Origin of the sequence: Streptomyces sp. NPDC101225 (assembly GCF_044767585.1) — a bacterium.
GTDB lineage: Bacteria > Actinomycetota > Actinomycetes > Streptomycetales > Streptomycetaceae > Streptomyces.
In genome coordinates this window covers 56,540-113,983 of sequence record NZ_JBIWOE010000018.1, presented here as the reverse complement: position 1 = coordinate 113,983, position 57,444 = coordinate 56,540, and the positions used below count along the sequence as shown (strand labels likewise).

Annotated in this window: 46 protein-coding genes and 1 riboswitch (2 of these 47 only partly in view); of the genes, 16 read left to right on the top strand and 30 right to left on the bottom strand. The window is 73.1% G+C overall.

Features of this window, described 5'->3' with window-relative positions; all coding sequences use genetic code 11:
- The 6 genes from ACIRPX_RS24585 to ACIRPX_RS24560 all read right to left on the bottom strand — a co-directional run.
- Positions 1 to 981 carry the 5' portion of a hypothetical protein gene (locus ACIRPX_RS24585; protein WP_404198364.1) on the bottom strand. It extends 12 nt beyond the left edge of the window, so the window shows 981 of its 993 coding nt (coding positions 1-981); the start codon lies at positions 979 to 981; the stop codon falls past the left edge of the window.
- A 145-nt stretch (positions 982 to 1,126) separates the two neighbouring features.
- A complete protein-coding gene (locus ACIRPX_RS24580; protein WP_404198361.1) occupies positions 1,127 to 2,116 on the bottom strand; it encodes a malate dehydrogenase in 990 nt (329 codons plus the stop codon).
- Between the two features lie 344 nt (positions 2,117 to 2,460).
- Positions 2,461 to 3,711, bottom strand: a complete 1,251-nt coding sequence (locus ACIRPX_RS24575; protein WP_404198358.1) for a DUF2690 domain-containing protein — start codon at positions 3,709 to 3,711, stop codon at positions 2,461 to 2,463.
- A gap of 240 nt (positions 3,712 to 3,951) precedes the next feature.
- On the bottom strand, positions 3,952 to 4,410 hold the full coding sequence (locus ACIRPX_RS24570; RefSeq protein WP_404198355.1) for a helix-turn-helix domain-containing protein: 459 nt from the start codon (positions 4,408 to 4,410) through the stop codon (positions 3,952 to 3,954).
- Positions 4,411 to 4,613: 203 nt separating this feature from the next.
- Positions 4,614 to 5,099 (bottom strand): DUF3017 domain-containing protein, encoded by a 486-nt coding sequence (locus tag ACIRPX_RS24565; protein ID WP_404198353.1) that lies wholly within the window; start codon positions 5,097 to 5,099, stop codon positions 4,614 to 4,616.
- Positions 5,089 to 5,943, bottom strand: coding sequence for a bifunctional methylenetetrahydrofolate dehydrogenase/methenyltetrahydrofolate cyclohydrolase (locus tag ACIRPX_RS24560; RefSeq protein ID WP_404198350.1), 855 nt, complete (start codon positions 5,941 to 5,943; stop codon positions 5,089 to 5,091). The genes ACIRPX_RS24565 and ACIRPX_RS24560 overlap by 11 nt, the downstream gene beginning before the upstream one ends.
- A 272-nt stretch (positions 5,944 to 6,215) precedes the next feature.
- On the opposite strand from ACIRPX_RS24560, the gene ACIRPX_RS24555 reads away from it, so the two are divergent.
- The gene (locus ACIRPX_RS24555; protein WP_404198348.1) at positions 6,216 to 6,782 is read left to right on the top strand and encodes a proline-rich domain-containing protein; all 567 of its coding nucleotides are present in this window, start codon (positions 6,216 to 6,218) and stop codon (positions 6,780 to 6,782) included.
- Between the two features lie 135 nt (positions 6,783 to 6,917).
- On the opposite strand, the gene purH is transcribed toward ACIRPX_RS24555, so the two are convergent.
- Positions 6,918 to 8,480, bottom strand: coding sequence for a bifunctional phosphoribosylaminoimidazolecarboxamide formyltransferase/IMP cyclohydrolase (gene purH / locus ACIRPX_RS24550; RefSeq protein WP_404198345.1), 1,563 nt, complete (start codon positions 8,478 to 8,480; stop codon positions 6,918 to 6,920).
- Entirely contained in the window at positions 8,477 to 9,106 is a 630-nt protein-coding gene (gene purN, locus ACIRPX_RS24545; protein WP_404198342.1) for a phosphoribosylglycinamide formyltransferase, read from the bottom strand. The genes purH and purN overlap by 4 nt, the downstream gene beginning before the upstream one ends.
- Positions 9,107 to 9,381: 275 nt before the next feature.
- Here purN and ACIRPX_RS24540 point away from each other — a divergent pair, with 275 nt between their 5' ends.
- Positions 9,382 to 10,164: a hypothetical protein gene (locus ACIRPX_RS24540; protein ID WP_404198339.1), complete on the top strand. Its 783-nt coding sequence runs from the start codon at positions 9,382 to 9,384 to the stop codon at positions 10,162 to 10,164.
- A 9-nt stretch (positions 10,165 to 10,173) separates the two neighbouring features.
- On the opposite strand, the gene ACIRPX_RS24535 is transcribed toward ACIRPX_RS24540, so the two are convergent.
- A complete protein-coding gene (locus ACIRPX_RS24535; protein WP_404198336.1) occupies positions 10,174 to 12,135 on the bottom strand; it encodes a DUF6350 family protein in 1,962 nt (653 codons plus the stop codon).
- A 96-nt stretch (positions 12,136 to 12,231) separates the two neighbouring features.
- Between ACIRPX_RS24535 and ACIRPX_RS24530 the strand changes: the two genes are divergently transcribed.
- A complete protein-coding gene (locus ACIRPX_RS24530; protein WP_404198333.1) occupies positions 12,232 to 13,299 on the top strand; it encodes a helix-turn-helix domain-containing protein in 1,068 nt (355 codons plus the stop codon).
- A gap of 62 nt (positions 13,300 to 13,361) precedes the next feature.
- Here the strand turns inward: ACIRPX_RS24530 and sucD are convergent, their stop codons facing one another.
- From sucD to ACIRPX_RS24490, 8 genes are all read right to left on the bottom strand, one after another.
- Positions 13,362 to 14,246 carry a succinate--CoA ligase subunit alpha gene (gene sucD, locus ACIRPX_RS24525; protein ID WP_404198330.1) on the bottom strand — a complete coding sequence of 295 codons (885 nt, stop codon included), beginning with the start codon at positions 14,244 to 14,246 and terminating at the stop codon, positions 13,362 to 13,364.
- Between the two features lie 22 nt (positions 14,247 to 14,268).
- Positions 14,269 to 15,447, bottom strand: a complete 1,179-nt coding sequence (sucC, locus tag ACIRPX_RS24520; RefSeq protein WP_404198327.1) for an ADP-forming succinate--CoA ligase subunit beta — start codon at positions 15,445 to 15,447, stop codon at positions 14,269 to 14,271.
- A 524-nt stretch (positions 15,448 to 15,971) separates the two neighbouring features.
- Positions 15,972 to 17,972 carry a hypothetical protein gene (locus tag ACIRPX_RS24515; protein ID WP_404198324.1) on the bottom strand — a complete coding sequence of 667 codons (2,001 nt, stop codon included), beginning with the start codon at positions 17,970 to 17,972 and terminating at the stop codon, positions 15,972 to 15,974.
- A gap of 192 nt (positions 17,973 to 18,164) precedes the next feature.
- Entirely contained in the window at positions 18,165 to 19,391 is a 1,227-nt protein-coding gene (locus ACIRPX_RS24510; protein ID WP_404198321.1) for a hypothetical protein, read from the bottom strand.
- Between the two features lie 311 nt (positions 19,392 to 19,702).
- A complete protein-coding gene (locus tag ACIRPX_RS24505) occupies positions 19,703 to 20,869 on the bottom strand; it encodes a VWA domain-containing protein (RefSeq protein WP_404198539.1) in 1,167 nt (388 codons plus the stop codon).
- A 295-nt stretch (positions 20,870 to 21,164) separates the two neighbouring features.
- Entirely contained in the window at positions 21,165 to 23,642 is a 2,478-nt protein-coding gene (locus tag ACIRPX_RS24500) for a DUF5682 family protein (protein ID WP_404198318.1), read from the bottom strand.
- Positions 23,643 to 23,655: 13 nt separating this feature from the next.
- Positions 23,656 to 23,874, bottom strand: coding sequence for a hypothetical protein (locus ACIRPX_RS24495; protein WP_404198315.1), 219 nt, complete (start codon positions 23,872 to 23,874; stop codon positions 23,656 to 23,658).
- Positions 23,871 to 25,001 (bottom strand): AAA family ATPase, encoded by a 1,131-nt coding sequence (locus ACIRPX_RS24490; RefSeq protein WP_404198313.1) that lies wholly within the window; start codon positions 24,999 to 25,001, stop codon positions 23,871 to 23,873. The genes ACIRPX_RS24495 and ACIRPX_RS24490 overlap by 4 nt, the downstream gene beginning before the upstream one ends.
- Positions 25,002 to 25,134: 133 nt before the next feature.
- Here ACIRPX_RS24490 and ACIRPX_RS24485 point away from each other — a divergent pair, with 133 nt between their 5' ends.
- Positions 25,135 to 26,490, top strand: coding sequence for an SWIM zinc finger family protein (locus tag ACIRPX_RS24485; protein WP_404198311.1), 1,356 nt, complete (start codon positions 25,135 to 25,137; stop codon positions 26,488 to 26,490).
- Positions 26,491 to 26,551: 61 nt separating this feature from the next.
- Positions 26,552 to 28,171, top strand: coding sequence for a DUF5691 domain-containing protein (locus ACIRPX_RS24480; protein WP_404198309.1), 1,620 nt, complete (start codon positions 26,552 to 26,554; stop codon positions 28,169 to 28,171).
- 32 nt (positions 28,172 to 28,203) lie between these two features.
- Here ACIRPX_RS24480 and ACIRPX_RS24475 read toward each other — a convergent pair whose 3' ends face one another.
- The gene (locus ACIRPX_RS24475; RefSeq protein ID WP_404198307.1) at positions 28,204 to 28,614 is read right to left on the bottom strand and encodes a cobalamin B12-binding domain-containing protein; all 411 of its coding nucleotides are present in this window, start codon (positions 28,612 to 28,614) and stop codon (positions 28,204 to 28,206) included.
- Positions 28,615 to 28,968: 354 nt separating this feature from the next.
- On the opposite strand from ACIRPX_RS24475, the gene ACIRPX_RS24470 reads away from it, so the two are divergent.
- Together ACIRPX_RS24470 and ACIRPX_RS24465 are read left to right on the top strand one after the other, a co-directional pair.
- Complete coding sequence (locus ACIRPX_RS24470) at positions 28,969 to 29,835, top strand: esterase/lipase family protein (protein ID WP_404198304.1); 867 nt, start codon at positions 28,969 to 28,971, stop codon at positions 29,833 to 29,835.
- A 236-nt stretch (positions 29,836 to 30,071) separates the two neighbouring features.
- Positions 30,072 to 31,658 carry a M23 family metallopeptidase gene (locus tag ACIRPX_RS24465; RefSeq protein WP_404198536.1) on the top strand — a complete coding sequence of 529 codons (1,587 nt, stop codon included), beginning with the start codon at positions 30,072 to 30,074 and terminating at the stop codon, positions 31,656 to 31,658.
- A gap of 145 nt (positions 31,659 to 31,803) precedes the next feature.
- Here ACIRPX_RS24465 and pcrA read toward each other — a convergent pair whose 3' ends face one another.
- Positions 31,804 to 34,290 carry a DNA helicase PcrA gene (pcrA, locus tag ACIRPX_RS24460; RefSeq protein WP_404198302.1) on the bottom strand — a complete coding sequence of 829 codons (2,487 nt, stop codon included), beginning with the start codon at positions 34,288 to 34,290 and terminating at the stop codon, positions 31,804 to 31,806.
- A gap of 924 nt (positions 34,291 to 35,214) precedes the next feature.
- Positions 35,215 to 35,385, top strand: a riboswitch (cyclic di-AMP (ydaO/yuaA leader).
- Positions 35,386 to 35,392: 7 nt separating this feature from the next.
- On the opposite strand from pcrA, the gene ACIRPX_RS24455 reads away from it, so the two are divergent.
- Positions 35,393 to 36,565: an NlpC/P60 family protein gene (locus ACIRPX_RS24455; RefSeq protein WP_404198299.1), complete on the top strand. Its 1,173-nt coding sequence runs from the start codon at positions 35,393 to 35,395 to the stop codon at positions 36,563 to 36,565.
- 92 nt (positions 36,566 to 36,657) lie between these two features.
- Positions 36,658 to 37,632 carry a tellurite resistance/C4-dicarboxylate transporter family protein gene (locus ACIRPX_RS24450; RefSeq protein ID WP_404198297.1) on the top strand — a complete coding sequence of 325 codons (975 nt, stop codon included), beginning with the start codon at positions 36,658 to 36,660 and terminating at the stop codon, positions 37,630 to 37,632.
- Here the strand turns inward: ACIRPX_RS24450 and ACIRPX_RS24445 are convergent.
- On the bottom strand, positions 37,610 to 37,963 hold the full coding sequence (locus ACIRPX_RS24445) for a hypothetical protein (RefSeq protein ID WP_404198294.1): 354 nt from the start codon (positions 37,961 to 37,963) through the stop codon (positions 37,610 to 37,612). The genes ACIRPX_RS24450 and ACIRPX_RS24445 overlap by 23 nt on opposite strands.
- 411 nt (positions 37,964 to 38,374) lie before the next feature.
- On the opposite strand from ACIRPX_RS24445, the gene ACIRPX_RS24440 reads away from it, so the two are divergent.
- Entirely contained in the window at positions 38,375 to 39,451 is a 1,077-nt protein-coding gene (locus ACIRPX_RS24440; RefSeq protein ID WP_404198292.1) for an NlpC/P60 family protein, read from the top strand.
- A gap of 56 nt (positions 39,452 to 39,507) precedes the next feature.
- Here the strand turns inward: ACIRPX_RS24440 and ACIRPX_RS24435 are convergent, their stop codons facing one another.
- Positions 39,508 to 40,254, bottom strand: a complete 747-nt coding sequence (locus tag ACIRPX_RS24435) for a LuxR C-terminal-related transcriptional regulator (protein ID WP_404198289.1) — start codon at positions 40,252 to 40,254, stop codon at positions 39,508 to 39,510.
- Entirely contained in the window at positions 40,254 to 41,543 is a 1,290-nt protein-coding gene (locus tag ACIRPX_RS24430) for a PspC domain-containing protein (RefSeq protein ID WP_404198287.1), read from the bottom strand. Before ACIRPX_RS24430 ends, ACIRPX_RS24435 begins: the two co-directional genes overlap by 1 nt.
- Positions 41,544 to 41,722: 179 nt before the next feature.
- Between ACIRPX_RS24430 and ACIRPX_RS24425 the strand changes: the two genes are divergently transcribed.
- Both ACIRPX_RS24425 and ACIRPX_RS24420 read left to right on the top strand, forming a co-directional pair.
- Complete coding sequence (locus ACIRPX_RS24425; protein WP_404198284.1) at positions 41,723 to 43,159, top strand: PspC domain-containing protein; 1,437 nt, start codon at positions 41,723 to 41,725, stop codon at positions 43,157 to 43,159.
- The gene (locus ACIRPX_RS24420) at positions 43,146 to 43,388 is read left to right on the top strand and encodes a hypothetical protein (RefSeq protein ID WP_404198282.1); all 243 of its coding nucleotides are present in this window, start codon (positions 43,146 to 43,148) and stop codon (positions 43,386 to 43,388) included. The genes ACIRPX_RS24425 and ACIRPX_RS24420 overlap by 14 nt, the downstream gene beginning before the upstream one ends.
- A 90-nt stretch (positions 43,389 to 43,478) precedes the next feature.
- Here ACIRPX_RS24420 and ACIRPX_RS24415 read toward each other — a convergent pair whose 3' ends face one another.
- The gene (locus ACIRPX_RS24415; protein ID WP_404198279.1) at positions 43,479 to 44,009 is read right to left on the bottom strand and encodes a DoxX family protein; all 531 of its coding nucleotides are present in this window, start codon (positions 44,007 to 44,009) and stop codon (positions 43,479 to 43,481) included.
- A gap of 134 nt (positions 44,010 to 44,143) precedes the next feature.
- A complete protein-coding gene (locus ACIRPX_RS24410) occupies positions 44,144 to 45,427 on the bottom strand; it encodes a hypothetical protein (RefSeq protein ID WP_404198276.1) in 1,284 nt (427 codons plus the stop codon).
- Positions 45,428 to 45,608: 181 nt separating this feature from the next.
- On the opposite strand from ACIRPX_RS24410, the gene ACIRPX_RS24405 reads away from it, so the two are divergent.
- On the top strand, positions 45,609 to 46,487 hold the full coding sequence (locus tag ACIRPX_RS24405; RefSeq protein WP_404198273.1) for a DUF4429 domain-containing protein: 879 nt from the start codon (positions 45,609 to 45,611) through the stop codon (positions 46,485 to 46,487).
- A gap of 39 nt (positions 46,488 to 46,526) precedes the next feature.
- Here the strand turns inward: ACIRPX_RS24405 and ACIRPX_RS24400 are convergent, their stop codons facing one another.
- Positions 46,527 to 47,336 (bottom strand): class II aldolase/adducin family protein, encoded by an 810-nt coding sequence (locus ACIRPX_RS24400; protein WP_404198271.1) that lies wholly within the window; start codon positions 47,334 to 47,336, stop codon positions 46,527 to 46,529.
- 138 nt (positions 47,337 to 47,474) lie between these two features.
- On the opposite strand from ACIRPX_RS24400, the gene ACIRPX_RS24395 reads away from it, so the two are divergent.
- Entirely contained in the window at positions 47,475 to 47,948 is a 474-nt protein-coding gene (locus ACIRPX_RS24395; RefSeq protein ID WP_404198268.1) for a pyridoxamine 5'-phosphate oxidase family protein, read from the top strand.
- A gap of 4 nt (positions 47,949 to 47,952) precedes the next feature.
- Here the strand turns inward: ACIRPX_RS24395 and guaA are convergent, their stop codons facing one another.
- Positions 47,953 to 49,533, bottom strand: coding sequence for a glutamine-hydrolyzing GMP synthase (gene guaA, locus ACIRPX_RS24390; protein WP_404198266.1), 1,581 nt, complete (start codon positions 49,531 to 49,533; stop codon positions 47,953 to 47,955).
- Between the two features lie 318 nt (positions 49,534 to 49,851).
- Between guaA and ACIRPX_RS24385 the strand changes: the two genes are divergently transcribed.
- Positions 49,852 to 50,139, top strand: coding sequence for a chorismate mutase (locus ACIRPX_RS24385; protein ID WP_404198263.1), 288 nt, complete (start codon positions 49,852 to 49,854; stop codon positions 50,137 to 50,139).
- A 557-nt stretch (positions 50,140 to 50,696) separates the two neighbouring features.
- Here the strand turns inward: ACIRPX_RS24385 and ACIRPX_RS24380 are convergent.
- On the bottom strand, positions 50,697 to 51,977 hold the full coding sequence (locus ACIRPX_RS24380) for a hypothetical protein (protein WP_404198261.1): 1,281 nt from the start codon (positions 51,975 to 51,977) through the stop codon (positions 50,697 to 50,699).
- Positions 51,978 to 52,312: 335 nt separating this feature from the next.
- On the opposite strand from ACIRPX_RS24380, the gene ACIRPX_RS24375 reads away from it, so the two are divergent.
- Positions 52,313 to 53,542 (top strand): LAETG motif-containing sortase-dependent surface protein, encoded by a 1,230-nt coding sequence (locus tag ACIRPX_RS24375; protein WP_404198258.1) that lies wholly within the window; start codon positions 52,313 to 52,315, stop codon positions 53,540 to 53,542.
- Positions 53,543 to 53,700: 158 nt separating this feature from the next.
- On the opposite strand, the gene ACIRPX_RS24370 is transcribed toward ACIRPX_RS24375, so the two are convergent.
- The 3 genes from ACIRPX_RS24370 to ACIRPX_RS24360 form a co-directional block, all read right to left on the bottom strand.
- On the bottom strand, positions 53,701 to 55,491 hold the full coding sequence (locus tag ACIRPX_RS24370) for a GMC oxidoreductase (protein WP_404198255.1): 1,791 nt from the start codon (positions 55,489 to 55,491) through the stop codon (positions 53,701 to 53,703).
- Positions 55,492 to 55,505: 14 nt separating this feature from the next.
- Positions 55,506 to 57,119: a succinic semialdehyde dehydrogenase gene (locus ACIRPX_RS24365; protein WP_404198253.1), complete on the bottom strand. Its 1,614-nt coding sequence runs from the start codon at positions 57,117 to 57,119 to the stop codon at positions 55,506 to 55,508.
- A gap of 136 nt (positions 57,120 to 57,255) precedes the next feature.
- A protein-coding gene (locus ACIRPX_RS24360) for a protein kinase (protein WP_404198251.1) crosses the window boundary here: on the bottom strand, positions 57,256 to 57,444 show its 3' end. It continues 1,740 nt past the right edge of the window; 189 of the gene's 1,929 nt are visible here — the last part of the coding sequence; its start codon lies off the right edge, out of view; it ends in the stop codon at positions 57,256 to 57,258.

Here is a 57,444-nt window from a genome sequence, read left to right as displayed (position 1 = left end):
TGCGCCGGTCGGGCAGAAGGACCGCACCGCCGCCGCGAGCGGCTCCCGCACCAGTTCCGGGTCCAGGTCCGCGGGGCCGCTGGAGCGGATCGCGTACAGCGTGCCGCCGGCGGCCCGGAAGCGGTGGTCGATGACCTGGCGGGCGCCCTTGTGCGTGTCGTCGTAGCGGTAGGTCAGTTCGGCCCAGGTGTCGCCGCGGTCGCGGCCGAGGGGCTGATAGCCGCGCTGCTTGGCGAAGCCGAAGCCCGGGTCGGTCTCGGCCAGCGTCAGGGACTGGTAGGGCGTGTCCTCGGTGACCTCGAAGATCTGCAGCTGGCGGCCGTCGGCGGCGTTGTCGTAGTAGACGACGGGGGCGAGCTTGCCCTGCGTCTGACGGCGGGTCCAGGTCTCCGGGACGTCGACCGCGTAGCCGACGGGGTCCTGTGCCCGGCGGTAGCCGATCGAGGGCGGGGACGACGGCGACGAGAACGTCGAGGCCGACGGGGTGCCACCGGCCGACGGGGTGTCCGTCGGTGGCGCGCTCTGCGACGGCGTGGTGGTGACCGTGACGCCGGCGCTCGACCCGGAACCGGCCCCGTCGCCGGTCGAGTGGTCACGGGTGAGGTACCAGGCGCCCGCCCCGGCGCCGGCGCCGAGGACGGCCACCGCGACGAAGGCGAGCAGCACGTTGCGGGCGCCGCGGCGCGGGGCGGGGGCGACCGACGGGGCCGGCACGGTCGTCGCGGGCACCGGGCCGGGGCCCGGGACCGGAGGGGGCGGCGGCGGGGGCGGCCAGGCCGACGGCGCCGGGCCGCCGGTACGGGTCTCGGCGGACGCCCACGGCGGCGGGGTCCGCCCGGCCTGGGTCTCCGCCGAGGCCCAGGGCGGCACGCTGCCCGGCTGCCCGGCGGCCCAGGCCGCCTGGCCTCTCTCCTCGCTGGGTTCGCGCTCCGGCCCGGAACCGGAGTGCCGGCCGTCGTCGTAGCCGTCCCATTCGCCCATGACACGCCCCCCGAATCACCCCATTGGGTATCGCTTTCCGACGGTAGCGGTGAAAACGGCCACGGGCCCCGTTCCGGCGGAATCCGGAACGGGGCCCGTGCAGGCTCGTGACAGAACCGTAAACGGCTCGGACGCGTCCGAGCGGTCAGATGAGACCGAGCGAGCGGACCGCCTCGCGCTCCTCCGCGAGCTCCTTGACGGAGGCGTCGATGCGGGCGCGGGAGAACTCGTTGACGTCCAGGCCCTGGACGATCTCGTAGCGGCCGTCCTTGACGGTGACCGGGAAGGAGGAGATCAGGCCCTCCGCGACACCGTAGGAGCCGTCCGACGGGATACCCATGGAGACCCAGTCGCCGTCCTCGGTGCCGTTGACCCAGGAGTACACGTGGTCGATGGCGGCGTTGGCGGCGGAGGCCGCGGAGGAGGCGCCACGGGCCTCGATGATCGCCGCGCCGCGCTTGGCGACGGTCGGGATGAACTCCTCGGCCAGCCACTTCTCGTCGTTGACGACCTCGGCGGCGTTCTTGCCGGCGATGGTGGCGTGGAAGATGTCGGGGTACTGCGTGGCGGAGTGGTTGCCCCAGATGGTCAGGCGCTTGATGTCGGCGACCGTGGAGCCCGTCTTCTTCGCCAGCTGGGTCAGGGCGCGGTTGTGGTCGAGGCGGGTCATCGCGGTGAAGCGCTCGGCCGGTACGTCCGGCGCGGCGGCCTGGGCGATCAGGGCGTTGGTGTTGGCCGGGTTGCCGACGACGAGGACCTTGATGTCGTCCGCGGCGTGGTCGTTGATGGCCTTGCCCTGCGGCTTGAAGATGCCGCCGTTGGCCTCCAGCAGGTCACCGCGCTCCATGCCCTTGGTGCGGGGGCGGGCGCCGACGAGGAGACCGACGTTGGCGCCGTCGAAGGCGACGTTCGGGTCGTCGGTGATCTCGATGCCCTGGAGCAGCGGGAACGCGCAGTCGTCCAGTTCCATGGCCGTGCCCTCGGCCGCCTTCAGCGCGGGCGTGATCTCCAGGAGGCGGAGCTTGACCGGCACGTCCGCGCCGAGCAGCTGGCCGGAGGCGATGCGGAAGAGGAGGGCGTAACCGATCTGGCCGGCCGCGCCGGTGACGGTGACGTTCACGGGAGTGCGGGTCATGGCGTTCTCCGTATGACAGCTGGCGGTGGGCGTAGCGTCCTTGCCCTGGGGTGCGGGCGGACGTACAGATGATCGATCTCTTGGTATCAAGAGAGATCCACCGGCCAGGCTATCGCGCATCCGGCATCCGGGATGCGCGGCCCCCTGTGGCCCACCCCACAGAGCGGGGCCGCCGCGAGGAATTGTCCGGTGGCAGGCATACCCGCCCCCGTCCCGGGCACGCGAACCGTACCCCCACGGGAGTCCGGCACGGTCGGTCCCCCCGACGGCGGCCGTCGCAGTCTCTCCTCTCCCGGACGGGCGGCCGCCCCCCTCCGCCCCACGGGCCCTGCCGCGCGGGCCTGTTACGGGGTGCACCCCTTCCGACCCGAGGCCAGCGTGGCGCAGGCCTTCGCGTCGCCCGCGTCCTTGACGGCGACCATCGGGGTGTAGGCGATGGTGTCCCCGGTCGCGGTGATGCTGTCGTTCTCCTTGGCGGAGCCCGCGGTCACCTGCACCGAATCCCCTTGCGCCGCCTGGGTGATACGGCCCCATGCCGCACGGCACGTCCTGCTGTAGCGCACCTCCAGCGTGGTCGCGCCGACCACCGTGGTCTTGGCGGTGGTCACCGCGGTGGTGTCCTTGGTGCAGCCCATGGCCTCCGCGTCCTTGCCGGTGCAGGACGCACCCGCGCACTTCACCCCGGGCGGCAGATCGGTCTGCCGACTGACCGACGGGGACGGCGTGCCGCCGCCCTCGTTCTTCTTCCTGCTCCCGCCGTTGTCGGTGAAGAAGAAGACGGCCGCGATCACGACCAGCACGCCGACGACGCCCGCGAGGAACATCGTCAGCCGGCGCCTGCCCCCTCCGGGGGAGGGATCGCCGGCGGGCCGCGGGCCCTGCGGCGGCTCTCCGAACGGGCTGGGCGCCCCCGGCGTCCAGGCGGCACCGTCGGCGGACGGCCCCGGCGCCGTGGTCCCCGGGGCTCCCGGAGGCCGGCCGCCTGCCTGCGACGGACCCTGGTAACCGGCCAGCCGCCACGAGTTGGAGCCGGGCGAACTCGCCTGCGAGGAGGACACCTCCGGCTCACGGGCGTCGTGGACCTCGCCCGCGTCGTGGGCGTCGGACGCCGCCGGCTGGGACGGCACCGACGACGGTCCGGGCGCCGCGGGCTGCGACGGCTGCGACGGCACCGCCGGAGCCCCTCCCGCCGGCCCCGCGGCCGCCGGCGGCGCCGTCGCGGAACCGGACGCGCGGGCCGGCCGGCCGCCCTTGGCGTTGGGCGGGGGCGCCCCGAACTCGCTGAGCGCGGCGCGCGCCTGGGATATCCGGATGGCCTCCATGGTCATGTCGTGGCGCATCTCCGAACGGCTCCAGGCACGTTCGGCCAGCTCCCACATCGTCGTCAGATGGACCGGGTTGGTGCCCGTGACCTCGGCCAGCGCCACGATCGCGCCCTTCGGCGCGAGCAGCCTGCCGTTCAGATACCGCTCCCAGGACGTCTTGCTGTAGCCCGTACGGTCGGCCACCGACGCGATGCTCAGGCCACTGCGGTCCACGAGCCGCCGCAGCTGGCTCGCGAACTCCCTGACCTGCGGATCGAGTTCGTCGGGCAAGGCCCTCCAACGAGGCATTGCTTCCCCCTCTTCCCCCCGGTTCGTGCTGGTCTACCTCGCGACTCCCCCGTGCGTGGCGCCCGTTCTGGCTACCCACAGGGATGCGCCCGACAAGGATCTCAGTTCCCGGGATGGGGGCGCACGGGAGCGTTCGAACCGCTCGGCATGCACCGTCGCACGCCGACCGGGCGTGGTCCAGTGTCCCACCGGCGACCCCCGCCGGGTGCCCGGACGCCCCGTTCAACCGAGGGCGACGGCGGCGACCAGCAGGATCAGCAGGACGAGGACGAGGAGCAGCGCGAGGAGCAGCAGCACCGTACCGGCGGGCCTGCGGCCGCCGTCCTCCTCGGGGGTGTCCCACCAGGGCAGGGTGGGGTCGTCCTCGTACTCGGGTGCGCTCTCCTCGCCGGCGGGCTTCGCCGGGCGCGGCCAGACCTGGACGGCCAGTTCCCAGCGCACGACGTACCGTTCGGCGTCGGTCTCGGCGAGGCCGGCGATCCGGCACAGGGCGGCGACCGCCTGCCGGGGCGGCGGCTGGCCGGCGTTGAGATAGCGGTGCCACGAGGACTTGCTGTACGCGGTGCGGGCGCCGAGGGCGACGAGGCTGAGCCCCGTGCGGTCCTTCAGGAGCCGCAGTTGCTCCACGAAGTGCCGTACCTCCGGCGGCAGATCGTCCGGCAGCGGCTGCCAGCCGCCCATCGCCCACCTCCACCGCGTTTCTCTCGATTGCCCGGTCGGAGCAGGTGACGAAGCGGGCCCGCCGATGGTTCCCGCGTTGCGGAACGGTCACCTCCGTGCCACAGCGCTCTGACAGCCGTTGAACAGGCGGTTCACCGTGCAGGAGGGTGGATCCCGGCGCCGGTCCGTCCTTGCTCGGGGGAGAGGACGGGCCGGTGCCGGCGTCAGCCGCCGCTGCTGACGGTGAAGTGCAGGGTGTCCTTCAGGAACGGGATCTGCAGCCACGGGTTCGGCTGCACCATCATCGCCAGGAGCACGATCACCAGGCCGAGAACGCCGTAGGTGACGATGTCCGTGAAGCGGGAGCGCACGGCGAGCATGCCGACGCCCGGCATGACACAGCGCAGCACGGCACCGGCCACCAGGGCGAGGCCGATCAGCAGGGTGCCGTAGCGGAAGAGGTCGAGCGCCGTCAGCAGCAGGCCGAGACCGACCAGGCCGCAGACGGCGAGGATCGGCCACTGCCGCGCGGGGGCGGGGGCGTCCGAGGGCGCCGCCCGGCCGCCGCCCTCGGGGCGCGCGGTGTCCCTCGTGAACAGCGGGAAGCGGCGCGTCGTACGGCGCGGGTGTCCCGTCGCGTCAGGAGCGCTGATCGCGTCTCGCACGGTCTCCTCCGCCTGTTCCTGGGGGTCCTTCGCGTCAGCCGGCACTGCGCTCCGCCGCCTCGACCACGTTGACGAGCAGTTGCGCACGGGTCATCGGGCCGACGCCGCCGGGGTTCGGCGAGATCCAGCCGGCCACCTCGGCGACGCCCGGGTGGACGTCACCGACGATCTTGCCCTCGGCGCTGCGCGAGACGCCGACGTCCAGGACTGCCGCGCCCGGCTTGACGTCCTCGGGCCGGATCAGATGGGCGGAGCCCGCGGCCGCGACGACGATGTCCGCGCGCTTGAGGTGGGAGGAGAGGTCGCGGGTGCCGGTGTGGCACTGGGTCACGGTCGCGTTCTCGCTGCGGCGGGTCAGCAGCAGCGGCATCGGGCGGCCGATGGTGACACCGCGGCCGACGACCACGACCTCGGCGCCCTTGATCTCCACGCCGTGGCGGCGCAGCAGGGTCAGGATGCCGTTGGGGGTGCAGGGCAGCGGGGCCGGCTCGTTGAGGACCAGCCGGCCGAGGTTCATCGGGTGCAGGCCGTCGGCGTCCTTGTCCGGGTCCATCAGCTCCAGGACGCGGTTCTCGTCGATGCCCCTGGGCAGCGGCAGCTGCACGATGTAACCGGTGCACGCCGGGTCCTCGTTGAGTTCGCGTACGACCGCCTCGATCTCCTCCTGCGTGGCCGTGGCGGGCAGTTCGCGCTGGATGGAGGCGATGCCGACCTGCGCGCAGTCGCGGTGCTTGCCGGCGACGTACTTGTGGCTGCCGGGATCGTCCCCGACGAGGATCGTGCCGAGGCCGGGCGTGACGCCCTTCTCCTTCAGCGCCGCCACGCGGGCGGTCAGATCGGACTTGATCGCGGCTGCGGTGGCCTTGCCATCGAGAATCTGGGCGGTCATACCCCCATCCTCGCGGATGACCACCTCGCGGTTCCAATCAGGGGGCCAGCGGCTCGTCCGTCCCACCTCCGTCCGTATCCGGCCAAGATCATGGATGTTGCACTTGCACAACACATATGGCTTGCCGCTGGACAAGCGAGTCAGGGGTGAAGAACGATGGCGTGATAGTGCCGCGGGCAGCTCATCGGGGGGATCGAGCGCACTTCGAAACGTTCCTCCGCACGGAGCCGCGCGTCGTCCCCGCACTTGGACCCGACGGAGGAATACCCGCCATGAGTTTCGGCGACCCGAACAATCCCTACGGCCCCCCTCAGGGCCAGCAACCGGGTTACGGCTACCCGCAGCAGCCGCAGGCGCCGGGCTACGGCTACCCGGCGGCGCCCCCGGTCGGCCCCTACGGCGGCGGCCCGGTGATGACATCGATGCCCGGAACGGTGAGCGCGGCCCGCGTGATGATGTGGGTCATCGTCGGCCTTCAGATCCTCGGTGTGGCGCTGTTCGCCTTCGGCGCGGCCAGCGTCCACGCCGCCAAGAACGACGACCAGCTCAAGGACGACGCCGCCTTCCAGCAGCTCGCCGACTACTCGTCCGGCATGCTGTGGGGATTCACGGTGTTCGCCCTCGCCTGGGCGGTGTTCGCGATCGTGCTCGCGGTGAAGTTCAACACCGGCGGCAACGGCGTCCGGATCACCACGCTGGTCTTCGCCATCATCACCGCGATCCTCGGCATCTACCCGTTCATCGTCGTGGGTCTCGTCCACACGGTGCTGGCCATTCTGGTCGCCGTGTTCGTGGGCAACGCCAACGGCGCCGCCTGGTTCAACCGCCCGCGCTACTGAGCGTTCGCGCCACCACGCCAACCGGCGCGCCGCACCGAACGGTTCGCGCCGATGCACCGCCCCGGGCCGTGTCCCACCCGCACGAGGGGGACACGGCCCGCGCGCGTCCGTCTCCGGGCCGGCGGGATCGCGATGTCAGTGGAAGAAGTGGCGCGTCCCGGTGAAGTACATCGTGACGCCCGCCTTCTTCGCGGCCTCGACGACCAGTTCGTCGCGGACCGAGCCGCCCGGCTGGACGACGGCCTTCACGCCGGCGCCGGTGAGGATCTCCAGGCCGTCGGGGAAGGGGAAGAAGGCGTCCGAGGCGGCGTACGAGCCCTGGGCGCGTTCGGCGCCGGCCCGCTCGACGGCGAGCTTCGCGGAGTCGACGCGGTTGACCTGGCCCATGCCGACGCCGACCGAGGCGCCGTCCTTGGCGAGCAGGATCGCGTTGGACTTGACGGCGCGGCAGGCCTTCCAGGCGAAGGCCAGTTCGGACAGCTCGTCCGCGGTGAGCGCCTCGCCGGTCGCCAGCGTCCAGTTGGCCGGGTCGTCGCCGTCGGCCTGGAGGCGGTCGGTGACCTGGAGCAGGGCGCCGCCGTCGATCGGCTTGACCTCGACGGGCCGGCCGGGGCGGCCCGGGGCGCGCAGCACGCGGATGTTCTTCTTCCTCGCGAGGGCCTCCAGCGCGCCGTCCTCGTAGTCGGGGGCGACGATGACCTCGGTGAAGATCTCGGCGACCTGCTCGGCCATCTCCCGGCTCACCGGGCGGTTGACGGCGATGACGCCGCCGAACGCCGACAGCGGGTCGCAGGCGTGCGCCTTGCGGTGCGCCTCGGCGACGTCCGAACCGACCGCGATACCGCAGGGGTTGGCGTGCTTGATGATCGCGACGCACGGCTCGTCGTGGTCGTACGCGGCACGGCGCGCGGCGTCCGTGTCCGTGTAGTTGTTGTACGACATCTCCTTGCCGTGCAGCTGCTCGGCCTCGGCCAGACCACCCGTGCCCGAGGTGTAGAGCGCGGCCGGCTGGTGCGGGTTCTCGCCGTAGCGCAGCGTGTGCGCGCGCTCCAGGCTGCTCGCCGTGAACTCGGGGAACTGCGAGTCGTCGGCGGGCGCGTAGGAGGAGGCGAACCAGGAGGACACGGCGATGTCGTACTCGGCCGTGTGCCGGAAGGCCTCCGCGGCCAGCCGCTTGCGGGTGGCGAGGTCGAAGCCGCCGTCCTGGACCGCGGCGAGGACGTCCCCGTACCGCGCCGGGCTGGTGACGACGGCGACCGAGGGGTGGTTCTTGGCGGCGGCGCGCACCATCGACGGACCGCCGATGTCGATCTGCTCCACGCACTCGTCGGGCGAGGCGCCGGAGGCGACGGTCTCGCGGAACGGGTAGAGGTTCACGACGACGAGGTCGAAGGGCTCGACGCCGAGCTCGGCCAGCTGCTCGCGGTGGCTGTCCAGGCGCAGGTCGGCGAGGATGCCCGCGTGCACCTTGGGGTGCAGGGTCTTGACCCGGCCGTCCAGGCACTCGGGGAAGCCGGTGAGCTCCTCGACCTTGGTGACCGGGACGCCGGCGGCGGCGATCTTCGCTGCGGTGGAGCCGGTGGAGACGAGTTCCACGCCGGCCTCGTGCAGCCCGCGGGCGAGCTCCTCCAGGCCGGTCTTGTCGTAGACGCTGACGAGCGCCCTGCGAAGGGGCCGCTTGTTGCTCTCGGCGGTCACTGGATTACTACCTTTCGTCCCTCAATGCGATAGCCGTTGCGGGCGAGCCGCCCCACGACATCGACGAGCAGCCTTCGCTCGACTTCCTTGATGCGCTCGTGCAGAGCGCTCTCGTCGTCCTCGTCCCGGACCTCCACCACGCCCTGCGCGATGATCGGCCCGGTGTCGACGCCGTCGTCGACGAAGTGGACGGTGCAGCCGGTGACCCTGGCGCCGTACGCGAGCGCGTCACGCACACCGTGGGCTCCGGGAAAACTGGGCAGCAGCGCGGGGTGGGTGTTCACGAAGCGCCCGCCGAAGCGTGCGAGGAACTCCTCCCCCACGATCTTCATGAATCCGGCCGAGACCACGAGGTCGGGCTCGTACGCGGCGACGGCCGCGGCGAGGTGCGCGTCCCACTCCTCGCGGCTGCCGAAGTCCTTCACCCGGCAGACGAAGGTCGGCAGCCCCGCGCGCTCCGCGCGTGCGAGCCCCTCGATGCCCTCGCGGTCGGCGCCGACCGCGACGATCTCGGCGCCGTAGGCCGCGGCACCGGCGGCCCCGATCCCGTCGAGGAGGGCCTGCAGATTGGTACCGGATCCGGAGACCAGCACGACGAGGCGCTTGACCACGGGCTTGGCGGCCACGGACGGGGCCCTTTCTCGAAGGAGCGTTTGTACGGTCGTACGAATGCTTCGGGCCCCGGGATACGGGGAAGTCTACGAAGCGGCCGGACGCCTGCAACGATACCGGCACTCCGGGCGGCCCCCGCGGGACGGGGGCGTGGCCGGAAGGTAGCGTCTGGGAGAGCTCGGTCGGGAACGCGGTCGTCGTGCGATGCGTTTCCTGAGGGAAGGCTCACGCACGACCGTCGTACGAACGCCTGATCATCGCCGTATATCTAGGGGAAGACGCTCACTTGATGCCGGACCGCAGCCTGCGACTCCTCACGCTCCCGCCGCAGCAGGTGCAGGGAGGGGAGCGCCGCGGCGTGCTCCTGCGGGAGCGCCCCGCCTCTCCGCCCGACGCGCCCTCCGACCGCAAGGACGGCAAGGCCGGCAAGAAGGACGGCGAGGGCCGTGACGAGGACAACCCCTTCGCGCCGCCGCCGGAGGGCACGCCCGACCAGCCGTGGCGGCCGCGCCGGCCGGCCGGCGGCGACGGGCCGGAAGGCGACGGCGACTCCCCGTGGGGCAGCCGGTGGAGCGACCGCCAGCCGGGCCGCTCCTCCGGCGGCGGCTTCGGTGACCGGCCCGGCCGTCCGCCGGCCGGACCCGAGGGCCAGGGCGGCAACACCCCGGGCCAGATGCGCTGGGACCCGACGGACCCCGCCCAGCGCCGCGCGCGCTACGCGCTGCTGTGCGGCATGTGGGCCTTCTTCTTCGTCCTGTTCAGCTGGCCCTACGTGGCCCTGCTGCTCGGCGCCCTCGCCCTGTACTGGGGCGGGAGCGCCCTGCGCGCCAGGTCCGGCGCCCAGGACTCCTCGCACGACCCGGCGGCCGGCCGCCCCCAGACGACGGCGGCGGTGACCGGCCTGGTGACGGCCTCGCTGGCCCTCGCCCTGGTGGCCGCCACCTTCACCGCCCACCTGGTCTACAGCGACTACTACTCCTGCACCAACGACGCCCTCACCAGCCAGGCGAAGCAGTCCTGCAGCGATCTCCTGCCGAAGGAACTGCGGGGGCTGCTGGGCACGAACCCCTGACGGGCGCGGTCACGGCCGATCGGCGGGATCGGACGGGGCCGACGGGTCGGACGGGGCCGACGGGTCGGTGGTGTCCGACGGGCCGGTGGTGTCCGACGGAGCCGGAGGGCCGGTGGTGTCCGATGCGGCCGGAGCGGCCGGCGCGGCCGGTGCGACCGGCGGCGGGGCCTTGGGGGGCCCGGCCGTGCGCGACAGCGCGGACTCCCGCTTGAGCTCCGCCCAGCGCGCCTCCAGCTCCGCCCAGCGGGCCTCGCGGCTCTCGCGGGCCTCGCGGCCGGGGTCGTCGCGCCGGGGAGCGGGCGGCGCGGGGAAGGGTCCGGCGGGCAGGAAGTCGTACGGGCTGTCGTCCTTCTCGCTCAGCGGGCCGTACACGTCCCCCTGGTCGTAGGGCACGGCCGGCGGCTTCACCGCCGCTCCCGCGGTCGCCCGCTCCTCCTGGCCGGGAGCCTTCTGGAACCCGAACCACGCGGCGACCGAGGCGACCGTCCGCCGCACCCGGCCACCGCGCACCGCCATCGGCGTCCGCGACCCGGCCTCCGCACTCTTGGACGCCACGACGCCCGGCCCCGCATGCTTCAGGGCCCCGCCCTTCGGGTCCACGGTCTTCGGGTCCCCGCCCTTCGGGTCCACGGTCTTCGGCTCCTTGACCCTCAGCTCCACGGTCTTCTTCGTCCGGCTGCTCCTCTCGGCCGCCCGCCGGCGCCTGCGGCATCCCCAGGCCCACCGCGCCAGCGCCGCCGGAACCGCCACGGCCGCCGTCCACGCCAGCGCCGCCGCCCCCGTCTGCCACCACACGGGCCCGAACCGGGCCAGCCGCGCGACACCGAGCGGGCCGCCGGCCAGTCCGGTGAGCAGGGCCGTGGCGGCCGCGCTCAGCAGCGCCGCCAGCGCGGCGGTCCCGGCGGTGCGCCGGGCGCCGGACGACCCGGCGCGGCCCACGAACCAGCCCACGGTCAGCGCGGACACCAGCGGCACCCCGCCCGATGCCCAGTTCACCCACGCTCCGGTCCCGGCCTCCGGCACCGCGGCCAGCAGCGGGAACGGCGGCAGCAGCGGCGCCGGCGCCGAGGACAGCGGCCCCACCGCATGCCCCGCGCCCAGCACGAAACCCGGTCCGAGGGCGTACGCCGCCGCCCACACCGCCGCGTTCGGCACCAGCGCCACGCACAGCAGCAGCACGGCGCACCGGCCCGACCAGCCCTCCGTGAGCTGCCGGAACCCGGCCTGCGCCGCCTCGCCGTGCCACAGCAGGGAGACGGCCACGAGCAGCGCCCCGCCCCCGACGAGCACGGCCGTGCCCGCGCCCGCGGCCCGCGCCGCCGTGGCGAGGCGCGCGCGGCCGTCCGGCGTGAGCAGGGGGCGCCCCACCACCGCCACCCGTCTCGGCACACCGCCGACCGCGTCGAGCGGCCGGCCGTGCGCCGCCCACACACCGCTCGCCGCCGCCCCCATGACGAGGACCGGCACGCTCACCACGGTCCACTCCCAGGAGGGCCGCAACGCGCCGCCCGACGCGTACATCGCGGCCGCCAGGCCGACACCGAGGTAGCCGAGGACGACGCCCGTCCACACCGCGCGGCCGGAGCCGAGCGGCTCGTCCTCCTCGCCGCCCTCCACCGCGTCCCGCGCCGCACGGTGCACCAACCACACCGGCAGGGCGAGCAGCAGCAGCGGGGTGACGCCCACGGGCGCGGGGGCTCCGGAGAGGGTCTCGGTGCGGATCAGCTCGGCCCCGTGCGCCAGCAGCCACAGCGCCGCGGCGACATGGAGCGAGCCGCCCGGCCCGCTGTCGGGATACGGGGAACTGATCCACATCACCACCACGAGCACGGCGAACGACCCGAGCCCCAGGCCGGCGGCCAGGACACCGCCGGCCAGGCCGGCGGCCAGGCCCGGCGAGCGGCCACGCAGCCGGGCGAGCAGGGACGACAACACAGGTCGGCGAACGGGCGTCTGGGTCACGCCCGCCATGCTCCCAACGACACGCGCTTTCCCGTCGTAACAGGCAAACCTCCGAAGTGTCGCTCAATATATGTTTATGTTCTTTTTCGTTCGGAAGGGCGCACCGTGACGCCGAACCCCGCGAGCCCGCTGCCCCCGCCCACGGAACGCCGACGCCTGCGCGAGGCGGGCTCGCTGACGCAGGATCAGCTCGCCGAGCGGCTCGGCATCCCCGGCAGGACCGTGCACGCGTGGGAGACCGGCCGCACCACCCCACGGGGACGCAGGCGCGAGGCCTACGTCGCCCTCCTGGCCGAACTCTCCCGCGTCGAGGCCAAGGTGACGGACCGTCCGGACAAGCATCCCGCGCTGCCCGAACCCGCGCCCGCCGCGGCTCCCCTGACGCCCGCTCAGGCCTTCGACGCGCTCTACGGGTTCTGTGCGCCCGCCCTCGTACGCCAGGCGTACCTGCTGTGCGGGCGGCGCGGGCTGGCGAGCGAGTCGGTCGAGCGGGCCTTCCAGCTGGCCTGGCAGCGCTGGCCCGAGGTGGCCGTCGACCGGGACCCCGCGGGGTGGGTGCGGGCTACGGCGTACGAGTACGCGCTCTCCCCCTGGCACCGCCTCCGCCCGAGCCACCGGCACCCCGAGCCGCCCCCGCGGGACGCCGACGACCGCGCCCTGCAGGACGTGCTCCTGGAGCTGCCGCCGCCGTACCGCCGGACGCTGCTGCTCCACGACGGCGTCGGGCTCGGCCTGCCCGAGACGGCGGCCGAGACGGAGGCGAGCACACCGGCGACGGCCGGCCGGCTGCTGCACGCGCGCGAGGTGATCGCGGGGCGCCTGCCGGAGCTGGCGGATCCGCCGGTGCTGCACCGGCGGCTGGCCGAACTGGCCTCCGCGGAGCGGCTGAACCCGCCCGGGCCGCCGGCGGTACGGACGGACGGCGAGCGCCGGTCCCGGTTCTGGACGCGGACCGCCATCGCCTCCACGGTGGCGCTGATCGGGGCGACGACGTTCACCCTGCGCACGGCTCCGACGCACTACGAGCCCCCGGTGCCCGCGGGCGTACGGGTGCAGGGGGTGCCGCCGCGGGTGGCGCTCGGGCCGCTGTCGCAGGAGGAGACGCGGCTGCGGACGAAGCTGCGCCGGGCCGCGGCGCACGGGCCCGAGCGGCTGCTTCCGGTGTCCCGGTGACGCCGACGGGCCCGCCCCCGGAAGGGAGCGGGCCCGTCGGCGAGCGGCCGGGAGGCGGCCGGTCAGCCGGCCAGGATGGCGCGCGCCAGCTTGGCGGTCTCGGTCGGCGTCTTGCCGACCTTGACGCCGGCGGCCTCGAGGGCCTCCTTCTTGGCGGCGGCCGTGCCGGAGGAGCCGGAGACGATGGCGCCGGCGTGGCCCATGGTCTTGCCCTCGGGCGCGGTGAAGCCCGCGACGTAGCCGACGACCGGCTTGGTCACGTTCTCCTTGATGAAGGCCGCGGCCCGCTCCTCGGCGTCGCCACCGATCTCGCCGATCATCACGATCAGGTCGGTGTCGGGGTCGGCCTCGAACGCGGCGAGCGCGTCGATGTGGGTGGTGCCGATGACCGGGTCGCCACCGATGCCGACGGCCGAGGAGAAGCCGATGTCCCGCAGCTCGTACATCATCTGGTACGTCAGCGTGCCGGACTTCGAGACCAGGCCGATGCGGCCCGGCTTGGTGATGTCGCCCGGGATGATGCCGGCGTTCGACTGGCCCGGCGTGATGAGGCCGGGGCAGTTCGGGCCGATGATCCGGGTCTTGTTGCCCTTGGACACGGCGTACGCGTAGAACGCGGCCGAGTCGTGGACGGCGATGCCCTCGGTGATGACGACCGCGAGGGGGATCTCGGCGTCGATGGCCTCGACGACGGCGGCCTTGGAGAAGGCCGGCGGGACGAAGAGGACGGATACGTTGGCGCCCGTCTTCTCCATCGCCTCCGCGACCGTGCCGAAGACCGGGATCTCGGTGCCGTCGAAGTCGACGGAGGTGCCCGCCTTGCGCGGGTTCACGCCACCGACGATGTTCGTGCCGTCGGCGAGCATGAGCTTGGTGTGCTTCATGCCCGTGGAGCCGGTCATGCCCTGGACGATGACCTTGGAGTCCTTGTTGAGGAAGATAGCCATGGCTGTCTGAGTCCCTCTTCCCTTACTTCGCAGCCGCGAGCTCGGCGGCCTTGTCGGCCGCGCCGTCCATGGTGTCCACACGCTGGACCAGCGGGTGGTTGGCGTCGGTGAGGATCTGACGCCCCAGCTCGGCGTTGTTGCCGTCCAGACGCACGACCAGCGGCTTGGTGACGTCCTCGCCGCGGTCCTCCAGGAGCTTCAGCGCCTGGACGATGCCGTTGGCGACCTCGTCGCACGCGGTGATGCCGCCGAAGACGTTGACGAAGACGGACTTGACGTCCGCGTCGCCCAGGATGATCTCCAGGCCGTTGGCCATCACCTGCGCGGAGGCGCCGCCGCCGATGTCGAGGAAGTTGGCGGGCTTCACGCCACCGTGGTTCTCGCCGGCGTACGCGACGACGTCCAGGGTGCTCATGACGAGACCCGCGCCGTTGCCGATGATGCCGACCTCGCCGTCGAGCTTGACGTAGTTGAGGTTCTTCGCCTTGGCGGCGGCCTCCAGCGGGTTCGCGGAGTCCTTGTCCTGGAGGGCCTCGTGCTCCGGCTGGCGGAACTCGGCGTTCTCGTCCAGGGAGACCTTGCCGTCGAGGGCGATGACGTCACCGGAGGCGACCTTGGCCAGCGGGTTGACCTCGACCAGGAGGGCGTCCTCCTCGACGAAGGTCTTCCAGAGGGTGACCAGGACGTTCGCGACCTTGTCCGCGACCTCGGCCGGGAAGTTGGCGGCCGCGACGATCTCGCGGGCCTTCTCGGGGGTCACACCCTCGTTGGCGTCGATCGGCGTCTTGGCGACGGCCTCGGGGCGGGTCTCCGCCACCTCCTCGATCTCCACGCCGCCCTCGACGGACGCGATGGAGAGGAAGGTGCGGTTGGCACGGTCGAGGAGGAAGGAGACGTAGTACTCCTCCACGATCTCGGGCGCGGTCTCGGCGATCATCACCTTGTGGACCGTGTGGCCCTTGATGTCCATGCCGAGGATGTTGGTCGCGTGCTCGACCGCCTCGTCGGCGGTGGCGGCGAGCTTCACGCCACCGGCCTTGCCGCGGCCGCCGACCTTCACCTGGGCCTTGACGACAGACTTGCCACCGAGACGCTCGGTGGCTGCGCGGGCCGCCTCAGGCGTGTCGATGACTTCACCGGCCAGCACCGGTACATCGTGCTTGGCGAAGAGGTCCCTCGCCTGGTACTCGAACAGGTCCACGCGCTTCCGTCCCTATCAGTGATCTCGCGGTTCGTTGGATGCGTGGGCGTGCCGCGAAGGGCAACGTGACGTCCGCATGTGTCACAAGGGAGGCGCACACGGTGTCCGAGCGCGCGGCATGTCCGCCTCGCAGGCTATCGCTGCTTGCGAGGGGCCTCTAAATCGCGGGTCACACCTGAGCGGTGATACCTGTCACATGATGCCGTGCTCACTGGCACGGCGTGCCGCAGGTGAGGCAGGCGAACGGTCCGGGCCGGGGAACGAGAAGGGCCTCACCGGGCTGGGGTTGACCCGGTGAGGCCCCTTGAACACCCCGAACGGCCACGAAGAGGCCGCCCTGGGGGCTGCGGGCGGGCGATCACCACCCCAATGGAGACCGCCCGTCCCGTTCCGCGGGGTCTCGGCCGGACGGACCGACGGCTTTCGGCCGTCCGGGTCTCGTCACCCCGCGGAGTCGGTCGGCCGGCGCGCTCGTCGAGGGCGCCGGTTCGGGACGCGCCGCCGGGGGCGCGTCCGGTGAGGGGTCAGACGCCGTACGGGCCGCCGTCCTGCGGGTGCTCCGGCGCGACGGAGCCGGCTACGCCCTCGACGCCGGTGACGGCGTGCCCGGCGAGCGGGCCTCCGGTGGAGCGCAGCGTGCCGGTCAGGTCACCGGCGAACGGCGCGACCTGGTCCACGACGCCCTGCGCGAACGGTCCGGCCTCGCCGGCCAGCCCGCCCGCGAACGGGGCGACGTCGCCCGCGACGCCGTACACCAGCGTCGTCCCGCTGCCGCCGACACCCGCCACGACCGGCCGGACCGTCTCGGTGACGGTGTCCACGACGGGCCGGACGGAACCGGTGACCCCCTGGGCGAACGGCGGCGCCTCACCGCTGACCCCGTGGGCGAGACCGGTCGCGTGACCGGCCACGCCGTGCGCGAACGGCACCGCGGCCTCCACGACCCCGCCCGCGAACGGCCGCACGTCGCCGGTGACGCCGTACGCCAGCGCGCCCGCGTCCGCGACCGCCTGCCCGGCGACCGGCAGCACGCCGTCCACCGCGGTGTGCGCGACCGGCGGCAGCACCGAGCCCGCGACGTCGTCGCGGACCTGGCCGGCCAGGCCGGTGGCGTACGGCGGCACGTGCGCGACGGCATCACCCGCGACCGGCACCACGCCGTGCACGGCACCGCCGGCCACCGACCGCACGTCGGTCACGGCACCGCCCGCGACCGGGACCGCGCCCCGCACCGCGCCCTCGGCCACCGGCCGCACGCCCTGGACGACGCCGCCCGCGACCGGCCCGACGTCGGCCGCGGCACCGTACGCCAGGGCCGTCGCCGCGTCGACCGCGTGACCGGCGGTCCGCTCGGCCCCGGCGGCCGCTCCGCCCGCGACGGGCGGCACGCCGTGCACGGCACTGGCAGCCAGCGGCGGCACGCCGTCCACCGTGTGACCGGCGACGGGCGCGACCCCTGCGACGGCCCGGCCCGCGACCGGGACCGCACCCGCCACGGCGCGGCCGGCGACCGGCGTCACGCCGTGCACGGCACTGGCAGCCAGCGGCGGCACGGCCTCCTCCACGACCGGTGCGACCAGGCCGGGTACGCCGCCGACGGTGACGGCGACCTGCTGCCCGGCGCGGGCGACGGTGCCCGTGACATGGCCGGGGACGGCGGCGACGGCCTCGTGCGCCGCGCCGGCGACGGCACCCGCCTCGCCCCGCGCGTCGGCGGTCGTGCCGCCGGCCCGGCCCTCGGCGCCGGCCACCGCGGTCCGGGCGGCGCCGTGGACCCCCGCCGCGGTACGGCCGGCGCCCGCGACGGCGTACCGCGCCCTCGTCCGCACGGCGCCGTCGACGCCCTGCGCCCGGCTGCGGGCCGCCGACTGCACGCCCTGCAGCCTGGTCTGGGCGGCGGCGAGCGCCTGCTCCACCTCGGGTGCGAAGGCGCCGAGCGGACCGAAGAGGTAGTCGACCTCGCCGCCGGTCGAGGAGGACGCGCCGGAGACGGTGGTCCGGGCGGCGGCCACGGCGTGCTCGGCCGTGGCGTGCACGTCGGCGTGCGCCCGGGCCTGTGCGGCGCGGGCGGCCTTGGCGCCCTGGATGGCGGCGGCGCCCTTGACCCTGGACGCCGTACCGGTGGTCCGCTTCGCGGTCCGGGCGGCGGAGGACTCCGCGGCGACCTGGCGGCCGGCCTGCTCGGCGCCCACCTCGCCCGCGGCGGGCGCGGCGGGCGCGGCGGGCGCGGCCTTGCGGGCGCCGCCGAGGGTGTCGGTGACCGTGGAGGCCGTCCTGCCCGCGGTGCCGTCGGCCGTGCCGGTGACACCGGCGACGGTGTCGTGCACACCGGTGACCACACCGTCGACCGTGCCGGTGACGGCGTCGGTGACGGAGCCGAGGGTGCTGCCGGTGTCACCGGCCGGGTCGGATGTGGAGAGGGAGGATGCGGGCAGTTCGTCCGCGCTGGCCACGGCCGAACCGAGCGCCCACGCACCGGTGACACCGGCGGCTATGACGATGGAACGACGGATGTTCTTGTTCATGCGTGCGTCAGATCCCTGGATCTTCGAAAGGCTGGGGCATGTGCGGCGCCGCGTCCTGTCCTGGTCCGGAAGGTCGGTGACCAGCGGTGGCGGCGGCTTGCCGTCCGGGGGTACGAAGCGGGTCCCGGACGGGCGGGCAGATCTGTTCCGCCCCCGCGCGGCAGGTCCGGCGGGGGATACGCCTGTCGTGCCCTAGCCGGGGAAGACCGGGATGTCCCGGTGCCTGTCCCGGGTGCCGGCCGCGTCGGCGCGCGCGGCGGAGCCGGCCACGAACAGCACGGGCGCCCGGTGGTCCAGGGTGACGGCGTGCGCGCCACCGTGCCGGGAGCCGCCGTTGTCGACGGCGGCACGGCTCGCGAGCTCGTCGGCCGGGTCGCTGTCCGGGGCCGGGTGCGGGGTCGCGGGAGCACGCCCTGCAGAGGCCGCCCGCAGCCCACGGGTGGTGCCGGAAAGGGGCTTGGTGAGGTCGGCGCCGAGCTGCGGTCCGAACGCCGTACCGCTCGCTCCCGCCGCCGAACGCCTCCCGTCCACGGCCGCTTCCGCCGCCTGCCCGGCGTCACCGGGCTGCGGGGCCTGGACGACCGGCGCCGGCAGCGTGTGGCCGGGCAGCGCGGGGAGTCCGGGCAGGGTCGACGGCAGGGGCAGGGACGGGGTCCCGGGCACCGGCACGGCCGGCAGGGACGCCAACGGCGGTATCTGCGCGGTCACTTGGCCCAGCTCGGCGGTCACGGTCCCCACCAGGTCACCCACCGGCTGCACGACACCCTCGCCCACGGTCCGGACGAGCTGGTCGGCCAGCTGCCCGAGGACGGGGCCTGCCGTACCCGGCTGCGCGAGGACGGGATGTGCCGTACCCGGGTGCCCGAGGACGGGATCTGCCATGCCCCGCCGGGTGAGGGCGCCGGTGAGCGAGCCGCTGTCGGTGACCGAGGGGTCGGGAGACTCGGGGGCCGGGTGGGTTGGAGCCGGGCGGGTCGGCGCGGGGGCGGAGTCGGAGTCGGAGGCCGAGTCGGCCGGAGGGGCCGGCTTCGGGTCGGCCGGAGGGGCCGGCTTGGGGTTGGCCGGAGGAGCCGGCTCCGGGTCGGCCGGAGGGGCTTGCTCGGGGTCGGCGGCCGACGCCGTGGAGTGCGCGGCGGGTGCGGCCGGTGCTGTCGGAGCGTGGGTCAGGCGGTCGACCGTGCCGAGCGCGCCGCCCAGCAGGGAGCGGACGGAATCGGTCGGATCGGCCTTCTCGGAGGAGGGAGCCTTCTCGGAGGAGACGGCCCCCTCGGCGGCACCGGAGGAGGCGGAGGAGGCGGAGAGCAGCGGCGCCGCCTCCGCCGCGTGTGCCTGCTCGCCGCACAGGAACCCGAGCGTGAACAACCCGCCCACCAGCACGACCACTTGCAGCGCACGCCGGCCGGCCGCCGTGCGCATCATGCGCACAACGGCACCGGGCAGAGCTGCTGACCAGGTCAAGGGGGGTGGGTCCTCCCGTGCGGCGGAACTGATGACACGTAACGAACCGTGACGAGCTACGAGTCGGCGCGGCGTGGTACGAACGTGCGGAGCGCGGCGCACCGCCGGCGAGCGTCGATCCTCGCACGGGACTCCCGAGGTTGCGCAAGCCCTCGGTTACCGATGGGTAGTCATGTCCCTTTTGCTGGCCCAAGACGGGCGACCGCGGGTCGACAAATCGTCACCGACCACCCGGCGTCCGCCCTGCGCGCGTCTCCCGGCCGGCCCGGCGGTCACGCCGTGTCCGGTATCGGCAGTGGCCGCTTCTCGATCGCCGCCGCCATCACCTCCGGGAAGAGGTCGGGCGTGCACGCGAACGCCGGTGCCCCCAGGGCCCCGAGTGCGGCCGCGTGCTCCCGGTCGTAGGCGGGCGCCCCTTCGTCGGACAGTGCGAGCAGCGTCACGAACTGCACTCCGGACGCCTTCATCGCGGCGACCCGCTTGAGCATCTCGTTGCGGATCCCGCCCTCGTAGAGATCGCTGATGAGCACGACCACCGTCTCGGCGGGCCGGGTGATCTGCGACTGGCAGTAGGCGAGCGCCCGGTTGATGTCCGTGCCGCCGCCCAGCTGCGTCCCGAACAGGACGTCCACCGGGTCGTCGAGCTGATCGGTGAGGTCGACGACCGCCGTGTCGAAGACGACGAGTCGCGTGGAGATCGTCCGCATCGAGGCGAGCACCGCTCCGAACACCGATGCGTACACGACCGATGCCGCCATGGATCCCGACTGATCGATACAGAGGATGACCTCCTTCTTGGTGGACTGTGCCGCCCGCCCGTACCCGACGAGCCGCTCCGGCACGACCGTTCGGTACTCGGGCAGGTAGTGCTTGAGGTTGGCCGCGATGGTGCGGTTCCAGTCGATGTCGTGGTGGCGCGGCCGGCTGATCCGGGCGCTGCGGTCGAGCGCCCCGCCGAGAGTGGCGCGGGTGCGGGTCGCGAGCCGCTTCTCGAGGTCCTCGACGACCTTGCGCACGACGGCCCGTGCCGTTTCCTTGGTCGTCTCGGGCATCGCCTTGTTGAGGGAGAGCAGGGTGCCGACGAGGTGCACGTCGGCCTCCACCGCCTCCAGCATCTCCGGCTCCAGCAGCAGCGTGGACAGCCCCAGCCGGTCGATGGCGTCGCGCTGCATGACCTGGACGACGGAGGAGGGGAAGTACGTCCGGATGTCCCCGAGCCAGCGGGCCACGGACGGTGCCGACGCCCCGAGCCCCGCCGAACGGTCCCGCCCCGCCTGCGCCTTCTTGTCCGCCTTCCCGTACAGCGCGGCCAGCGCTCCGTCCATCGCGGCGTCCTGCCCCGACAGCGCGCATCCCGTGCCGTCGGCCGTGTCGCCACCGAGGACGAGCCGCCAGCGCCGCAGCCGCTCCCGCGCCGGGTCCGTCGGCCCTGCGGTCATCGTGTCGGTGGCGGCCGTGGTGTCGGTGCTCGTGGTGTCCGTGGTCGTGGTGCCCTCGGTTGTACTGTCCTTGATCGTGGTGCCCTTGGTTGCACTGCCCTTGGTCATGGTGTCCGTGGTTCTCGTGTCGCTGGTCATCGGCACGCCCCCGGACGGGGCCGGTCCCACAGCGGCATCACCGCGACGGAGACCGGTGGACGGTCCTGCCCGCCGCTCCCGTGCCCGCGGCCCGCGCCGTCCCGCCCGGCCGCCGTCGCCCCGGCGCCCTCCCGCGCCTTCGTCCGTCGGTTCTTCGTCATCCCGCCACCCCCGCAAGGTCGTTGTCGATGTCCTCCTCCACTCCGCCCGGCCGGGCCGGGCCGTCCAGCCCCAGCAGCAGCCGGAGCACCGGCAGCACGGCGTCCGCGCGTGCGGAGTCGAGATCGGCCGCGAAGCCGGGTATGCCGGAGCCGGCCGCCGTCGCGCCGTGCCGCCCGGCCGGTCCGCGCCTGACCAGTTCGCCCAGCGTCCGGCGCACGCCGGGCTCGTACGCCGAGAACGTCCGCCGCAGCAGCGGCAGTACGTCCGTGAACGCCTCCGCCGGCACCCCGGTCAGCCACGCGTCGACCAGCCCGAGCAGCCGCTCGTCGTGGACGAGGAGCATGCCGCCGCCGGACCCGCCGCCGACGAAGCCCTCGATCCACGCGGCCGCGTCCCCCGGCGGCGTCCCCGGCGACAGCACGAGCCCCATGAGCCGCGCGGCCTCGTCCTGTGCCAGCTCCCCGTCGTCCAGCAGCAGGCGTACGGCCCGGCCCCGGAGGACGCCGGGCACGGTGTCCCGGACCGACAGCACGCGCAGCACGGTCTGCCAGCGCCCGCGCAGATCGCGGGGCTCCGGCCCGGGCACGTCGCCCAGCAACCCCACCGCGCCGTGCACCGCGTCCACATGACGCCGCATCTCCTCGGCGGCGTCCGCGTCCAGGGCGGCGCAGGCCGGCGGCAGGCCGACGAAGATCCGCTCGGCGAGGCCCGCCGCGACCTCGGCCAGCGCCCCGGTGGCGGTGCCGCGCACATCGCCGTACCGCAGGGAGCGCACCAGGGCCGGCAGGGCCTGCGCGAGATGGCCGACGTCCGTGTCGAGCGCGGCCCGGGCGGCGAGGACCCGCATCACCACCGGCAGCGCTTGCGGCAGTTCGGCCAGCAGGCAGCGCTCGGCGAGGCCGGTGACGTCCGCGAGGGCCTGCGCGCCGAGGGCGTCCGCCTCGGCCTTCGCGGTCGCGGCGGCGAGCACGGTCGTGCCCCATACCCCCGCCTCCGCGACCCGCACCGACAGCTCCGGCTCCCAGCGCAGCCGCCACGCCTCCCGGAAGGTGCCCGTGCTCCCGCGCGACACCGCCGGCTCGCCCCACGCGATGCCGAGCAGCCGCAGCCGGTGCAGCAGCCTGCTGCGTGCGGCGTCCGTCTCCTTGCGCAGGTCGAGCTCCAACTCCCGCTCCAGCGCCTCCGGCTTGAGCCGCAGCCGGCGCTGGGTCCGGTCCAGGTCTCGCTGCAGCGGCACGGCGGGCGCGTCCTGCGGCACCTCCCCCAGCACGTCCCCGACGACCAGCCGGTCGTGCACCAGCGCCAGCGGAACGTCCGAGCCCTCGCACATCACCGCGCGCACGGCGTCGGTCGTCTCGCCGAGCCCCGGCAGCGGCCGGCCGCGCATCGCGGCGAGCGTCCCGGCCAGCCGCACCGCCTCGATCACGTGCGCCGAGGAGACGATCCGGTCCTCCTCCCGCAGCAGCCCCGCCACCCTGGTCATCCACCGCTCGACCGGCCGGTCCGGGGCGGCGAACAGATGTCCGTACCAGCCCGGCGATTCGATCCCCGCTCCGTACCCGCTCATCCGTGACAGCCTCCGGTGCGTCCACGGCACCCAGGTCATGTCCGCCTTGATCTTGGGCAGCCCCTTCAGCAGGGCCCGGTCGGCGGCGACGGCCGTCTTCCGCCGCAGCGCGGGAACGTGCCAGGCACCGCACACGACGGCCACCTCGCCCCCGAACTCCCGCTGTGCCGCACGCACTTGGAGCCGCATGTACGCCTCCCGCACGAGATCGCGCTCGTGTCCCCCGGTGCCGTACGCCTCCCGCAAGGCCCCCATGGCCTCCTCGAGCGCGACGAACGGAGCGAACGCGTCCCCCGCACCGACCCCCCGGTGCTCGACGACGTCCTCCCACCACCGCTCGGGATCGTCATAGCCGGCGGCATCGGCGAGAACGGCGAGCGGGTCGATGCGGACGTCGACGTCTGCGGCCGGGGCGGCGTCCGGGTCGGGGGCGACGTGTGGGTCCGGGGCCACGTGCGGGTCCGGGGCCACGTGCGGGTCCGGGGCGACGGCGGAGGGTGGGTCACCGGCAGGGGGCCGGTCGCCCGGGTCGGCAGCGGCTTGCGCGCCCCACGCGAGCGTGTGCGTCGCCGGCAGGTCGACGAAGCGCGCCGGGACCTCGTGCCGCAGGGCCCATCGGATCGCGACCCACTCCGGGGAGAACTCGGCGAGCGGCCAGAAGGCGGAGCGGCCGGGCTCGTCCACGGCGTGGGCGAGCAGGGCGACCGGCGGCCGCATGTCCTCCCCGGCGGCCAGCGGGATCAACGCGTCCGCCTCGGGAGGTCCTTCGATCAGCACGACCCGCGGCCGGGCCGCGTCCAGCGCCGCCCCTACCGCGCGCGCCGAGCCGGGTCCGTGGTGCCGCACGCCGAGCAGCAGCGGCCCGCCACCGGCCGCCCCGCTCCCGCCCCTGTCCAGCCCTGTCACACCGTCCCCCTCGTCATCGCCACGCCCGGCCGCCGCCGGGCGTCCGCCGGATGCCCGCCCCGCCCATGCCGAACCCGTCAAGCACTCCGCTCCCGTACGCCGCGTACCTGAAGCCGCCCGAACCCTTGGACCCTCCCGAGCCCTTGGAGCCGTTCGACCCCTTGGACCCACCGGAGTCCTTGCCCCCGCCCGCGTCCTTGCCGCCCGTGCGGCCCCACCCCAGATCGCTCATGCGCTGACCTCCCGGCAGGCCCGGTAGAAGTCCTTCCAGCCGTCCCGCTCGCGGACGACCGCCTCCAGGTACTCCTGCCAGACGACGCGGTCGGCGGCCGGGTCGCGGACGACGGCGCCGAGGATGCCCGCGGCGACGTCGCCGGCCCGCAGCACGCCGTCGCCGAAGTGGGCGGCCAGCGCGAGCCCGCTGGTGACGACGGAGATGGCCTCGGCCGTCGACAGCGTGCCGCTGGGCGACTTGACCTTCGTACGGCCGTCGGAGGTGATCCCGTCGCGCAGTTCGCGGAAGACGGTCACGACACGGCGGATCTCGTCGATGCCGTCGGGCACGGCCGGCAGGTCCAGCGAGCGGCCGATCTGGTCGACGCGGCGCGAGACGATGTCGACCTCGGCCTCGACGCTCTCCGGCAGCGGCAGCACCACCGTGTTGAAGCGGCGGCGCAGCGCGCTGGAGAGCTCGTTGACCCCGCGGTCCCGGTCGTTGGCCGTGGCGATCAGGTTGAAGCCGGGGACCGCCTGCACCTCCTGGCCCAGCTCCGGTATCGGCAGCGTCTTCTCCGACAGGATCGTGATCAGGGTGTCCTGCACGTCCGCGGGGATACGGGTCAGCTCCTCCACCCGTGCCGTCATCCCCTCCGCCATGGCCCGCATGACCGGGCTGGGCACGAGGGCGTCCCGGCTGGGGCCGTTGGCCAGCAGCTGCGCGTAGTTCCAGCCGTAGCGGATCGCCTCCTCCGGCGTACCCGCCGTGCCCTGCACGAGCAGTGTCGAGTCGCCGCTGACCGCCGCGGCCAGGTGCTCGGACACCCACGTCTTCGCGGTGCCGGGCACACCGAGCAGCAGCAGGGCGCGGTCGGTGGCGAGCGTGCTGACGGCGACCTCGACGATGCGGCGCGGGCCCACGTACTTCGGTGAGACCACCGTGCCGTCCGGCAGCGTGCCGCCGAGCAGGTACGTCGCCACCGCCCACGGCGACAGCCTCCAGCGGGCCGGGCGCGGGCGGTCGTCCTGCGCGGCCAGCGCCGCGAGCTCACCGGCGAACGCGTCTTCGGCGTGCGGTCGCAACGCCTCGGCGGGCTCCTTCGCGAGATCTTCCACAGACGTCGGTTCCACGGACACAGACATGGCTGAGGCCCCCTCCAGCTCGGCCGGTTCGGATCTGTCACCAACCGTGCACCACGCCACTGACAATCCGTGGTGACCTGGGCAAACGCGCTCGGCAGGCCGATTGTCAGTGCCGGGATCTACCTTCGATGACATGACTCAGCAGGGGGTGCGCTGGAGCGCGGACCAGGTGCTGGCACTGGCGCCTGACGCCGCGTCACGCAAAGCGGGAAGCAAACTCGGTGCGGCCGGGCCGTGGTCCGAGGCGGGGAGTTCCGACGAGGGGGCGGTGTGGGGGCTGTGCAAGGGCAGCGGCGGCAAGCCGTATCAGACGGTCGTGGACATCGCGGACGCGTCGGGTCCCGCGTACAAGTGCAGTTGCCCGAGCCGCAAGTTCCCGTGCAAGCACGCCCTCGGGCTGCTGCTGCTCTGGGCGGGCGAGGACGGCGCCGTGCCGACCGGCGAGCCGCCCGGCTGGGCGGAGCAGTGGATGGAGGGGAGACGGCAGCGTGCCGAGCGGAAGCGGGCGGCGCCCGCGGCCGGTGCCGCGGCCGGTGCCGGTGATCCGGAGGCCGCGCGCCGCCGGGCGGAGCGCCGGGCCGAGCGGGTGACGGCGGGGGCCGGCGAGCTGGAGCAGCGTCTGGCGGACCTGCTGCGCGGCGGCCTGGCGAGCGCGGAGCAGGCGGGGTACGGGCTGTGGGAGGAGACCGCGGCACGCATGGTCGACGCCCAGGCGCCCGGACTGGCCGCTCGCGTAAGGGAGTTGGGGGCGATCCCGTCGTCCGGTCCCGGCTGGCCGGTGCGGCTGCTGGAGGAGTGCGCGCTGCTGCACCTCCTCGACCAGGGCTGGCTGCGCCGTGAGGAACTGCCGGACGGCCTGGCGGCGACGGTCCGTTCCCGCATCGGCCTGTCCGGCAGCGCGGACGGCCCGCCGCTGCGCGACCGCTGGCTGGTCCTGGCCCAGTACGACACGGCCGACGCCCGTCTGACGACCCGCCGCATCTGGCTGCACGGCGCCGACTCGGGCCGGACGGCACTGCTGCTCTCCTACGGCGCGGCGGGCCGCGCGCCGGAGCTCGCACTGCCCGTCGGACTGGCCCTGGACGCCGAGGTGTCCGCCTACCCCGGCGCCCGGCAGATCCGGGCGGCCCTGGGCGAGCAGTTCGCACCGCCGGCGCCCAGCGGGACACGGCCGCCGGGAGTGACGCCGGCCGAGGCGGCGGCGCGGTACGGCGAGGCGCTGCGCGACGACCCCTGGCTGGACTCCGTCCCGGTGACCCTGGACCGGGTGATACCGGTCCCGGACGGTGACTCCTGGCAGCTGGCGGACGCGGAGGGGGACACGGCGCTCCCCCTCACCCCGGCCGCCCGTTCCCGTCCCGGTCTGTGGCGTCTCGCCGCTTTGTCGGGCGGCGCCCCGGTCAAGGTCTTCGGCGAGTGCGGCCACCGGGGCTTCAGCCCGCTGACGGCCTGGCCGGAGAAGCCGGGAGAGGCGGTGGCGCTGTGCTGACCGCCCGTACCGCCGCTGTCCACGGCCTGTGTCTTCTCCACGGCCCACGGAAAGGAACCGCATGAACAGGATGCCCGCACCGGCGGAGGCGCCCCCGCCGGGCGCCTGGGAAGCACTCGTCACCACGGCACTGCTCGGGACGGAGCGGCGTACTCCGCCCGGCGGTGCGCCGGGACGGGAAGCGCCGGTGGCACTGCTGGACGCGGCGGCCGTGGAGACCGTGCGGCGGCGGGCCGGACTGCGGCCCGCCCGTGCCGCCGGGCGGCCGGAGCCGGCCGCCGAGGACCCGCGTCCCGCGCTGCCCGCGGCGGCGGCCCGCAGGCTCGCGCTGCTGCTGGCCGACCGGCCCGGCACGGGCGGCGGCCGCAGAGGTACGGCACCGGATCTCATGGAGCTGCTGCCCCAATGGCTCGCGGCGGCGAACGCCCGGGGGTTCGCCGCACCCCCGCAGGCGCTGCCCGCGCTGCTGGACGCGGCCCGGGGGCGCACGGATCTGCGGCCCGCGGCCCTGGCCTTCGCCGGCCCGCGCGCGGTGTGGCTGGCCCGGCTGAACCCGGACTGGCGCTTCGCCCTGCGCGCGACGCCGGGCGGGGGCACCGCGCTGCCGGACCCCGAGGACGCCGAGCGGACGCTGTGCCTGTGGGAGGAGGGCCTGTTCGCCGAGCGGGTCGCGCTGCTGTCCGCCCTGCGCGCCCGCGAGCCCGCCGCCGCACGCGCGCTGCTGTCGACCACCTGGACCACGGAGCGGGCCGAGGACCGCCTGATGTTCCTGGACTCGCTGCGCACCGGACTCGGCCCGCAGGACGAACCCTTCCTGGAGCAGGCCCTGTCCGACCGCAGCCGCAACGTACGGGCGACGGCGGCCGAGCTGCTCTCCGCGCTGCCGGGCTCCATGCTCGCCGCGCGGATGGCGGTCAGGGCGGCGGCGTGCGTGGCCGTCGACCACACGCTGGACTCACCGGCGCTCACGGTCGAGGCACCGCACGAGTGCGACTCGAGCATGGAGCGCGACGGTGTCGTGGCCAAACCTCCGGCGGGACGGGGTGAACGGTCATGGTGGTTCGGCCAGTTGGTGGAGGCGGCGCCGCTCGCGACCTGGCCCGCGCGTCTGGGCGGACGTGCGCCTCGGCAGATCGTGGCGCTGCCGGTCACGGACGGCTGGCAGGGCGAACTGCACGCGGCCTGGTGCCGGGCGGCCGTGCGGCAGCGGGACCCCGAGTGGGCCCGCGCGCTCCTCGGCGCCCCCTCCGCCCCGGAGGCCGGCGGCCCGGGAGCGGTCTCACTGTCCGAGCGCGCCAAGCTGCTCGGCACCCTGGACGCGGCCGAACGGGCCGGCTGGGTCGCCGGATTCATCGCGGCACACGGCCTGTCGGAGGCGTTCCAGCTGCTCGGGGTCTGCGCGCTGCCCTGGACCGCACCGCTCGGCAGGGCGGTGGTCGACGCGCTGGACATCGCACGGGACGCGGGGAGTTACCCATGGAGCTTCAGCGGAGTGATGGGCCTGGCCGAGCGCTGCCTCGACCCGGCGGAGGCAGGCCGCCTCGACGGCCTGCTCGCCATACCCGACGAGCGCGAGGACGCGTCACCGGGAGCCGGCGGCTACTGGGCGGAGGCGTTCCAGCGTCTGGTCACGACCCTGCGGCTGCGCAAGGCGATGGCGGAGGAGCTGGAGACGGCCTAGGACCTTCGCGACAGCCCCCAGATCAGCAGCGGCTACGCGGGCTGCCCCGCGTGGCCCCGCACCCAGTCCACGATCGACTGCGTCGTGGCCCCCGGTGTGAAGATCTCCGCGACACCCATCTCCTTCAGCGGCGCGATGTCCGCCTCGGGAATGATCCCGCCGCCGAACACCAGGATGTCCTGTGCGTCCCGCTCCTTGAGCAGTTCGATCACCGCGGCGAACAGGGTGTTGTGCGCGCCGGAGAGGATGGACAGGCCGATCGCGTCGGCGTCCTCCTGGATCGCGGTGTCGACGATCTGCTCGGGGGTCTGGTGGAGGCCGGTGTAGATGACCTCCATGCCGGCGTCGCGCAGCGCCCGCGCGATCACCTTGGCTCCCCGATCGTGGCCGTCGAGCCCCGGCTTGGCCACCACCACGCGGATCGGACCGGCTGCCACACCCATCACTGCCTCCATGAAGCGACTGCGTTCGTCCCCCCGACGGGTACGGAGGTACCCGCGCCCAGCAGGGAAGTGAACGAACGTTATCGCCAGCATCCCGCAACCCGCAGTTTCGCGGTCCAGACCGAGGGGGAAATCACACGATGGGACACGTTCACCGCGCGGCGTTCCAGCGGGAGCACGCGCGACAGGAGCCGCAATGAGGTCGCCGAACCACGGCACCGCAGAAGCGCGGGCCGTGGCGGTGCGGCGCGTCGGCGACGGCGGGACAGGGCCGCCGACCGCCTCCCTCGCGGCTTCCCACGAGGGCACACGGGGGACAGAGGCGTCCTCCTGCGTGCCGACAGGAGGTCGGCCATGAAGGTCACCAGGGCAGCACTGCCCTTTCCGGCGCTCTGCCACATGCTGTTTCCGAGCAGGCTGGCGGGGCTCTCACTGGCCCTGCTGAAGGCGACCGCCCTGGAGCTCGCGATCCTCGCGGGCCACCTCCTGCTCTATCCCACCGGCATCACCGCGGAACGCCGAGGACCATCGTCCCCCCTCCCCTCGCCGGACGGCGCCGCGCAGCTGCCGACCGGGAGCAGGACGCCCGTCGTCCTGCTGCACGGCTTCATCGACAACCGCTCGGTCTTCGTGCTGCTGCGCCGCAGCCTCGCCCAGCACGGCAGGCAGCAGGTGGAGTCGCTCAACTACTCGCCGCTGACCTGCGACGTCCGCACCGCGGCCGAGCTGCTCGGCCGGCACATAGAGGAGATCTGCGAGCGCACGGGCAGCAGGCAGGTCGACATCGTCGGGCACAGCCTCGGCGGGCTGATCGCGCGCTACTACGTGCAGCGGCTCGGCGGCGACATCCGCGTGCGCACCCTGGTCACGCTGGGCACCCCGCACTCCGGGACCCGGGTGGTGCCGCTGGCCAACGCGCACCCGATCGTGCGCCAGATGCGCCCCGGCTCGCAGCTGCTCGAGGAGCTGACCCGGCCCGCGCCGGGCTGCCGTACGCACTTCGTCAGCTTCTGGAGCGATCTCGACCACCTGATGGACCCGCTGGAGACCGCCTGCATCGACCACCCGGACCTGATGGTGCAGAACGTCCGGGTGAGCGGGATCGGTCATCTGGCCCTGCCCGTGCACCCCGCCGTCGCGACCGGCATATGCCAGGCTCTCGACGCCGAGCGGACAGGAGCCGAAGCCGCCGCCCACACCGGCGGCCTGACCGTGGCGTGACAGCGGCGCGACAGGCGCCCCTCAGGGATCTCACATCGAACGGCGCTCGAACACTCGACCAAGGCCGCGTCCGCACTCCGCCGAAACACGGCCGAATGCCCGTTTCCTGCACGCCCGAAACCAGTTGAAGATTGTCGCGCCCGCATACCGCCGGGTACAGTCGCCGCACTGCTCTGGCAGCCCCTGTTGTCGAGGCGAAAGAGAAGTTGGTGAACGACCGTCACCCGTCGGGGACCATGACCACCCCGGCTACGGCTTCCGATGCCGCCTCGGCGCACTTCGCGCCCTATGGCACGCAGGAGGGCCAGTACGGCGACTTCACCACGTACGGCGACCACGACGCCAGCGGTTTTACGGCCGCCGGGCATCCGGCCGCGACGGCGGCCTTCGACGCCGACCCCCTCTTCGGCAGCCTCCCGGGCGACGGCACCGGTTCCTACGACGCGTCCTCGTGGGGCGCGGGCCACCAGAGCGCGCACTACGACGCGTACGCGGCCGGGCACCACGCCGCCTACGACACCGGCACCTACGACTCGGGCACCTACGGCACCGCCGTCCACGACTCCGGCGCCTACGGGACGAACGCCTGGTCCTTCGGCCACCAGCAGCCGCTCGGGGTCATCCCGCCGCAGTCCACCGGCCACGACGTCTCCGGCCAGTGGGACGCGAGCGCCTGGCTCCAGCCCGATCAGCAGGGCCACGCCGCCGACCGGACCCAGCACTGGGAATGGGGCACGCAGACCTTCGAGACCGGCGCGTACGACGCCACGCAGTGGAACTCCGACGGCGAGCGGTCCGCAGAACCGTTCGACCAGCAGTCGACCGCCGTGTTCGAGCAGGCCGAACCGGACGCGTACACGGAACACGGCTCGTACACGGAACACGACTCGTACGGGGAGCACGCCTCGTACGCGGAGCAGGACGGCTACGCGGAGCACGATCCGTACGCGGAGCAGCACCCGTACGAGGAACTCGGCCAGGACGACGGCGCGGGCACCACGGGTGAACTCCCCGCCGTGCCGCCGCTGCTCGACGACCAGGAAGAGGTCGTGCCGGTTCCGGCGTCGCGCACCGCCGCGCGCGGCGCGTCCCGCTCCCGCCGCCGCGCCCCCGCCCGACGCTCCGCGCTGCTGACCGTCGCGGTGCCCTCGGCCTGTGTGATGGGCGTGGCCGGTATCGCCGCCGCCTCCGTGGGCACCTTCAGCGACGGCAAGGACACCGCGACGACCGCGTCGGACGCGCACGCGGTGAAGCCGTCCTCCGCCAACAACAAGCTGGACAGCCAGCTGCAGAGCCTGTCCGCGGGGGCCGACGACTTCGCCGACCGGGCCAGCCGTACGCAGGAGCGCATCGACCTCAAGGCGGAGCAGGCGGCCGAGAAGAAGAAGGCGGCCGAGGAGGCCGCCCGCAAGGAGCGCCTGCGCCCCAAGTTCATGCTGCCGGTGACCCAGAAGGGCCTCAGCGCCTACTTCGGCCAGGCCGGCGTCAACTGGATGTCCGTGCACACCGGCATCGACTTCCCGGTCTCGTACGGCACGACGGTGATGGCCGCGACCGACGGCACCGTCCGTACGCAGTGGAACAACGCGTACGGGAACATGATGATCGTGACCGCGAAGGACGGCACGGAGACGTGGTACTGCCACCTCTCCAGCTATCGCGTCTCCTCCGGCACGGAGGTGAAGGCCGGCACGCCGATCGCGTACTCCGGCAACTCGGGCAACTCGACCGGCCCGCATCTGCACTTCGAGGTCCGGCCGGGCGGCGGCGCGGCGGTCGACCCGCTGCCGTGGCTGCGCAGCCACGGTCTCGACCCGACGTAAGAGACGTAGAGACGCCAAGACGTAGAGGCGTCGAGACGTAGAGACGCGAAGACGGCGAAACGCGAAGACGCGGAGACGTCGTGGACCTGATTTCACGTGCCGGTGACGTGCCCCCGCCGTCGGGCGGGGGCTCGGCCGCGTGGAGCTACAGCTTCTCGACGGGCGCGTACCGCAGCAGCAGCCGCTTCGGCTTCGCGTCGCCGAAGTCGATCGTCGCCTCGGCGTTCCCGCCCGTGCCCTTCACGGCGACGACCGTGCCCAGCCCGAACTGGTCGTGGGTGACCCGGTCGCCGACGGCCAGCGAGACCACCGGTTTGTCGGAGGCGCGGCTGGTGGCGAAGCCGGACGCGCCCGACGCCGAGGAGCGCGAGCGGGAGGACGACAGGGAGGCGGCCACGCCGGACGCCGGGCCGGAGGAGACCGGGGCGGTGGCGCCCGTCCGCTTCCAGTCGACGTGCTGGGCCGGGATCTCCTCCAGGAAACGGGAGGGCGGGTTGTACGACGGCTGGCCCCAGGCGCTGCGCAGGGACGAGCGCGTGAGGTAGAGCCGTTCCCGCGCGCGTGTGATGCCCACGTACGCGAGGCGCCGCTCCTCCTCCAGCTCCTTCGTCTGGCCGAGGGCGCGCATGTGCGGGAAGACGCCGTCCTCCATGCCGGTCAGGAAGACGACCGGGAACTCGAGGCCCTTGGCGGTGTGCAGGGTCATCAGCGTGATGACGCCGGAGCCGTCCTCCTCCTCGTCCGGGATCTGGTCGGAGTCGGCGACCAGCGCGACCCGCTCCAGGAAGTCGGCGAGCCCGGGGGTCTCCTCCCCCTCGCCGGACTCCTGCTCGAACTCCAGGGCCACGGCGGCGAGTTCCTGGAGGTTCTCGATGCGGGTCTCGTCCTGCGGGTCGGTCGATGCCTGCAACTCGGCCAGATAGCCGGTGCGTTCGAGGATCGCCTCCAGGACGGTCGCGGGGCCCGCGCCGGACTCGGCGACCGTACGGAGGTCCTCCATCAGCGTGTTGAACTTCTTGACGGCGTTGGCGGAGCGCGCCGCCATGCCGTACGCCTCGTCGACGCGGCGCAGCGCCTGCGGGAAGCTGATCTTCTCGCGCTGGGAGAGCGCGTCGATCATCGCTTCCGCGCGCTCGCCGATGCCGCGCTTGGGGACGTTCAGGATCCGGCGCAGCGGGACGGAGTCCTCCGGGTTGGCGAGCACGCGCAGGTAGGCCAGGACGTCCCGGACCTCCTTGCGCTCGTAGAAGCGGACGCCGCCGACGACCTTGTAGGGAAGGCCGACACGGATGAAGACCTCTTCGAAGACACGGGACTGGGCGTTGGTGCGGTAGAAGACGGCGACGTCGCCGGCCTTCGCGTCGCCCGCGTCGGTGAGACGGTCTATCTCGTCGGCGACGAACTGGGCCTCGTCGTGCTCGGTGTCGGCGACGTAGCCCGTGATGCGCGCGCCCGCGCCCGCGTTGGTCCACAGGCTCTTGGGGCGGCGGGACTCGTTGCGCTCGATGACCGCGTTGGCCGCGGTCAGGATGGTCTGCGTGGAGCGGTAGTTCTGCTCCAGCAGGATCGTCGTCGCGTCGGGGTAGTCCTCCTCGAACTGGAGGATGTTGCGGATCGTCGCCCCGCGGAAGGCGTAGATCGACTGGTCCGCGTCACCCACGACGCACAGTTCGGCGGGCGGCAGGTCGTGCTCGCCGGGAGGTACGTCCTCGTCGTGGGCGCCGGTCCCGACCAGCTCCCGTACGAGCGCGTACTGGGCGTGGTTCGTGTCCTGGTACTCGTCGACCAGGACGTGGCGGAAGCGGCGGCGGTAGTGCTCGGCGACGTCCGGGAAGGCGCGCAGCAGATTGACCGTGGTCATGATCAGGTCGTCGAAGTCGAGGGCGTTCGCCTCGCGCAGCCGTGACTGGTACATGGCGTAGGCCTGGGCGAGGGTCTTCTCGAAGCCTTCGGTGGCCTGGGCGGCGAAGTCCTCCTCGTCGACCAGCTCGTTCTTGAGGTTCGAGATCTTGGCGCTGAAGGACTTCGGCGGGTAGCGCTTGGGGTCGAGGTCCAGGTCGCGGCAGACCAGGGCCATCAGGCGCTTGCTGTCCGCGGCGTCGTAGATCGAGAACGACGACGTGAAGCCGAGCTTCTTCGACTCGCGGCGCAGGATGCGCACGCACGCGCTGTGGAAGGTCATCACCCACATCGCGTTCGCGCGCGGGCCGACGAGCTGCTCGACGCGCTCCTTCATCTCGCCCGCGGCCTTGTTGGTGAAGGTGATCGCGAGGATCTGGCCCGGGTGGACGTGCCGCTCGGCGAGCAGGTGGGCGATGCGGTGCGTGAGCACACGGGTCTTGCCGGAGCCGGCGCCGGCCACGATGAGCAGGGGGGTGCCGGCGTGGACGACGGCCGCGCGCTGGTTCTCGTTCAGCCCGTCCAGCAGGGCGGCCGGGTCGAGCACCGGGCGTGGGGCGCCGTCGCGGTAGTACGCCTCCCGGTCCGGCGGCACGTCGAACTTCCCACCGAACAGATCGTCCGGAACCGGCTCCGGTACGTGATCGTCCTCGGGTGGCGGCGGGGACTCCTCCTCGTGCCCGCGAGGGGCCTTGAGGTCCGCCAGGAAGCTGTCGTCAAAGAGGCTGCTCATCGCCATCCGAGTCTAGGGCGCCGCACCGACAGCCCGCCGCCACCCCGGGAACTTCGCCGGATCGGTGACGTGGCGGCCCTCGGAGGCCACGGGTCGCCGGACCTGTCCGCCCGCCGACGCCCCCACACACAGCCCGGCGCCCCCAGCCCGGCGACCCTCACAGCCCGGCGGTCTCCCCCCAGCCCGGCGCCCCCAGCCCGGCGGTCTCCCACAGCCCGGCGCCCCCACCGCCCGCTGTCCAGGTGCGCGCCGTCACGGTCCGCGACCGCTCAGGCGCAGGCGCAGGCGCAGGCGCAGGCGCAGACGCAGACGCGGACGCGGACCTTGCCGTCCCGCGGGCTCACAGCGACGCCGCCCGGGAACGGCGCCTTCACCCCCGTAACCCCCGTACGCCTTCGTGCGAGACCTTGGTCACGCCGCCGGCCAAGAACCGGCCGCCGCAGAGGTCGCCGTGCGCGTCGACGACGGCACCGGTGAGCACGCCGGGGCCGGACGCCCCGCCGCGGGTCCGGCCGCCTGGAGCGCGACCTCCCGCACGCGCGCGGCGGGCTGCGCGGGCTCGCCGTGCGGCTGTGCCTCGGCTCGACGGCGGTGTTCGGCGGCGATGCCGGTCGCGGCCGCCCCCGGACGACCTCGGCGACCGCCGCCGTCAGGCCGGTGCAGGCGGCCTCGGCGATGCACGGACGGCCGATGACCGCGACTGGCTGGAAATTAGCGCTCGGAAGCGGGCACACGACGACAGTTCGGTCACATCATGCACAAATTCCTGCAGATCCTTCCGGGACGACCGCGCCGTGCGCCACCTTGACCAAAGGTCACGAAAATGTATCGGGCATATCGAACATCAACCTTCACAGGGGCCACACGAGTTGGCTACGGTTCCGGGCAGGCCGTACGACCCCCACCGGCGAACGTCGCCGGGCCGCGCGGCCTCCGCCGAGTCCGGTACGCCATCGCGCATCCGGAACCGGGGACCCACCGTTCCCGGGGTGAATCGGCCCGACTCCCGCACGGGGCCCGGACCGTAGGGCAAGCCTTCCGAACCACCCGCCCGAACCCGACAGCTAACCCGGTAGGCGGAACGTGGAAGGAGTCGCCTCCCTTGGCGTCGCACCGCAAGTCCCGCCCCTCAGGTTCGCGCGTCGCAGGCATACGCACCCCCGCTCTCGCCACGGCCGCCCTCACCTCCGTGGCCCTGCTGTCCCAGTCGGCCAACGCCGCCCCCGCGGCCGACGGCAGGCCGAGCGTGGAGGAGGTCGAGAAGAAGGTCGACGACCTCTACCGCCAGGCGGAATCGGCCACCGAGAAGTACAACGCGGCCAAGGAGAAGACCGCCACGCAGCGCAAGCGCGTGGACACCCTCCTGGACGACGTCGCCCAGCGCACCCAGAAGCTCAACGACGAGCGGGAGCGGCTCGGCACCTTCGCCGCGGCCCAGTACCGCACCGGAGCCGCCGCGCCCGACACCGCGACCTTCCTGCTCGCCGACTCCCCGCAGGACTACTTCGACCAGACGCAGCTGATGGGGCGCCTGACCTCACGTCAGAAGAGCGAGGTCGACGACTACTTCACCGAGCAGTCCGCGACGATGAAGAAGCGCGAGCAGGCGTCCAAGGACCTCCAGACGCTCACCACGACACAGAGCGACCTGCGGACCGCCAAGTCCACGGTGCAGAAGAAGCTGTCCGACGCGCGCGAACTGCTGTCGAAGCTGAACGCCGAGGAGAAGGCGCGGCTCGCGGCGATCCAGAAGAAGAAGGAGGAGGAGGCCGCCCGCCAGGCCGCCGAGCTGGCCAAGAAGCAGGCGGCCGCGCAGAAGGCCCAGGAGGAGGCCGCCGCCGCCACCTCCGGCTCGTCCTCGGACTCGGGCTCCACCTCCACGTCGACGTCCACCTCCACCGTCGACTCCACGTACGCCACCAAGGCCGCGAAGGCGCTCGCCTTCGCCCGGGCGCAGATCGGCAAGCCGTACGTCTGGGGCGCCACCGGCCCCGACTCCTACGACTGCTCCGGCCTCACCCAGGCCGCCTGGAAGGCCGCCGGCGTCAGCCTCCCGCGCACCACCTACGACCAGGTCGACGCCGGCACCACGGTCTCCCTCACCGACGCCCAGCCGGGCGACCTGATCTTCTTCTACGACGACATCAGCCACGTCGGCATCTACATCGGCAACGGCATGATGATCCACGCCCCGAAGCCCGGCGCGTACGTCCGCGAGGAGTCGATCTACTACGCCGGCTCGTCGATCATCCACAGCGTGGTGCGGCCCGCCTGAGCCCCGCGCGGGGCACTCCCCCGCGCGTATTTTCCCGCGCCCGCTCGCGTGCCCCTCGGGCAACACCGCGCGCACTGCCTAGCATCACACCCATGTCCGGCCCTGTCTCCGTGCGCGCCTGGTGGGCGCAGCGTCCGCCGGCGGTCGGGGCCGCCGTGACGGCGACCGGCATCCTGTCGGTCGGGCTGCGTCTGACGGCGTACGAGGTGCTGTCGCGGATCGCCCTGGTCCTGGCCTGTGCGGCCTGGCTGGGGCTGGCGGCGGACTCCGGCGTACGCCTCGTGCGGGACCGGGAGAGGTGGTGGGCGGACGCGCGCAGGCCGCAGTCGCTCACCGCCGTCGCGGCGACCGCCGTGCTCGGCACCCGGATCTCCCTGGCCGGGCGGCCCGCCCCGGCCGAGGCCCTGCTCGTGGCGGCGGCCGTGCTGTGGCCGCTGCTGGTCGTCGCGGTCGTGGGGAACTGGCAGCGCCGTATGCCCGGTTCGGTGTTCCTGTGCTGCGTGGCCACGCAGGGGCTCGCGGTGCTCGGCGCCACGCTCGCCGGGACGGAGGCGACGGCCTGGCTCGCGCACGCGGCGCTCGTGCTGTTCGGGCTCGGGCTCGTCCTGTACGGCTTCGCCCTCCCCCGTTTCGACCTGCGGCAGGTGACGGAGGGGTGGGGGGACCACTGGGTGGCGGGCGGCGCGCTCGCCCTCTCGGCGCTCGCCGGATCCGAACTCCTCGCCGCGGACAGTGCGCACCTCTACCTGTGGAACGACGACGACCGCGGCGTACTGCGCGTCGTCACCTCGGCCCTGCTCGTGCTCGATCTGGCCTGGTGCGCCGTGCTGCTCGTGGCCGAGGCGGCCCGGCCGCGGCCGCGCTACGACGCGCGCCGCTGGGCGACGGTCTTCGCGCTCGGGATGACGGCCGCGGCGGTGCTGTCCGCCGCCACGGCCCTGGGGGCCCCGTGGCTGAAGGGGCCTGGGCAGGTGCTGCTGTGGATCGCGGTGGCGGCGTGGGGGGCCGTCGCCGTGGGGGCAGCGGCGGAGGTCCGCGCCGGCCTCAGGTCCACAGCACCGCGATGAAGATGTTCGCCGTGGTGAGCAGGCCGACCAGTCCGAACAGGCTCTTGTCCACCTTCTCGTCGTCCCGCTTGACGTAGACCAGGCCGAGGATGACGACCAGCAGGGCCAGCTTGACGCCGATCTTGATGTTGTCGACGTGCTGGTCGTCGGCCTGGTTGAGGCCGACCAGGATCGCCCCGGTGACCAGCATCGTCAGCGCCCCGTGCAGCATGCCGGGGACGAAGCGGGCCGTGCCCTGCCCCATCGCCTTCATCTGGGTGAGGAAGCCGCCGAGCAGCGCGGCGATGCCGATGATGTGCAGGCCGACGAAGAGATGGATGAGTACGTCCATGAGGCTGGAGCTTAAACAGGGACGCATGGCGCGTCCGACACCGGCCTGCCCTTTCTCCGGCCGTGCATATATGCGGCTCATAGCAGCCCGGGGTACGGCCGTGGCTCGGAACCGGCACATCGGTCAGCGCGCTGCGTGAAGTCGACGGCACGACCCCCCGCTCACGGTCGCAACCGGTCACCCGGCGATCCGGCGCTGGCACTTCCGCACATCGTGTCACCGAACGGTCACGGTCAGGTTTAGCGTCCTGCCCCAGGTGGCCGGCTCCCCACCGCCGCCCGGGCCAGGGGCGGCAGCCGGACACCACCGCCGAGAAGGTCCGGTGGCGGCCCGTTCCCCCTGTGCGGGCCGCCACCGGACGCGTAAAGCCGCCGGGGGACGGGCGGCCGTACGAAAGGACGTGCAGTCCACGTGGCAGCGCACCGCAAGACCGGTCGGCGTTCACTCGGCGGGAGCACGGCCCGCACCGCCTTCACCATCGCCCTGGCGGGCGCGGCGACCGCGACGGGCTTCGACGGCACCGGACACGCGGAGCCCGATCTGACACCGGCCCAGATCAAGGCGAAGGTGGACAAGCTGTACCAGGAGGCGGAGTCCGCCACCCAGAAGTACGACGGCGCGAAGGAGAAGGCGGACGCCGCCGAGCACCGGCTCTCCACCCTGCGGGACGAGGCGGCACGCAAGACGGACAAGCTCAACTCGGAGCGGGACGCGCTGGGTTCGATGGCGGCCGCGCAGTACCGCGACGGCGGTCTCGACCCGGCGGTGCAACTCGCCCTGTCGGACGACCCCGACCGCTATCTCGAGGGCGCCGAGTTCGCCGACCGGGCGGGCACCCGGCAGGCGGCGGCCGTCGCCGGCGTACGCGAACAGCTGCGGGAGATCGAGCGCTTGCGCGGCGCCGCCCGCGTCGAGCTGGCCGGGCTGAAGGCGCGTCAGGCGGAACTGAAGCGGACCAGGACGACGATCACCGGGAAGCTGGACGCGGCACGGCGGCTGCTGGCGCACCTGCCCGCGGCGGAGCGCCAACGGCTCGGCCTCGGCGGCGGCCCGGGCGGCGCGGACCGCGCCTCACGCTCCGGCTCGGCCCCGCGCACCGGTCTGCAACCCTCCGGTTCCGCCGCGGCCGAGGCGCCCACTTCGCGTGCCGCGGCCGCCGTCTCGTACGCCTACTCCAAGCTCGGCAGCCCCTATGTGTGGGGCGCGACCGGCCCGAACGCCTTCGACTGCTCGGGCCTCGTCCAGGCCGCCTACCAATCCGCCGGCATCTCCCTCCCCCGCACGACCTACGCCCAGATCGACGCCGGCCGGCGTGTCTCCCGCTCCGAACTGGCCCCGGGCGACCTGGTGTTCTTCTACTCCGGCATCAGCCACGTGGGCATCTACGTCGGCAACGGCCAGATGATCCACGCCCCGAACCCGTCGGCACCGGTGCGGCTGGCACCGATCGACGAGATGCCGTTCGCGGGGGCGACGCGGATCGTGTGACGCGGGTGGTGCGGGGCGGGCGCGTGACGCGGGCACCCGGCCCCGGCCCCGGCGCCTCAGACCAGCCGGCGGGCCGTCGCCCAGCGGGTCAGCTCGTGCCGGTTCGACAGCTGCAGCTTCCGCAGCACCGCCGAGACATGGGACTCGACCGTCTTGACGGAGATGAAGAGCTGCTTGGCGATCTCCTTGTACGCGTACCCGCGGGCGATCAGCCGCAGCACCTCGCGCTCGCGCTGGGTGAGACGGTCCAGGTCCTCGTCGACGGGAGGAGCGTCCGTGGAGGCGAACGCGTCCAGCACGAAGCCGGCCAGCCGCGGCGAGAAGACGGCGTCGCCCTCCTGCACACGGAAGACGGAGGCGACCAGGTCGGTGCCGGTGATGGTCTTGGTGACGTAGCCGCGCGCACCGCCCCGGATCACGCCGATCACGTCCTCCGCCGCGTCCGACACGGACAGGGCGAGGAAGCGCACGGGCCGCTCGCTGTCGGCCATCAACGCCGCGCAGCGGCGCAGGACTTCGACCCCGCCGCCGCCCGGCAGGTGCACGTCGAGCAGGACCACCTCGGGGCGCGTCGCGGTGATGACCGTGACCGCCTGGTCGACGTCGGCGGCCTCGCCCACGACCTCCACGCCGGTCTCGTCGGTCCGGCCGATCTCGGCCTGCACTCCCGTGCGGAACATGCGGTGGTCGTCGACGAGGACCACGCGCACCCTGCGCTCGCCCGCGCCGCCACCGGCCGGCACCGCGGGCTCGGCGCCCTCGGCCCCGCCCGCCGTACCGTTCGCCTCGGTCGGGTCGCTCATCACGTCTTCTCCGCCCTCTCCATCTCCAGCTCGACCTCCGTGCCGCCGTCGGGCACCGCGCGCAGCCGCGCCGTGCCGCCGTGGCGCTCCATGCGGCCGATGATCGATTCTCTGACGCCCATGCGGTCGTCGGGTATCGAGTCCAGGTCGAAGCCGGGGCCGCGGTCCCGGACCGACACGAACACCGTCCGCCCCTCGACCTCGGCGTAGACCTGCACCGCGCCGCCCTCGCCACCGTACTTGGCGGCGTTCACCATCGCCTCGCGCGCGGCCTGCATCTGCGGGCCGATTCTCTCGTCGAGCGGGCAGTCGCCGACGACGACGACCTCGATGGGGACGCCGTGCTTGTCCTCCACCTCCGCGGCGCTGCGCCGCACCGCGTCGGCGAGCGTGGTGGGTTCGTCGGCCTCTTCCTTGCCGGTGCCCTCGGGCTTGTAGAGCCAGGTGCGCAGGTCGCGCTCCTGGGCGCGGGCGAGGCGGCGCACCTCGCCCGCGTTCTCCGCGTTGCGCTGGATCAGCGTCAGGGTGTGCAGCACGGAGTCGTGGACGTGGGCGGCGACCTCGGCGCGCTCCTGCGCGCGGATACGCATCAGACGCTCCTCGGAGAGGTCCTGGGTCATGCGCACGAGGTACGGCCCCGCGAGGAGCGTTATGCCGACGAGGACCGCGAGGGCCGCCTGCAGGACGGAACCGAGATGGGCGGCGGAGCCCTGGAGCACGAAGATGCCGGAGACGCCGGCGGTGACGAGGAGGACGCCGCCCGCCGCGCGGAGCAGGGTGAGGGTGCGCCGCCGGCTGCCCACCTCGACCCAGCGGGCCCGCCGGACGTTGTCCGCCTGGCGCCAGACCAGGGCGACGCCCGCGCCGACGAGGACGGCGGGCCAGAGGTAGACCTTGGCGCCGCCGCTCAGATTGACGTTGGCCACGAAGATCATGGCGACGACGACCATGAGCAGCAGGGCCACGATCTGGCCCCGGTCCGGCCTGCGGGCGACGAGTCTGCGGCGGCCGTCCGCCGAGGTCTCGGCGGTGACCAGCGACGGGGGTTTCTGGCCGCCCACACCGCCCACGCCGAGCGGCACGAAGAACCAGAACGCGGCATACAGCAGCGCGCCCAGACCGTCCGCCATGAACAGGCCGACGAACACGAGCCGCACCCAGATGACGGGCAGGCCGAGATGCCCGGCGAGCCCCCGCGCCACACCACCCAGCCAGCGTCCGTCGCTGCTGCGGTAGAGCTTGCGCGGCGGCCGCGGTTCGACGAGTGGCGCTGCTGCGGCTTCCGGCATGCCACCGATACTCACACGGTCGGCGTACTAGGGCATCAGGGTCGACCCCCGATACTCCCCTGATCTTCGAACGCCCGGCCCGTCGAACGCTTCCCCGGCTCCGGCTCAGGGGCGATATCAGGGTCCGGCCAGGGTCGTACCGACTCCCGCCGGAGCCGCTCGGCCGTCACCATGGACCCATGACAGATCACGAGCGCGCCGCGACGGGTCCGGGACCCGGCTCCGGCCCGCGCCCCGCCGAGGGTGCCGGGCCGCAGGATGCCGCGCCCGCCGCGGACCCCGCGGCCGGGGCGGGACCCGGCGCGGGCGTGCAGGAGGAGGGGAGCCCGCAGGCGCAGGCCGTGGCCCCCGGCACGTTCCGCCGTGACCGGCGCAACAAGACGCTCGCGGGGGTGTGCGCCGGGCTCGGGCGGCAGTGCGACATGGACCCGGTGATCTTCCGGATCACCCTCGCGGTGCTCTCCGCGACCGGCGGCATCGGCCTGATCTTCTACGGCTTCGCCTGGCTCCTCGTGCCGTACGAGGACGAGGAGGAGAACGAGCTGCGCAAGCTACTGACCGGCCGCGTCGACGGCCAGGCGCTGGCGGCCGTGCTGTTCGCGCTGGTCGGCTGCGGGGTCTTCCTGACGATGCTGAAGAACGGCGGGGTGCTGGCCTTCGCCGTCGTCCTCTCCCTGCTCCTCGCCGGCGCCGGGTACTGGTCGCGGCAGCGCGGGACCCTCGATCCCGACCCGCTCGCCGCCCAGGCCGCCGCCGACGCCCCGCCGGAGGCACAGGCCCCGCCGGTGCCCGCGGCCTACCCGTCGTGGTGGCGCGACCCCATCGTCAAGGACGGCACGCACGACGGGGGCACGGGCTACCTGTGGGGCCCCCGCGACTCCCGCGACCGGGACATCGCCGCCGCGGTCAACATCAGCCTGGGCAACTCCTGGACCGACCGCGCCGGCACACGGGCCGCGCGCCCCACGGTGCAGAAGCCACGCGGCCCCCGCTGGATCGGTGGCTGGATCTTCCTGCTCGCCCTGCTCGCGGGCGGCCTCACCACCCGCCTGACGTGGGACGACCATGCGCTGGGCACCAGCCTGCAGGCCGGGTTCGCCGCCGCGCTGATCGTCTTCGGCCTGGGCGTCGCCGTCAGCGCGTTCCTGGGGCGGACGGGCGCGGGTTCGGTCTTCCTGGCCGTCGTCACCGCGGGCCTGCTCGCGGCGTCGGCCGCGCTGCCCAAGGACATCGACACCCACTGGATACGCACGACATGGCAGCCGGCCGCGGTCGCGGACGTCCGGCCGAAGTACCAGCTCGGCAGTGGCGTCGGCACCCTGGACCTGAGCCGCCTGCGGGCGGCGAAGGGGGAGACGGTGAGCACGAGCGCCGAGGTCGGCGCGGGGCGGCTGAAGGTGATCGTGCCGAGGGACGCGGCGGTGAAGCTCAGCATCGACGTGGGCGTGGGCGACATCCAGTTGCCGGGTGACGGCCGCAAGGACGTGGACGTGGAGCCGGGCAAGCACAAGGAGCTGACCCTGCCGCCGGTCACGGGTGGCAGGAACACCGGCAGGCTCGACCTCGATCTGAGGGTCGGCGTCGGACAGGCGGAGGTGAGCCGTGCTGCGTCATGAGTTCCAGCCGGGGAGGCTGGTCGCCGGGTTCTTCCTCGCCACTGCGGGCGTGGTCTTCGCCGGGGACGCGGGCGGGCTGTGGGAGACACCGTGGTTCGCGGTGATCCCGATGGTCGTGGGCGGGCTCTGCCTCGGCGGGGCCGCGGGGGTGGTCAGCCGGGGCATACGCAGGCGCCGGGCCACCGCCCGGCCGGCGGACCCGGCGCAGGCACCGCTGGACGCCTCGTGAGGAGAGGGGCGGCCAGGTGGGGCGGCCGCCGTGGCGCGGCCCCGGGTCAGGCCCGGGGACCCGCCACCGGTGGCCCCCGCCGAACAGGGGCTACCGGTAACCTCCCGCCCGCTGCCTCCGCCGCGCGCGCAGGGCCGCGTCCAGGGAGAACACGGAGGCGCCCGCGAGGACGAGAGGCAGCCAGGCCATCAGGTAGGCGAGATCGTTGCCGTAGTAGTACGGGTCCGAGGCCCAGCTGACCGTGAGCCAGAGGCTGAGGGAGATCAGCGCGCCGCCGAGCGCCGCGAGGCGGGCGAGCAGTCCGATCAGGGTGCCGATGCCGACGGCCAGTTCACCGAGGGCGATGGCGTAGCCGAAGCCCACCGGGTTCTTCAGGGCCATGTCGACCATCGCCGGGATCGCGGCGCTGTCGCGGACCTGGTGCATCAGGTCGCCGATGGAGCCGGCACCGGACGCCTTCAGGAAGGCGCTGTTGGTGAGCTTGTCCAGGCCCGCGTAGATGAAGGTGACGCCGAGGAAGACGCGGAGTGGAAGGAGGGCGTACCGGGTGGCGGTGTCGCGCCAGGTCCGGTCGCCCTCGAGGTAGGGGGTGTGCGTGTCCGTGCGCATGCCGTGAGTCATCGCTTCGCCTCTCGCCCGCAGTGCCGGGACCCCTCAGAAGACGATACGTACGTAAGGGACGGTGCGCTCAATCCGTTCGTACCGATTTCCGGCCCCGTGCCAGGTGGCCGTCCCCGGTGTCCCGGCAGGTCACATCAGTCCGTCACGTCGATCGCGTACTGGTTGGTCTCCACCCCCGCGGCGGTCACCACTTGCACCTCGACCCTCCCCGGTTCCACGTCCACCGGGACGGGCACGGTCAGGACGGCGTCCGTCGGGTTGCTGAAGCCTCCGGCGACGGGGACCAGGGGCACATGGACGTTGACCGCGCCGATACGGACCACCATCCGTGTGAGCCGGTCGGCGCCCTGTGCGCCGGGAGGCACGAATCCGGCGCCGCGGATCTCGATGTCGTCGCCGGTGCGGATGGGGGCGTCGAGGTCACCGGCCTCCCGGGCGCGCACCACGGAGAGGATCACCGGACGGCCGCCCTCGGCGTACTTGCCGGCCACGTAGGTCGCCGCGGACACCAGCACCAGCACCGCGAGCCCCCAGGGAAGGTCCGGGAGCTGGTCGGGGCGGCGGGCCAGCCGCACCACGGCGAAGACGACGGCGACGGCGCTGATCACGACGTACTGGATGTCGGCGAAGGTGCCCCGGCCCGCGTCGTCGGTGAGCAGGTCGGCGGAGCGGGGCCGGTCCGCCCGGACCTTCTGCAGCCGCTGGCCCAGGACCCGCAGCCCCACGACGCGCCGCACCAGCACGGCGACGGCGCAGAGCACGGCGAGGACGGTGACGACGCCGGCGCCGCGGGCGAGGTCGAGGCCGGAGATCAGCGCGTCGCGCTCCGCGTGGCCGGAGGCCATGGCGAGGCGCCCGGCGAGGACGAGCACGGCGTAGCCGACGAACAGCACCCAGGCCGCGGCCACCGTGCGGGAGGTGGACAGGCGGTTGTCCTCGCCGATGACGGGCGCCAGCACGCCGCCGCGCGCGCGGTGGAACCAGGACGCGGCGGTCAGCGCGCCACCGGTGACCACGGCCGCCACCAGGCCGGCCGTGCGGGCCGGCGTCCAGCCCGCGCCGATCGCGGTCAGCGCCTGCACCAGCAGCAGGGCCAGCACCAGCGCCCACACCGTGCACGCCGTCCGGCGCCACAGGCGGGCCAGCCACGCCTCGCCCTCGGCGCGGCCGCGTTCGGCGACGAGCTCGGCGGACTGGCGCAGCTCCTCCGAGACCCACTGGCGGGAGGCCGAGGCCGAGTGGGCCACCGCGGCCGGCAGCCCCTGTCCGGCCGCGAACCCGTCGCGCAGCAGGAGGAACTCCGCGACCGCGCGCCGGTGCCCCGCCCGCGCCCCGTGCGGGCAGTCCCCGCAGGTGCAGCCGCCTCCATGGACGCCGCCCGGCGCGTCCGCGCCGCCTCTCGCCTCCTGCACCGCCACGCCCGACGCCCGCCTTCCCTCAGCCCTGCCGCCGGCGCCTTGAGGCCGTCGGCCCAGGTCCGGCAACTCCCGTTTGATGACAGCGAATTGTGCCCTACACCACCCGCCACGCGTCCGGCAGGTCCGGTCGACGCGGGTGAAGCGGAGGCCGCCGTGTTGACCCGGCTGCGAGAATTTCCCTATGGCCGAGATCATCCAGCGGGACGGGACCTGGGCCTTCGACGGCACCACGGTCAGGATCACGCCGGGTCTCCACCGCTCCGTGCCACTGTTCCGGCAGACGTACGGGGAGGTCGCCGTACCCCTCGAAGCCGTCGCGGGCGTGGTCTTCGAACCCGAGCGCAAGCGCGGACGGCTGCGGATGCGGCTGCGCGAGGGGGCGGATCCGCTGCTCCAGGCGACCGGCGGGCGGCTGCCGGATCCGGCCGATCCGTACCGGCTGGTGGTGGACGTGGACCGGGCCGGGGTCGCCGAGTACGTCGCCGAGGAGATCCGCCGGGCACTGATGCTGGACCAGATCCCCAAGGAGCCGACCAAGGCCTATCTGCTGCCCGGGCCGCCCGTCCCGGTCTCCGTCCGCTCCTCCGACGGCACCATCTCCTTCGACGGCAGCCAGGTGCGCATCGACTGGGCCGACACCTCCGACCGGGTCAAGCGGGCGACCGGGCCGCGCATCATCTCGGTGACCGATCTGGTGCAGGTCGAGTGGCTGCCCAACTCCGGGTACGAGGACGGCTTCCTGCGCTTCGTGACCCGGGAGACGGCGTTCTCCAAACTGCCGCCGGAGAAGGACCCCTACGCCCTGGACCTGTGGGGCAGCGCCCGGCGCGACCTGCTCACCGCACTCGTCGCCACCGCGATCACGGCCCGTCTGCCGCACCCGTCCACCCGCGGCGGCGAGTTGGTCGACCGGCGCCGGCAGGCGGCTCTGGCGCCCCCGGCCGACCACCACGACGTACTCCTTCGGCGGTTGCGGGAGTTGGGCGAGCTGCACCGGGACGGGGTGCTCACGGACGAGGAGTTCGCGATGACCAAGGCGGCCGTGCTGCGCGGTTTCTAGTGCCGCGACCGGGTTGGTGGCGCAGGGCGGCACGCGTGCTCAGCTCAGCAGATCGGGCTCGCCGCGGCTGACGTCCTGCCACAGGGGCTGGTAGTTGATCCACGCGACCAGGTCGCCGCCGAGCTGTTCGCGGGTCGCCACCGCCGCCCGGTGGTCGATCAGGAGCGGGCGCCCGGCGGCCTTGGCGGTGAGCTGCACCTGGGCGGAACGCTCCATGGACACGAACCACCAGGCCGCGGCGTCCACCGAGTCGCCGACCGTCAGCAGGCCGTGGTTGCGCAGGACGAGCGCCTTGCGGGTGCCGAGCGCGGTGGCGATACGGCGGCCTTCCTCGGCGTCCACGGCGACACCGGTGTAGGCGTCGTAGAGGGCGTGGTCCTCGTAGAAGGCGCAGCTCTCCTGGGTGATCGGGTCGAGCAGCTCGCCGAGCGCGGACAGGGCGCGGCCGTGCACGGAGTGGCAGTGGGCCACCGAGACGACGTCCGGGCGGGCGGCGTGGACCTGGGAGTGGACGGTGAAGGCGGCCTGGTTGACGTGGTAGCGGCCCTCGATCACCTGCCCCTCCGAGTTGGCGAGCACCAGGTCGCTCACGGTGACGTGCTGGAAGGGCATCCCGAACGGGTTGACCCAGAAACAGTCGCTGTACTCGGGGTCGCGCGCCGTGATGTGCCCCGAGACGCCGTCCTCGAAGCCGAGCCGCCCGAAGATCCGCAGCGCGCCCGCGAGCCGCTCCTTGCGGTGGCGCCGCTCGTCGTCGACCGAGTCGTGCATCGGCGGCATCGCGAACCGGAGCCGGTCGGACGGGAGGGCGGGGGGCGGAGTGGGCCCGGCCCCGGGGGTGCCGTGCATGTGTCCTCCAGGACTGGATTGTTCTACGGGGCGGAAGTTACCGCCGGTCAGCGAAGGAGAACAGAGCTGTGGGGTAAAGATGCCGCGCGCGGCCGATACCCGACAGCGGATGTCCGGTATCGGCACGAGACTCTGCGTATGGCATGGAACTGGGCGGCCTTCGCCGCCGCCGCACCCGAACTGGCGACGATCGCCGAAGAACGCTTCGGCGCCTTCACCCACCACGTGCTCGCCACCCTGCGCGGGGACGGCTCCCCGCGCACCAGCGGTCTGGAGGTCCGCTTCCTGGACGGCGAGCTCTGGCTCGGCATGATGCCGGACTCGCTCAAGGCACGGGACCTGCGGCGTGACCCGCGGTTCGCGCTGCAGGCGAACCCGGGCCCCGGAAAGGACCCGGGCCCCGGAGACATCCGGATCGGCGGACGCGCGGTGGAGGTCGAGGACCGGGCGGCGAAGGCGGCGTACGCACAAGAGGTGGAACCGCCGGAGCCGTTCCACCTCTTCCGCACCGAGCTGACGGAGGTCGTACGGACCTACGTCGAGGACGACACGTATCTGGTCGTCCAGGTCTGGAAGCCCGATGAGCCGGTGCGCACGCTCAAACGGACCTAGGGGACTACTCCCACTCGATGGTGCCCGGCGGCTTCGACGTCACGTCGAGCACCACCCGGTTGACGTCCGCGACCTCGTTGGTGATCCGCGTGGAGATCCGGGCGAGGACGTCGTACGGCAGCCGCGACCAGTCGGCCGTCATGGCGTCCTCGCTGGAGACCGGGCGCAGCACGATCGGGTGGCCGTAGGTGCGGCCGTCGCCCTGGACGCCGACGCTGCGCACGTCCGCGAGCAGGACCACCGGGCACTGCCAGATGTCGCGGTCGAGGCCGGCCGCGGTCAGCTCCTCGCGGGCGATCGCGTCGGCCTCGCGCAGCAGGTCGAGGCGCTCCTTGGTGACCTCGCCGACGATGCGGATGCCGAGGCCCGGCCCCGGGAAGGGCTGGCGCTGGACGATCTCGTCCGGCAGGCCGAGCTCCTGGCCGACCATCCGGACCTCGTCCTTGAAGAGCTTGCGCAGCGGCTCGACGAGCCGGAACTCGAGGTCCTCGGGCAGGCCGCCCACGTTGTGGTGGGACTTGATGTTGGCGGTGCCGGTGCCGCCGCCGGACTCGACGACGTCCGGGTAGAGCGTGCCCTGCACCAGGAACTCCACCGCCGGGCCCTCGTCCGCGATGATCTCCGCCTGCGCCTGCTCGAAGACGCGGATGAACTCGCGGCCGATGATCTTCCGCTTCTGCTCCGGGTCCGAGACGCCCTTCAGGGCGGTCAGGAAGCGCTCCTCGGCGTCGACGACCTTCAGCTGGACGCCGGTCGCGGCCACGAAGTCCTTCTCGACCTGCTCCGTCTCGCCCTTGCGCATCAGACCGTGGTCGACGTAGACGCAGGTCAGCTGGGAGCCGATGGCCTTCTGCACGAGGGCCGCGGCCACGGCGGAGTCGACGCCGCCGGACAGGCCGCAGATGGCGCGCCGGTCGCCGACCTGCGCGCGGATCGCGGCGACCTGCTCGTCGATGACGTTGCCGGTGGTCCAGTCGGGGCTGAGTCCCGCGCCCCGGTACAGGAAGTGCTCCAGCACCTGCTGGCCGTGCGTGGAGTGCATGACCTCGGGGTGGTACTGGACGCCGTAGAGCTTCTTCTCGTCGTTCTCGAAGGCGGCGACCGGGACGACCTCGGTGGAGGCGGTGACGGTGAAGCCCTCGGGGGCGGCGGAGCAGGCGTCGCCGTGCGACATCCACACGTGCTGCTCGGCCGGGGTGCCCTCGAAGAGGGTGGAGGACGACTTCGACACGTGCAGATCGGTACGGCCGTACTCGCGGGCGCCGGTGTTGTCCACCGTGCCGCCGAGGGAGCGCGCCATCAGCTGGAATCCGTAGCACATGCCGAACACGGGGACGCCGGCCTCGAAGATCGCGCGGTCGAGGCCGGGGGCGCCCTCCTCGTAGACCGACGAGGGACCGCCGGAGAGGATGATCGCCGCCGGGTTCCTGGCGAGCATCTCGGCGACCGGCATGGTGCTCGGCACGATCTCGCTGTAGACCCGGGCCTCGCGGACGCGACGGGCGATGAGCTGGGCGTACTGCGCGCCGAAGTCGACCACCAGGACGGTGTCGGGGGCGGCGGCAGCGGGGGTCGCTGATGACACGGGGTGCCTTCCGGCGGTGGGGCGGGGGTCTTGTGGTTGCCGATTCTACCGGGGTGGCCGTGGGCCACCTCCCCGCCCGGATGGTGGACGCGGCTTGGACGCGGCCTCCTGCCCGTGCATACTGACCCCATGTTCACGCGGACGACCTTCTTCTTTACCTATGGCGACCGGCCCACCGGCTGCCATGGTCGTGCCGCTTGAGCAACTGACGAGCGACTTCCCAGGCGCCCCGGGCCGACAAGGTCCGGGGCGCCTGGCGTTTCACCGGATCCTGCCGTTCCGGGGCACCGCCCTCCGACCCTCCGAGGAGCCCCCGACATGACCGCCGTGGCGAACGAGAAGACCGGTGCCCGCACCACCGAGGCCGCCGACGTGATCACCGGCGCCCGTGAGCGCATCGACGCGCTCGACGACCGGATCATCGGCCTGATCCAGGAACGGATGGCCGTCTCCGCGGTCATCCAGGAGGCGCGCATCGCCTCCGGCGGGCGGCGCGTGAACCTCTCCCGCGAGATGGAGGTGCTCGGCCACTACAGCGACGCCCTCGGCAGGCCCGGCACGGCGCTCGCCATGACGCTGCTCGAACTGTGCCGCGGTCGTATCTGAGTTCGGGCCACCTCTCACCCGTACGGCGCGTGACCGCCCCGCGGACCCCTTCGTTGTGGAGGTGTCCGTGTCAGCCAGGGGCGGGCCCGAAAGAACCACGCGTGGCTTGCTGGAGCGATGAGACGCACGGGTCGTGCCGTACGTCGTGGGACCTCGCTCCAGGGATGTGACCGGACGGCAGGGGACAGCAGCCCGGTCACCCAAGAGAACGGTCGGCTCCGGGGACGCCCGGGGCCGACCGGCGGAAAATGCAAAAATGCACAACCCTGGGTGAAACGGTTGCGTAGCCCCCGCCCATCGAGCACGATGCGTACAAAGCCCAAGTCCCCCCGCAGACAACTGCATTGGTTGCACTTCCGTACCGCCAGAGGTCGAGACCACCCGTGCGCCCACCCGCGCCGTGGATGCGGCCCAGGGCACACGGGACAAGCGGCGCAACCCCCCGGCGCCGCTCCCAGGCACCGGCGCTGCCCTGACGTCGGTGCTGACGGAGAAGGGCCCCGCGGCTCGAGCCCGCGGGGCCCTTCGCACGTCCGGGCGGGACCCCGTCCGGGCGGTCAGACCCGGGACACCGTCCCGCAGCCTTCCGCACGGTTCTCGTCGAGGTCCTTGCTGCGGTCGTACGGGTCCGTGGTCGGGCCGGTCGGAGCCGCGCCGGCCGGTTCCGAGGAGGTGAACGCCGGGTGCAGAAAGCCGTCGTACACGTCGCAGGCGGAGTTGCCGATGTCCTCGTCGTACTTGACGATCGACAGTTTGCCGGGGGTGACCTGGTACTTCCTCGGGTCGGACATCTCCATGTCCAGGACCCTGCGGACGATGGTGCGGGTCACCTCGGTCGAGCCCTTGCCGGCCGGGGCCAGCGGGTAGACGAAGGTGTAGTCGGCGTGGACGACGACCGACGCGTGCCGCCCGGCCTTGAACGTCATACGGCCGCGGGTCTTGACGACGTCTCCGACGAGCCGCACCTCGTGCGGGTCGAACCGGCTGAAGAGCCAGACCGGGTCGTGCCGCTTGTCCGGCTTGCGCAACCAGCCCTTCACATCGCCGAGCATCTCGGGCTGCCGGGGGTCGAGGACGGCGAGCGCGGCGTCGGGGCGGCCGCCGAGCAGGGTTCCGCGGTCGAGGTTCGCGCCGACGAGCAGGGCCTTGGTCTGCTGCAGCGCCCGGTTCACCTGGGCCTTGGTGAGCGAGCCGACCGGGGTCGCCTCGGGCAGCACGATCCCGGCCGTGCCGTCGGCCCACCGCGCGGCGGGGGACCCGGCGAACGGCCGGTCGAGGGTGGGGGTCGCGAGCGCCGCGGCGGAGGGCGCGGCGGTGGGGCGCGCGGTCTCCGGGGGCAACGGCGGGGCGGTCGCCTCCGCTTCGGCCCTGCCGGTCCCGAAGGGATCGCCGGGGATCAGGGAGGGCTTGACGGCCACGACGGCGAGGGCGGCGGCCACGGGGACGCCGAGCATGCCCCACAGCCGGCGCCTGCGTGCGGCGCGCCCGTCCATCTCCCGCCAGGCCGGGCCGGTACGCCAGCCTTCGGGCTGCCAGGCCGGATCGGCGGCGGCCTGGTCGCCACCGCCGCGCTTCCTGCCGCTCTTACCGCTCGTGCGGCCCTTCGCGTCCTGGCGGGCGGCTTCCTCGTCCATCTTCCGCAGCCGCTCGGTCACCATCCGGGCGCGCGCGGACGGCTCCTTCGGGGCGGAGGACGTGTGGATGTCGCGCTCGCTGTCCTCGACGAACTTCTGCCAGACGTCGTCGGAGACGGGGTCCGGTCCGGATCCCGGCCGGGGTGCGGACCCGGGTTCGGCTCCGGACTCGGGTCTGGACTCTTCTGACGGCGTGTCGGCCACGGTGCGCTGCGCTTTCTGACTCGGTCGGGCGGCTGGTGGGGGCCGAGCGTATGCCAGCCCTGACCGGGCATCGCTCCGAGGGTCCCCGTCCCGGCCGGATCACCGGGCTGCCAGGACGCCGGACTCCCGTTGCATACAAGTCATCCACATGCCACAGCCAGGCGATCCACAGGTGACGCTCCTCACATAAGAATTCTGTGAAGTGCGCTGCAACCCTTCTCACGGGTCGCAGGTCTCATGTTCGGAATCACTGGTCACATCCGTGCCCCACACGCGGAGGACCTCCACGAGCACGTACTGCGGCGCCGCAGTGCGTCCAACTTCTTGAGGTCTTCATGAAGCTTCGCCGCGCCATGGCCGCTGCGGCCGCGACGGCCGCCATAGCCCCGATCGCCCTGCTGTCGGCCCCGGCCGCGTTCGCGACGGACACCCCGGGCACGTCCGCGAACTCCTCGGCCGAGACGGGTGGCACGTCGTCGACGGACGACCAGAACGCGACCTCCGGCGACGGATCCACCTCGACCGACGACCAGAACAGCACGTCCGGCGACGACAGCACCTCGACCGACGACAGCTCCTCGTCCGACGACCAGAACGCCACGTCGGGCGACGACAGCACCTCGACCGACGACCAGAACAGCACGTCCGGCGACGACAGCACCTCGACCGACGACCAGAACAGCACGTCCGGCGACGACAGCTCCTCGACCGACGACCAGAACAGCACGTCCGGCGACGACGGCACCTCGACCGACGACGGGAGCACCCCGTCGGACGACGAGACCACGCCGTCCGAGGACGACGACCTCCAGCTCTGCGAGGCGCTCGACAAGGACTTCACCGAGAAGGCGCTGGACGTCAAGGTCAGCGCGCTGCCCGGCAAGATCGTGGCGGGCAGCGGCTGGCACTCCTTCACCCTGAAGGTCACCAACGACTCCGACATCACGCTGCACGACGTGGCCTTCTACGCCGAGGTCGAGAGCGGGAAGTACCTGGACGAGGCCATCGCCACGGGCAAGAGCCCCAAGCCGATCCTCAGCAAGTACGTGGACCTTCAGTACCAGAACCCGATCAGCAAGACCTGGAAGGACATCCGGGACCAGGACGGCCTGGCCGGTGGCTACTTCTGGGGCACCGACACCATGAAGCCCGGTGACTTCAACAAGATCGGCCTCCGGGTGAACATCCACAAGGACGCGCCGGCCGGTGAGGCCTACCACTTCGGCACCGGTGCCTACCTGGACAACGTCAACGGCAAGGACTGCATCGCCCAGAACTGGGGCGACGGCTGGTACTTCGACATCCTCTCCGCCGGTTCCTCCAACACGAACCCGGGCGAGGCCAAGCCGGACGGCAACAAGCCCTCCAAGACCACGCCCGTGAGCGCCAAGAAGCCGCAGGGCGGGGTGAGCGAGCAGCCCGTCTCCGGCAGCCTCGCCGAGACCGGCTCCAGCTCCATGCTCCCGACCATCGGCCTGGCCGGCGGTGTCGCCGTCGTCGCCGGTGCCGGTGCGATGTTCGTCGTCCGTCGCCGCAAGGGCGCCGGGTCGAACGCAGCCGCGTGAGCGAGCACCCGTAACACACCGGGTGGGGGCGGTTCACACCGTCCCCGCCTCACCGAAGGGCCCGCACCAGGAGGGGAGCGGGCCCTTCGGCACAACCCCCTCCGGCACAACCCCCTCCGGCGAGGCGGACACCGGGGCGAGGGAGGCCATCGGACGGCTCAGCCTCCGGCGCCCTTCCTGGGCGGCACCGTCGGCATCCCCAGGAACGGCAGCTTCAGTGCGGCGAAGGCGTCCGCCGGGACCGCCGGGGACATCGGCTCCACCGGCTTCAGGCGTTCGTACGCCGCCCCCTGCTCCGGACGCCCGTCCGCCTCGCCCTTGTTGGGCCAGTACGACATCGCGCGCTCGGCCTGGGCGGTGATGGTGAGGGACGGGTTCACGCCCAGGTTGGCCGAGACCGCGGCGCCGTCGACCACCGAGATGCCCGGGTGGCCGTAGAGGCGGTGGTACGGGTCGATGACGCCGGTGTCGCGGGAGGCGCCGATCGGGCAGCCGCCGAGGAAGTGCGCGGTGAGCGGGGTGCCCATGAGCTCGCCGACGTTGGAGCCCGCGAAGCCGTTGATGTCGGCGGCGATGGCCGTGGCGCTCTCCGAAGCGGCCTTGATCTGCTTGGGGTTGGGGGCGCCGTGCCCCTGGCGGGCGGTGAGCAGGCCCTTGCCCATGCCGTCCGGTTTCAGGTACGTGGTCAGGGAGTTGTCCAGGGACTGCATCACCAGGCCGATGATGGACCGCTCCGACCAGCGGTGGTTGGACAGGGAACGCAGCACGAGCAGCGGGTGGCGGGCCGCGTTGCGCAGCCACGCCAGCACCCGGGAGGAGCCCTCCGCGTACGGCACCTGGAGGATCGACAGGCCGCCCATGGAGTTGGAGCCCTTGCCGTAGCGGACCGGCTCGATATGGGTGTTCTCGTCCGGGTGGACGGACGAGGTGATGGCGACTCCGCGGGTGAAGTCGACCCTCGGCTCGCCCGTCGCCCTGCGGTAGCGGCGGTTGCTCGTCTGCGCGCCGACCAGCGCCTCGGAGTTGGTCCGGGTCAGCTCACCCAGCTTCGGCGAGATGTGCGGCAGTTGGCCGCCGGCCTTCATGCGGTGCAGCAGGGTCTGGGTGCCGTAGGTGCCGGCCGCCAGCACCACCCGGCGGGCCTTGAAGGTGCGGCCCGCGCCCTTCTTCCTGTTGTCGGTGGGCAGGGTCGCGATCGCGTACCCGCCCTGCGAGTCGTCCGTGACCGACACGACGGTGGTCATCGGATGCACGACCGCGCCCGCCTTCTCGGCGAGGTACAGGTAGTTCTCGTTGAGGGTGTTCTTGGCGCCGTGGCGGCAGCCCGTCATGCACTCGCCGCACTCGGTGCAGGCGCTGCGGGCCGGGCCCGCGCCGCCGAAGTAGGGGTCGTCCACCTCCTGGCCGGGGGCGGTCCTCGACGTCCCCTCGGCGTCCTTGCCGTCGCCGAAGAAGACGCCGACCGGAGCCATGTGGAAGGTGTCGCCCACGCCCATCCGCTCGGCGGCGGCCTTCAGGTGCACGTCGGACGGGGTCATCGTCGGGTTCAGCCGCACGCCGAGCATGCGCTGCGCCTGGTCGTAGTACGGCTTGAGCTCGTCCTGCCAGTCCGTGATGTCCCGCCACTGCGGGTCGTCGAAGAAGGGCTTCGGCGGTACGTAGAGGGTGTTGGCGTAGTTCAGGGAGCCGCCGCCGACGCCCGCGCCGGCCAGCACCATGACGTTGCCGAGCAGGTGGATGCGCTGGATGCCGAACATGCCGAGCTTCGGCGCCCAGAGGTAGTTCCTCAGGTCCCAGGAGTTCTTGGGCAGGGACTCACGGGTCCAGCGCCGGCCCGCCTCCAGGACCCCCACGCGATAGCCCTTCTCGGTGAGGCGCAGGGCGGTGACCGAACCGCCGAAGCCGGATCCGACCACGATGACGTCGTAGTCGTAAGCGTCGTTGCTCACGCGCACTCTCTCCTCTACCGGAACCGGAACGCCTTCATGAGCCGCAGGCTCCGGCTCATGAACTGGGCGTACTTCTCGTCGTCCATCCCGAGCGCCGGCGCCATCGGCAGCAGGCGCTGCTGGGCCACCGTCTGGGCCTCCGTGTACTTGAGGATGCCCTCGGAGCCGTGCCGGCGGCCAAGGCCGGAGTCCTTCATCCCGCCCATCGGGGACTGGACGCTGCCGTAGGCGGGGGCGTAGCCCTCGTTGACGTTCACGGTGCCCGTGCGCAGCCGGGCGGCGACCGCGCGGCCGCGGCCGCCGTCCTTCGTCCAGACCGAGGAATTCAGTCCGTACGGCGTGGAGTTGGCGTGCTCGACCGCCTCGTCGTCGGTGCTGAAGCGGTAGACCGAGACGACCGGGCCGAAGGTCTCCTCCGTGCACACCGACATCGGCTCGGTCACGCCGTCGAGGATGGTCGGCTCGTAGAAGTACGGGCCGACATCGGGGCGGGCCACGCCGCCGGCGACGACCTTCGCGCCCTTGGCCACGGCCTCCTCGACATGACGGGTGACCGTCTGCAGCTGCCGCTCCCCCACCAGCGAGCCCATGTCGGCGCCGTAGGCGAGGGACGTGCCGAGGCGCATGCCCTTGGTGCGGGCGGCGAAGCGCTCCAGGAAGGCGTCGGCGATCGACTCGTGCACGTACAACCGCTCGATGGAGATGCAGAGTTGGCCGGCCGAGGAGAAGCAGGCGCGGACGGCGCCCGCGGCCGCCTTCTCGATGTCGGCGTCCTCCAGGACCAGCATCGCGTTCTTGCCGCCGAGTTCGAGGGAGACGCCGACCAGACGGGCGGCGGCGCCCTGGGCGACCTCGCGGCCGGTGCGGGTGGAGCCGGTGAAGGAGACGTAGTCGGCGTGCTTGACGATCTCGGGGCCGACGACCGGGCCGTCGCCGAGCACGACCTGGAAGACGTCCGCGGGCAGGCCGGCCTCGATCAGCAGGTCCCGGGCCCACAGGGCGGTCAGGCAGGTCTCCGTGTCGGGCTTCATCACCACCGCGTTGCCCGCCGCGAACGCCGGGAGGGCGTCGCCGACCGACAGCTCCAGGGGGTAGTTCCAGGGGGCGATCTGGCCCACGACGCCGCGCGCGTGGCGCAGTTCGGTGACCTTCGTCAGCGTCGGGATCGCGCCCGTGTGCCGCTTCGGCCTGAGGTACGAGGGAGCCTTGCGCCCGTAGTGGCGGGAGGCCACGGCGACGGCCTGGACCTCCTCGTGGGCGTGCAGGCGGGCCTTGCCCGTCTCCAGCTGGATGAGGTCGAGGACCTCGGCCTGCCGGGCCAGCATCAGGTCGTGGAAGCGGAGCAGGACCGCCGCGCGCTGCCGGACCGGCGTCCGCTCCCACACCGCCTGCGCCGCACGGGCCGCGTCGAAGGCCTTGGCCACGTCCTCGGGGGTGGACTCCGGCAGGTCGGCGAGCTTCTCGCCGGTGAACGGCGTGTGGTTGGCGGTGCGGCCGGAGCCGGCCACGCCCTTGGTCAGCTGGGCGACCAGCTCGGGCGTCACCACGTCGGCGGCCGTACGGGCGCCGTCCGGAGCGGGGGCGAGGGGATTCGTGCCGGTCTTGGCCGGGGCCTGTGCGTCCGTCATGAGGCGCAGGGTATGCCGGTGCGCAGCCTTTGGGTACCCGTCGGTAACGCGGCTTCACCGACTGCTCACACGACGCCAGTGCTCACTGGCAACGAATACGCTGATCAGGGCTTGCGCGGGGGCGGCACGACGCGGTTCAGCTTTTTCCGAGGACCAGGAGGTCACGCGCGCCCTTGAAGAGCGCGGTGCCCTTCTTCTCGTCCGGGGTGCCCTTGGGCATGTCGACGCGCAGTTCGTACAGGCGGCCGTCGTCGGTGCCGATCAGCAGCTGCATGACCCGGGTCGGGGCGCCGGCGGTGCCGTAGGTGGTGTCGGCGAGGACGGC

Excerpts from the sequence above, each read along its gene's own strand:
- ACIRPX_RS24580 (WP_404198361.1), bottom strand. The coding sequence starts at position 2,116 with ATGACCCGCACTCCCGTGAACGTCACCGTCACCGGCGCGGCCGGCCAG.
- ACIRPX_RS24570 (WP_404198355.1), bottom strand. The coding sequence starts at position 4,410 with ATGGGCGGCTGGCAGCCGCTGCCGGACGATCTGCCGCCGGAGGTACGG.
- ACIRPX_RS24560 (WP_404198350.1), bottom strand. The coding sequence starts at position 5,943 with ATGACCGCCCAGATTCTCGATGGCAAGGCCACCGCAGCCGCGATCAAG.
- ACIRPX_RS24555 (WP_404198348.1), top strand. The coding sequence starts at position 6,216 with ATGAGTTTCGGCGACCCGAACAATCCCTACGGCCCCCCTCAGGGCCAG.
- ACIRPX_RS24540 (WP_404198339.1), top strand. The coding sequence starts at position 9,382 with ATGCCGGACCGCAGCCTGCGACTCCTCACGCTCCCGCCGCAGCAGGTG.
- ACIRPX_RS24535 (WP_404198336.1), bottom strand. The coding sequence starts at position 12,135 with ATGGCGGGCGTGACCCAGACGCCCGTTCGCCGACCTGTGTTGTCGTCC.
- sucD (WP_404198330.1), bottom strand. The coding sequence starts at position 14,246 with ATGGCTATCTTCCTCAACAAGGACTCCAAGGTCATCGTCCAGGGCATG.
- ACIRPX_RS24515 (WP_404198324.1), bottom strand. The coding sequence starts at position 17,972 with ATGAACAAGAACATCCGTCGTTCCATCGTCATAGCCGCCGGTGTCACC.
- ACIRPX_RS24510 (WP_404198321.1), bottom strand. The coding sequence starts at position 19,391 with ATGATGCGCACGGCGGCCGGCCGGCGTGCGCTGCAAGTGGTCGTGCTG.
- ACIRPX_RS24505 (WP_404198539.1), bottom strand. The coding sequence starts at position 20,869 with ATGACCGCAGGGCCGACGGACCCGGCGCGGGAGCGGCTGCGGCGCTGG.
- ACIRPX_RS24495 (WP_404198315.1), bottom strand. The coding sequence starts at position 23,874 with ATGAGCGATCTGGGGTGGGGCCGCACGGGCGGCAAGGACGCGGGCGGG.
- ACIRPX_RS24490 (WP_404198313.1), bottom strand. The coding sequence starts at position 25,001 with ATGTCTGTGTCCGTGGAACCGACGTCTGTGGAAGATCTCGCGAAGGAG.
- ACIRPX_RS24485 (WP_404198311.1), top strand. The coding sequence starts at position 25,135 with ATGACTCAGCAGGGGGTGCGCTGGAGCGCGGACCAGGTGCTGGCACTG.
- ACIRPX_RS24480 (WP_404198309.1), top strand. The coding sequence starts at position 26,552 with ATGAACAGGATGCCCGCACCGGCGGAGGCGCCCCCGCCGGGCGCCTGG.
- ACIRPX_RS24475 (WP_404198307.1), bottom strand. The coding sequence starts at position 28,614 with ATGGGTGTGGCAGCCGGTCCGATCCGCGTGGTGGTGGCCAAGCCGGGG.
- ACIRPX_RS24470 (WP_404198304.1), top strand. The coding sequence starts at position 28,969 with ATGAAGGTCACCAGGGCAGCACTGCCCTTTCCGGCGCTCTGCCACATG.
- ACIRPX_RS24465 (WP_404198536.1), top strand. The coding sequence starts at position 30,072 with ATGACCACCCCGGCTACGGCTTCCGATGCCGCCTCGGCGCACTTCGCG.
- pcrA (WP_404198302.1), bottom strand. The coding sequence starts at position 34,290 with ATGAGCAGCCTCTTTGACGACAGCTTCCTGGCGGACCTCAAGGCCCCT.
- ACIRPX_RS24450 (WP_404198297.1), top strand. The coding sequence starts at position 36,658 with ATGTCCGGCCCTGTCTCCGTGCGCGCCTGGTGGGCGCAGCGTCCGCCG.
- ACIRPX_RS24445 (WP_404198294.1), bottom strand. The coding sequence starts at position 37,963 with ATGGACGTACTCATCCATCTCTTCGTCGGCCTGCACATCATCGGCATC.
- ACIRPX_RS24435 (WP_404198289.1), bottom strand. The coding sequence starts at position 40,254 with ATGAGCGACCCGACCGAGGCGAACGGTACGGCGGGCGGGGCCGAGGGC.
- ACIRPX_RS24430 (WP_404198287.1), bottom strand. The coding sequence starts at position 41,543 with ATGCCGGAAGCCGCAGCAGCGCCACTCGTCGAACCGCGGCCGCCGCGC.
- ACIRPX_RS24425 (WP_404198284.1), top strand. The coding sequence starts at position 41,723 with ATGACAGATCACGAGCGCGCCGCGACGGGTCCGGGACCCGGCTCCGGC.
- ACIRPX_RS24415 (WP_404198279.1), bottom strand. The coding sequence starts at position 44,009 with ATGACTCACGGCATGCGCACGGACACGCACACCCCCTACCTCGAGGGC.
- ACIRPX_RS24405 (WP_404198273.1), top strand. The coding sequence starts at position 45,609 with ATGGCCGAGATCATCCAGCGGGACGGGACCTGGGCCTTCGACGGCACC.
- ACIRPX_RS24400 (WP_404198271.1), bottom strand. The coding sequence starts at position 47,336 with ATGCACGGCACCCCCGGGGCCGGGCCCACTCCGCCCCCCGCCCTCCCG.
- ACIRPX_RS24395 (WP_404198268.1), top strand. The coding sequence starts at position 47,475 with ATGGCATGGAACTGGGCGGCCTTCGCCGCCGCCGCACCCGAACTGGCG.
- ACIRPX_RS24385 (WP_404198263.1), top strand. The coding sequence starts at position 49,852 with ATGACCGCCGTGGCGAACGAGAAGACCGGTGCCCGCACCACCGAGGCC.
- ACIRPX_RS24375 (WP_404198258.1), top strand. The coding sequence starts at position 52,313 with ATGAAGCTTCGCCGCGCCATGGCCGCTGCGGCCGCGACGGCCGCCATA.
- ACIRPX_RS24365 (WP_404198253.1), bottom strand. The coding sequence starts at position 57,119 with ATGACGGACGCACAGGCCCCGGCCAAGACCGGCACGAATCCCCTCGCC.